This is a genomic window from Thiomicrospira microaerophila (assembly GCF_000934765.1).
In the GTDB taxonomy this organism is placed as follows: Bacteria; Pseudomonadota; Gammaproteobacteria; order Thiomicrospirales; family Thiomicrospiraceae; genus Thiomicrospira; species Thiomicrospira microaerophila.
Genome location: NZ_JYNN01000017.1, coordinates 1 through 57,671, shown reverse-complemented (window position 1 = coordinate 57,671; position 57,671 = coordinate 1). Strand labels below are relative to the sequence as shown.

Genomic DNA, 57,671 nt, shown 5'->3' with positions numbered 1-57,671 from the left:
AAAACTGATCATTAATGTGACCATCGATGTGCCGCCATAGCTCACAAGTGGTAAGGGTAAACCGACCACCGGTAATAAACCGCTTACCATGCCGATATTGACGGAAACATAAACAAATAATGTCATTGTGAAGCTGGCGACGACTAGGCGAGAAAAAACGTCTTGTGCACGGTAGGCCATATAGAGTCCACGCAAAAGCACAAAGCTATAGAGTGCTAACAGCACAACAACACCGATCAGGCCGAACTCTTCGGCAAATACTGAAAAAATAAAGTCCGTTGTGCTTTCAGGTAGAAAATCAAGATGCGCCTGGGTGCTACCCATAAAGCCTTTGCCTTCAATGCCACCAGAGCCGATGGCAATTTTTGATTGGATAATGTGATAGCCGGCACCTAATGGATCTGTTTCAGGGTCTAAAAAGGTGAGCACGCGTTGTTTTTGATAGCCATGCATAAAGTTCCAAACAATCGGTAAGCTGATGGCTAGACTTGCTAATGCGCCAACAATGAATTTCCAGGGTAAGCCAGCAAAAAATAATACAAACAAGCCACTCATGGCAATTAAAATCGAGGTGCCTAAGTCCGGCTGTACCACAATCAAGCCTGCCGTTAGAACAACAATGAAGAACCCTAGCACAAATCGAGCTGGGTGTGCGGGGTAGGCGCTATAGGCGAATAACCAGGCTACCATCATCGGGAGTGCTAATTTCATCAGTTCCGAGGGTTGGAATCGAATGATGCCCAAATCTAACCAGCGTTGTGCGCCCTTGCCCGTGTCGCCAAATATAATGACCGCCACCAACATGACCAGGCCTGCAATAAACACCCAGGGTGTAAAGAAAAGCAGTGTTTTAGGTGGGATTTGGGCAAAAACAGCGAGCAGGCCAAGCGCAAGTAAAATACGAATAGCATGGTTTTTTGTGACATTGATATCCCCCCCCGAGGCGCTGTAAATGGCGATTAAACCGGTGCCAAGCAGTAAAAGAAGCCCTAACAGTAACCAGCCATCTAGGTGTAGCCTTGCTAGCCAGCTAGTGGGTTTGACATAGGTTTGGTCTGCTGGGCTGAGCCATTTATCCATCATGGTTTATCAAGCTCTTTTAAGTAGTAGTTAATGGCATCAATGGCAATCGGTGCCGCTACCCGGCCACCGCCTCCTGCATTTTCTGCAATAACGGCGATGGCAATTTTAGGGTTGGAAGCCGGTGCAAAAGCAATAAACAACGAGTGTGAATGCAAGCGTTGGTCAAGGTCGTCGGCATTGTATTCACCATCATTTAAGCTAAACACTTGGGCGGTACCGGTTTTTCCAGCGATTTGGTAGCCTCGAATATGGCGGCCTGCAGACCAGGCCGTGCCTCTGGGTGTGTGGACGGTATCAACCATGCCTTGAATGACATACTCCCAGTTGTTGCGGTTATTAATCGGTATTTGCTGCGGTGTATCATCTGTATTATCTCTATGGGTCACAGCGCCTTTTAAGAGGTGCGGCTGAACAATACGTCCTCGGTTAGCCAGTATGGCGGTGGCCGTAGCCAGTTGTATCGGTGTTGCCAGGTTATAGCCTTGGCCAATTGAGGAGATAATCGTTTCCCCACGATACCAGGCTTCGTTATGGGTGCGCCGCTTCCATTCTTGCGAGGGAAGAATGCCGGTCAGTTCACCCGGTATATCAATTCCTGTGCGTTCACCAAAGCCAAAAGGGGATAGCATGCTATGTAGGCCGTCAATGCCTATATCTAAACTCATTTTATAATAATAAGTGTCCACAGACTCCACAATTGAGCGTTTTAGGTCGGTCCAACCGTGACCTTCACGTCGCCAGTTACGATAACGATGGCCTTGAAATTCAAAGTAACCTGGATCAAATAGGCGCTCTGTTGTGCTGGTGAAGCCTTGTTCGAGCGCGCCCAGCGCGATAAAGGGTTTAGTCGTCGAGCCAGGTGGATATTGGCCGCGTATAGCGCGATTAATCAAAGGTTTGTTAGGGTTATGGAGTAGGGCATTGTAGTCAGTATGGTTGATGCCATCAACGAAGAGGTTGGGGTCGTAGGTGGGTGTGCTAACAAGGGCTAAGACCTCACCGTTGAGCGGTGAAAGTGCAACAACAGCCGCACGTCGATTGCCAAGACTGTTTTCGATAAATTTTTGTAGTCGGGCGTCCAGTGTTAAATTAATATCCTGTCCTGCAACCGGCGCAATGGTGTTAAGGACGCGAATGACTCGTCCTTGTGCGTTAGTTTCAACCGTTTGCAGTCCAGGAAAGCCATGTAGCAGATCCTCATAGGCGCGCTCGATTCCGGCGCGTCCCGTTATATCTGTACCACGGTAACGGGCGGTATCGAGGCGTTGAAGGTCGGTTTGGCTGATGCGCCCGACATAACCTAACGCGTGAACTCCACTGTCTTGATGAGGGTAGACGCGTTTAAGTCTGGCTTCGAGTGTGACACCTGGAAAACGGTAGCGATTAGCGGCAAAGCGTGCGGCTTGTTGCTCGCTGAGCGAGAAGGGAAGCACCGTGTCACGGTGGCGTGGCGTGCGTGCTAAGCGATGGGCAAAGTCTTCTAATAGTGATGTAGGTATCTCAGGAAAAAGGTATTGAATTTGTTCAAAGGTATGTGTTGAGTCTAAAATGTTTTCGCGTCGAAAACTGAGGCTGTAGCTGGAAGTGTTTTTAGCAAGCAGGACTTGATTGCGATCAAAAATTTGCCCTCGTTGTGGCGGCAGGGTTTGTACCGTAACTCGATTGCCCTCTGCTTGATTTAAAAATTTTTCATGATTAAACCATTGCAGATAGGTCATGCGTACGATCAACAAGGCAAATACAATAAAAATAAATAGCACAACAAAGACTAAGCGATATTTAAAACTTTGTTGTTGCTTGGCACTCGCGCGTGTTTCGTCAAACTGCAAAAAGCTCATGATTCAAGACTAGGTTTGGATAATAACCCTAATACAAGTACGATAGCTGGCCAAATAAAAGCCGATGCCAGTGGCATCGACCAGTAAAGGTATAACGCGTTATCGATCAGTAGAGGGGTGTAGAATAAAAAATGCCCTGTTTGAAATAATAGCATGTAAATGCCGACCATCAGAGATTGTTGCCATAGCGGCACGCTGCGAAAACGTAAGCGCATCCTTAGCATAATAAAAGTTATCACAATAAACAGTAGGCTGTGGCTGCCAAGCAGTGTGTTGTGCAGCGCATCATGCAAAAGCCCTAGCGCAAGTGCCGTGTAAAGGTGAGTTTGATTTAAAATTTGCACAACCCAAAACATCAAGACTAACAAAGTAATGGGTGGCATTAACAATAACCAATCGATTCTTATCGCAAAAACATTGATGACAAGCGCAGCGAAATAACTAAAAATAACAATAAATTTAGCTGTTTGAAAGCTGGTGTCGTGATAGCTTTGAATCATGGTTGACCTCGGAAGCCGGAAAGAATCAATACTTCATGCGCATTAAATAAATCAGCAATCGGTTGGGCTTTAATCGAATAGTAGGTCTGGCCATCTATTTGAGTGATATCCGTAATCGTTGCGACAGGGTAGCCTGCTGGGAAGATTCCACCTAGTCCAGAGGTTACAATTAAGTCGCCTAGCTGCAGGTTTGCGCTAGTGGGGATGAAATCAATGCCAAGCTGGTTTTGACCCAGGCCTGTTAATATTCCACGTTGTCCTGTGCGCAGTACCCGGATAGGTACTTGATGGTTGGGGTCGGTGATTTTTAGTACACGGCTGGCGGTGGGGGTGAGACTGGTCACTTGGCCCACTAAACCTTTATCATCAATAATCGGTTGATTTAGGTTGACACCATCCAGCGCGCCCTTGTTGATGGTTAAGTATTGAGTTAGGGGGGTGTTGCTGTAGAACAACACGCTCGCAATTTGTAAACTTTGGTTATCCATTCGGCCAGTCGTGCCGAGTAAACGACGGTGGCGCTCGAGTTCTTGTTCCAGACTTTCCATCCGCTGTAAACGGGCTTTGAGCAGTAAATTTTCTGTATTTAACTTAAGGAGTTGATTTTGTAGGCTAGCATTGTCCTGCAAGCGATGTGTATACCACTTGTGTATTTGTGTGGGGATAGCCGCCAGCCGCTCAACCGGTTCTAATGTACTGGTAAGCAGGTTGCGGATATGGCCCATGTATTGACCGTAAAAATCTGAGCTCATTAAGATAGCACAAATTGCAAAGACAATAACAAAGTCAAGACCATCTTTCTGCGGTGCGGTGGCATTAAGGCTGATGGCGACAACTCCCCTGGCGAACTGTTTTTATGATGAACAAACTAGGTGACTAGTTCTTAATCGTGAGAAAACACATCCATGCCTTTTTCATCCATCATTTCGAGTGCACGGCCACCACCACGTGCCACACAAGTGAGTGGATCATCGGCCACTATGACAGGAATGCCTGTTTCCTCGCTTAAGCGGGTACTCAGGTTACGCAGCAATGCACCGCCACCTGTTAAAACAATGCCGTGCTCAGCGACATCGGCACCCAGCTCTGGCGGGGTACGTTCCAATGCAGTGCGTACAGCGCCGACAATCGCCGACAGTGGGTCTTGTAAAGCTTCTAAGATTTCATTGCTATTCAGTGTAAAGCTTCTTGGTACACCCTCAGCTAAATTACGTCCACGTACTTCAATAATTTTAGGGTCTGCTTCACTGTAGGCGGTGCCAATTTCATGTTTGATTTTTTCGGCACTGGCTTCACCAATCAGCATGCCGTAGTTACGGCGTACGAATTTGATAATCGCATCATCAAATCGGTCCCCCCCGACTTTAACCGAATCAGAGTACACAATCCCGTTAAGTGAAAGCGTGGCCACTTCGGTGGTCCCCCCGCCAATATCGACCACCATCGAACCATTTGCCTCACTGACCGGCATCCCGGCACCGATTGCAGCCGCCATCGGCTCTTCAATCAAAAATACTTGGCGCGCACCAGCGCCCGCGGCGGATTCACGAATGGCGCGGCGTTCCACTTGCGTCGAGCCGCAGGGTACGCAGACAAGCACGCGTGGACTTGGCTGAAAGAATTTGGCTTCGTGTACTTTACGAATAAAGGCTTGGAGCATTTTTTCGGTAACATGAAAGTCCGCAATGACGCCGTCTTTCAGTGGGCGAATAGCTTGAATATTGCCAGGTGTGCGCCCGAGCATTTTTTTGGCCTCATTGCCGACGGCGACAATGCTACGGCTGCCGCGACCATTGTCGCGAATCGCCACGACTGACGGTTCATTTAAAACGACGCCTTGACCACGAACATAAATAAGTGTGTTTGCTGTTCCCAAATCAATAGATATATCGTTTGAAAACAGGCCTATAATTTTACGAAACATATTGGACTTCCTAGCCTAGAGTGAGGAAAAACTAAATCGTGATAGTTTAAACCAAATTAGGGCAGGTTATTAGAAAAACTTATCATTAGATTGTAAACTTCATTAAAAAAGCGCCATATTTTTGAACAACGCCATACAATGTGGTAATTTAAGCGAATTTTTTAAATAGTGATTTAGGCGAAAGCGAGACTAATCTAGCGCGCGCCTTAACATAGGAGGTTTCAATGTCATTAGCATTGGCAGAAGTGAAAAAAATCGCACATCTAGCGGCGATTGCAGTAGAGCCCGAGGAGCTGGATGCGGTGGGCGCAAAATTGTCCAATATTCTGGATTTATTTGCTCAGTTATCTCAAGCGGATACCGAAGGGGTTGAGCCGATGGCGCATCCGCTGGATCAAACCCAGCGTTTGCGTGAAGATTTAGTCGCTGAGGTGGATCAGCGTGATAAATTTCAAGCGATTGCGCCCGCTACTGAAAACGGGTTGTATTTAGTGCCCAAGGTAATAGAGTGATAGAGTGAGAGAGCTAACCATGTATCAATATTCAATAAAACAGCTGAGTGACGCGCTGCAGACCAAGCAAGTGAGTTCGGTTGAGCTGACGCAGTATTTCTTAACCCGGATGAAAAGCCTAGATCCTCAGGTGAATAGCTTTATTACTCAAACGCCTGAATTGGCGTTACAGATGGCAGCGCAGGCGGATGAGGCATTGGCGGCAGGCAATGCGCATCCGTTAACGGGTATCCCGATGGCGCATAAAGATATTTTTTGTACCGATGGGGTGCGTACCAGTTGTGGCTCTAAAATGCTGGATAATTTTATCGCACCTTATGATGCGCATGTAGTTACGCAATTCAAAAACTGTCATATGCCTATTTTAGGCAAAACTAATATGGATGAATTTGCGATGGGTTCATCGAGTGAGTCGAGCTATTATGGCCCGACCAAAAATCCATGGGACTTGAATGCGGTACCCGGTGGTTCGTCGGGCGGTTCAGCGGCGGCGGTGGCGGCAGGCTTGGTGCCGTTTACCACCGGTACGGATACTGGGGGCTCGATTCGTCAGCCAGCGGCATTCTGTGGTATTTCAGGGATTAAGCCAACTTATGGAGCGGTATCGCGTTTTGGGATGATTTCTTATGCGTCCAGTTTTGATCAGGGCGGTCCGATGGCGATGTCAGCCCAAGATTGTGCTTGGTTATTGAATGCCATGGTGGGCTTTGATCAGCGTGATTCGACTAGTATGCAGATTGAACCGACTGATTACACGGCGCAACTCGATAAGTCTTTGAAAGGATTAAAGGTCGGTGTGCCATCGGATTATTTTGGTGAAGGCTTAGATCCGCACGTGGCCGCTAGTGTAAAACAGGCGATTGCAGAAATCGAAAAACTCGGTGCCGAAGTGGTTGAGGTGAGTTTGCCCAATCAAAAGCTGGCGGTGGCCGCCTATTATGTGCTGGCGCCAGCGGAAGCCTCATCGAATTTATCACGTTATGATGGCGTGCGTTTTGGTCATCGTTGTGATGCGCCAAACGATTTGAATGATTTGTACACCCGCTCCAGAGCAGAAGGTTTTGGTGCTGAAGTGAAACGTCGGATTATGGTGGGCGCTTATGCGTTATCAGCCGGTTATTACGATGCCTATTATCTCAAAGCGCAAAAAGTACGCCGTTTGGTGCGTGATGACTTTAGCCGTGCGTTTGAATCTTGTGATGTGATTTTAGGCCCCGTTGCGCCAACAGTCGCCTTCAATATCGGCGAAAAAACCGATGATCCGGTGAGTATGTATCTCGCTGATTTATACACCATACCTGTCAACCTCGCAGGTTTACCGGCGATGTCGATTCCGGCTGGATTTGTCAATCAGCGTCCGGTTGGCCTACATTTAGTTGGGCCTTATTTTAGTGAGGCTCGATTATTAAATGTGGCGCATCAGTATCAACAAGTCACGAATTGGCATCAACAGCGACCAGAATGGGTAGGAGATAAATAATGCAGTGGGAAACCGTTATTGGGTTAGAAATTCATGCCCAGCTTGCGACCAAGTCAAAGATTTTTTCAGCCGCCTCCACCGCCTATGGCGCGGAGCCAAACAGCCAGGCCTGCTTGGTCGATTTGGCGATGCCGGGGGTGTTGCCGGTATTAAATAAACGTGCATTAGAAATGGGCATTGCGTTTGGTTTAGCGATTAATGCCGAAGTACCGAAGAAATCGGTGTTTGCGCGTAAAAACTATTTTTATCCTGATTCGCCTAAGGGCTATCAGATTTCACAGTTTGATTTGCCGGTGGTGGGTAAAGGACAAATTGAGATTGAGGTCAATGGTGAGAAAAAAATCATTGGTGTCACCCGCGCGCATCTAGAAGAAGATGCGGGTAAATCCTTGCATGAAGATTTTCATGGTATGACCGGGATTGATCTCAATCGTTCTGGTACACCTCTGCTCGAAATCGTGTCTGAGCCGGATATGCGTTCGGCAGCGGAGGCGATTGCCTATGCCAAAGCGATTCATGAGCTCGTGCAGTTTATCGGCATTTGTGATGGTAACCTGCAAGAAGGCTCGTTCCGCATGGATGTGAACGTGTCGATTCGCCGTCCCGGTGAACCTTATGGCACGCGAACAGAATTGAAAAACATTAACTCGTTTAAGTTTGTGGAGAAAGCCATTGCCTATGAAGTGGATCGCCATATCGATGTGATTGAATCGGGTGGAACCATTGTACAAGAAACGCGTTTGTATGATGCGGATAAAGATGAAACCCGCAGTATGCGCGCCAAGGAAGAAGCCAACGATTATCGCTATTTCCCTGACCCGGATTTGTTGCCGGTGATGATTAGCGATGAGGATATCGAAGCGGTGCGTCAGCGCTTACCGGAGTTGCCAGCGGTATTGCGTGCCCGATTTGTCGCGGATTATGGCTTATCGGACTATGATGCTAATTTATTAACCTCCTCCAAAGCGATGGCGCAGTATTTTGAAACCATGTTGCAAACCGCAGGGGATGCGCAGGCCAAGTTGTGTGCCAACTGGATGTCGGGCGAACTGGCTAAGTCGCTGAATCGTGATGAATTAGCGATTGAGGCCTCGCCAATTTCAGCCACCGATTTAGCAGGCCTGGTTGTGCGTATTGTTGATAATACGATTTCTGGCAAAATCGCCAAGCAAGTGTTCGAGGCCATGTGGCAAGGTGAAGGCAGCGCGGATCAGGTGATTGAAGCCAAAGGCTTGAAACAGATTACCGATTCGGGTGCGATTGAGCAAATTGTTGATGAGGTATTGGCCGCCAATAGCCAACAGGTAGAAGCCTATAAAGGCGGACAAGAGAAAATGTTTGGCTTTTTTGTTGGTCAGGTGATGAAACTGTCTAAAGGTCAGGCAAATCCGGCGCAGGTGAATGCGCTGTTGAAACAGAAACTAGGTCAATAGTAGATTGAAGAGAGTAGATTGAGGATTTTTGGCTAATTAGTTAATTGGCTCTTGAATCCTCATAAAAAATCTTTATATTAGTCATTGTAAAATTTTAATCACGTTTTAATGAGGAGGAGTGGTTCCATGAAACGTATTGGTCTGTTTTTATTGACAAACATCGCGGTCATTGCGGTAGCGTCAATTGTGTTAAGTTTGTTGGGCGTGGGCTCCACGTTGCAAGCTAATGGTGTCGATTTGGCTTTAGGTAATCTGTTGATTTTTGCCGCTGTATTCGGCTTTGCGGGATCGTTCGTGTCTTTGGCCTTGTCGAAGTTCATGGCGAAAAAGATGACCGGCGCGCAGGTTATTGAAAATCCACGTAATGCGGATGAGCAGTGGTTGGTTGATACCGTTCGTCGTCAAGCGGAAAAAGCCGGCATTGGTATGCCAGAAGTGGCGATTTACGATGCGCCAGATCCGAATGCCTTTGCAACCGGTATGAGCAAAAACAACGCGTTGGTTGCGGTATCAACCGGTTTGTTGCGTCAAATGACGCGCAATGAAGTTGAAGCGGTATTGGGTCATGAAGTGGCCCACGTTGCCAATGGTGACATGATTACGATGGCATTGGTTCAGGGTGTAGTGAACACCTTCGTTATCTTCTTTGCCCGTATCGCCGGACACTTTGTTGATCGTATTATTCTCAAAAACGAATCAGGGCATGGCATTGGTTATTATGTGGCTTCGTTTATTTTTGAAATCATCTTCGGTATCTTGGCGAGTGTGATTACCATGTGGTTCTCACGTCGTCGCGAGTTCCACGCGGACAATGGCGGGGCTTACTTAGCGGGTAAAGAAAACATGATTGCGGCATTACGTCGCTTGCAGTCGATGCAGCCAGGTGAGTTGCCAGAGCAAATGGCGGCGTTTGGTATCTCAAACCGTCCAAGCAAGTTAGGTATGTTGTTTATGTCGCATCCGCCGCTTGAAGATCGTATTGCCGCATTAGAAGCAACACGTCAAGAAGAGTTGAAAATCGCTTAAAAACGCTTAGGTTTACAACCAGGCCTGGTTGTAAAACAAGATAAAAAAGCCCGAAATATCGGGCTTTTTTATGCCTGTATCTCAACTACTTGACAGTGCAAGCAGAGCAGGCTTTAATAATAACTAGTAGCATTTTAACAAGGGACACGAGACGATGTTTGCGCAACCGAAATACTTCCCGCATTACACTTGGGATGATTACCAACACTGGGAAGGCGCTTGGGAGATGATTGAAGGCATTCCCTATGCGATGAGTCCAGCACCGACGATTAGTCATCAGTCAATTAGCGGTCGAATACACGCTGCACTTGTTCAAACTTTAAGAAGTTGCAAAACCTGCCAAGCTTTGCTGCCAATTGATTGGCGTATTAGCGACGACACGGTGGTGCAGCCGGATAACCTAGTGGTGTGCGGTGATATTGGCGAGCCCTATCTATCATTTGCACCGAGTTTGATTTTTGAGGTGCTCTCGCCAAGCACCGCGCAGAAAGATCAGACCGTTAAGTTTGAACTTTATCAGCGCGAAGGGGTTAAATACTATGTGATGGTAGACCCAGTCAGCCAAGTGGCAAAGGTGTTTGCATTGGCTGAGGATGGTCGCTACATTAAAAAAAGTGATGCACGTCAAAACAAGTTTTCATTTGCCTTAACCGACGACTGTCAATTTGAGTTTGATTTTTCTGAAATCTGGCCAACAGGCTCCTAGTAGCCTGTTTTAAGCTCATTGAAGTTGTTTAACCGTTCTTTTTTAATGCTCGCGGTTGCTCGATAACTGAAAAACGCATGTTGAAGTTGAAGGTTATGCGCAAAAAATTCGAGCTATATGGGGATGGTGCGCTCTCCGGAGACTAAGTGAGCAAAAATCTATGCTTGGTAGCACCATGATCTGAATAGAATTATTGAAAAAAGTGTTCCATCATCGCGCTTTTGGCGCTTCAACTGCCACACACCTTGTCACCCTTTTGTCACCACGAAGTGCAAAAATTTAAAATTTTTTACAAAAAACATCGCAAACCCTTATAATATCGGCACTTTAATAAAGTACGCGCTTATAGTGAAATGGATATCACGAGGCCCTCCGGAGGCCTAGTTGGAGGTTCGATTCCTCCTAAGCGCACCATCTAACCATCGCCCCGCTTTTCTGAGCATAGCCTCAACATGTATTTTTTATGCGGTTGACGCGCCACTTCGTCGTTTACGGCCTGACATATGGACACTTCGTTTGTTGTTCCCATGCTGTGCGTCACGGCCATTAAGTTTAGAAATCGTCCGGTTTAGTCCGACAGGCTCCTTTTGATCTAAACTTTGCGCAATTAAAAATCAGCGCGATATTGGGTTGTAATAGGTTGATCATTATTTGTTTAAGATGCATTTGTCCTGCCGGTAATCGCTTCGGGTGTCTAAAAATTAACTGTTTTGTATAGATGGCTTTGGGTAAAATGTAATCCTGTCCATTAAATACACTAAAGTAGTTTAAGTTATGTCTCGTCTTCAGATTCAAACAGCTGAGAACTCAAAACCTAGCCAGTTGCCTAGTTCGCAAATTTATTTAGTTGGGTTGTTTTTGGTGTTTATTGTGGGTTTTGGCTTACAGGCGCTGTTGAATTACAGTATTGGAAAGACCATTGAGCGGCTGGATCAGCAAACTCAAAATACGCGTTATCAAGGTTATTTAAGCGAAAATATTCTGCACGCTATTCAATTAATTGAAACCCAGTTTTACCGTTTGACGATTTCTGAGCATCCTTTGACACGTCAACAAGGTTTGGCGCATATTTATCAGGCTAAAGCCGCTATAGAGGCGGATTTATTGGTGTTGCAGCAAGGTGGTCAGTTTTTACAAAGGCGCTTGGGGCAAGGGCTCGTCGAGGCGGAACCTATTTTTTATCACTATAATGCCGAACAGGCTTCACGCTGTCCTAAAACGGAAGCCGCGTTGTTGAAAACTTTGACAGATTTGCTCGTTGAAATTGAAGGGCTGGATGGGTTATTGAATCAGCGTGATCTGTTTATGGCTTCGCAAGCATCCGGTTTGACACAGGTGATGATCGATATTCGTCAGCATGTGCGCCATCTTGAGCCTTTGTTTGAGGAGTTGTTGGTGAGTGCTGATGGGTTTCGCCAGTTATATGCGCAAAGTTTGCAAGAGGTTGAGCAGGCGGTGGTGGCGGAGAAACGTCAGTATCGCCAATGGCAGATTGGTTTGACATTGCTGGTGATGTTGCTTGGCCTAATGAGTATTGATGTGGTAGCGCGTCAATTGCGTCGCGCGCATCAGCATTTAGAAGCGAGCGAGGCTTATGTATCGGATGTGTTGGAGTCACAATCAAATATTGTGGTGGTGACGGATGGGGTGACCATTATTGATGCGAGCGGCGGGTTTTTTGCGTTTTATGATCATTACCCCGATCTTGCGGCCTTTTTGCAACAGTATAAATGCATTTGCGACACCTTTATTAAAGAAGAGGGCTTGGTTTATAAGTTTGAGGATAAAAACTGGGTGGAGTATATTCTTGAACATCCTGATCAAACCCATCGAGCTAAAATTTTGCGTAAAGGCAAGGTGCATACCTTCCATTTGAGCGCCACCAAGTCAGCGCGGTTTAATCGTTTTATTGTATCGCTAACGGATATCACCGAAATTCAGGCGTTGAATCAGCGATTAGAACAGGAAAAGGATCGTGCGTTGGATTCGGCGAAGTCAAAAAGCGAGTTTTTGGCGAATATGTCGCATGAGATTCGCACGCCATTGAATGCCATTTTAGGGTTTATTGAGGTGCTCAAGGAAAAAGAAATGGATCCAGAGCGGCTGCGTTATTTGCGCACGGTGCATTATTCAGGTCAAACGCTGTTGGGGATTATTAATGATATTCTTGATTTTAGTAAGATTGAAAATAATAAACTTGAGGTCGATATTCATCGTTTTGATCCGCGCCAAGAACTTAGCTCGGTAGCGCATTTGTTTGAAGCGCGTTGTGAAGAGAAAAAGTTATGTTTTAATTTAGAAATCGCGTCTGATTTGCCAGGCAAAATTGAATCGGATCCCTTGCGTATTAAGCAGGTATTAAGTAATTTCTTGTCGAATGCGGTGAAGTTTACGCCGAGTGGCAAAGCGGTCAGTTTGAAGATTTATTATGATTTTGATCAGCAACGTTTACATTGTGAGGTTAAGGATCAGGGCATAGGTATTGCCAAAGAGAACCAAGCAAAGATATTTGAAGCCTTTTCGCAAGCGGAAAGCTCGACTACGCGCCAGTTTGGCGGCACAGGGCTGGGCTTGAGTATCTCAACGCGTCTGGTCGAGATGTTGGGTGGGGAGTTGAAATTAGAGAGTGAGTTGGGCCAAGGCAGTTGTTTTGCTTTTAGTGTGCCTGCAAAATTAATTCAGGCCGCACCCTCGGTTGCGCAAAAGAGCGAAAAGAAAATAACACTGGCCAAATTGAGCGGTAAGGTGTTGTTAGTGGAAGATAATCCAACCAATCAAATGTTGATGAAAGTGGTGTTGAAAAAAATTGGTATCGAGTTTGATGTCGCGAATGACGGTGTGGAAGGTGTGAGAATGTTTGAAGCTCAGCCTTATGATGCGATTTTGATGGACGAAAATATGCCGAATATGAGTGGCGTTGAAGCTACCCAAAAAATTCGTCAACTTGAGGCACAGAGCGGTCAGACGCCTGTGCCGATTATTGCACTGACAGCGAATGCGATTAAAGGTGATCGTGAACGCTTCTTGGCGGCAGGGATGGATAATTATTTGACTAAGCCGGTGGATTTTGTATTGTTAGGCCAGATTTTGTCAAATTATTTGCCGACGCAATCAACTGATGGTTAGAAGATCGGTTTTTTGTAAAGTTTTTGTATAAATGTGTGTATAATTTCTTCTTGTTAAATACTGGTTTAATGGGGAGAGATGATGCCAAAACCTGCTGTGCAGTTGGTCTGGTTTAAGCGTGATTTGCGCACCGCCGATCATGCGGCGCTTTGGCATGCCGCGCAGAAGGGCGCGGTGTTGCCGGTGTATATTTTTGAACCGGCGCTTTGGCAACAACCTGATGCCAGTTTGCGCCAATGGCAATTTATTGCCGACTGTTTGATTGAATTGGATCGTGATTTACGCGCGATAGGCCAGGGGCTGTGGTTTGCAATCGGTGAGGTGTCTCGTGTGTTCACTGAGTTGCGTCAAATTTTTGACATTCAGGCGGTCTGGTCACACCAGGAAACCGGAAACCAGTGGACTTACCAGCGTGATAACGCGTTGGCCGCTTGGCTGACGTCGCATCATATCCCTTGGTTTCAGTTTCAACAACAGCCGATTCAGCGTGGCGCTATCAATCGTGATCATTGGCAGGCAATGGCCGAATCTTTTTTAACCCAACCGCTTTATCCTATCCCTGTTTTACAACCAGGCCTGGTTGAAACACCGCACTTGAATCCTGTATTTTTAGAACAATATTTAGCGGGTTTGCTGCCTGCACCGCTGGTGCAAAATGAGCAGATTCAGCCTGGAGGGCGTTCGCTCGGCTTAGCGCGTTTGCAGGCATTTTTGCACCGTCAGTTACCGCGCTATTTGTATGAGATTGCCAAACCGCTGGCCGCACGCCAAAGCAGTTCGCGCCTGAGTCCGCATTTGGCATGGGGCAGTTTATCTATTCGTGAAGTAATTCAAACCGCTTATCAGGCGCGCGGGCGTGTCACCGACAAAAACCAACGTGCACTGAGTGCGTTTATTTCGCGGTTGCACTGGCAAAGCCATTTTATGCAAAAGCTTGAAACCCAGCCTTCAATAGAATGGCTTTGCTTGCAATCGGACACTGAAAACCTACGCGCTGACGCTAACCCCGAATATCTGAAGGCATGGTTTGACGGGCAAACAGGTGTGCCGATTGTGGATGCCTGTATGCGCTGTTTACGCCATACCGGTTGGCTACCGTTTCGGATGCGAGCGATGGTGATGAGCTTTGCTAGCTATCAGTTGTGGCTGGATTGGCGCCAAACCGCCCCTTTGTTAGCCAGCTTGTTTACTGACTATGAGCCGGGCATTCATTATTCGCAGGTGCAAATGCAATCGGGTACCACGGGCATTAATGCGATGCGGGTTTACAATCCCGTGAAACAGTCTCAAGACCATGATTCAGAAGGGGTGTTTATTCGCCAATGGTGTCCCGAGTTGGCGGGATTGGATGCGGATTGGATTCATGCACCTTGGGATTGTGCCCCTGAGTGGTTGGCGCAAGCCGGTTTGGTTTTAGGCCGAGATTACCCCAGACCGATTGTTGATATTGAGGCTGCGGCGCGCCAAGCAAAACAACAACTGGCGGCGTTACGCAAACAACCCAGCGCAAAAGCCCAAGCCAAGCAGGTGTATGTTAAACACGGCAGTCGTTTGCGATCTGGTCGAGGTCGAACAAGCCGGCCGGTTGAAGCCGATAATCCTCAAATGAGTTTGTTTTAAATGAAAATGCGAAAAAAATCCGATTTGCCGACGAAGATCTGCCCCGTTTGTCAGCGGCCGTTTGTTTGGCGCAAAAAATGGGCGAAAGATTGGGTAACGGTGATCTATTGTTCAGAACGCTGTCGGCGTACAGGAAAAAAGCATGATTAGAAAATTAGCGATTATTCTAGGTGATCAGCTCAATGAGGACGCGTCAATTTGGCAAGGGCTGGACCCCGCTCAAGATGTGATTTGGATGGCGGAATTAATCGAGGAATCAACGCATGTGCCCTCGCATAAGCAGCGGATTGTGTTGTTTCTCAGCGCGATGCGACATTTTGCACAGGCCAAACGTGACCAGGCCTGGTCCGTAGATTACCAAACTTTAGGCGAACATCCATTTAGCCATTTTGAGCAGGCATTGTCGGCGTTTCTGGCAGCACATCCTGTGCAAACGGTTGAGTTGGTGGTGCCGGGTGATTTTCGGGTACTTCAACAAATAAAAACGGCCTGTCGTGCGGCAAATGTTCCGCTGAATCTTCTGCCAGACACGCATTTTATCGCTGAACCCGGCGAGTTCAAGGCTTGGCTGGCGGAGCGCAAAAAACCGACAATGGAGTATTGGTATCGGGCATTGCGCCAGCGCACGGGCATCTTAATGGATGGAAAAAAACCGCTGGGCGGAAAATGGAATTATGATGCGGATAATCGCCAAGCGTTTGGCAAAGACGGGCCGCAATCTGTGCCGGTTCCCGTGCGATTTGAGCCCGACGAGATTACCCAAACAGTAATAAAACAGGTGGCTGAAACCTTTGCTAAGCATCCTGGGGAATTAGAAAATTTCGATTGGCCCGTGACGCGTCAACAAGCTTTGCAAGCCTTGGACGATTTTATTGCGCATCGGCTAGAAAAATTTGGCGATTACCAAGATGCCATGTGGCCCAACCAGGCCTGGTTATATCATTCGTTGGTTTCAGCGGCGATGAACTTAAAATTATTGAACCCGCGTGAAGTGATTGCGGCGGCTGAACAGGCCTATCACCAAGGACGGGCACCGCTGAATGCGGTTGAGGGTTTTATTCGGCAGATACTAGGGTGGCGCGAATATGTGCGTGGGCTCTATTGGTCGTATATGCCCGATTGGTTAGATTGGAATGCGCTGGATGCGCAGCAGAATTTACCGGCGTTTTACTGGACAGGTGACACGGATATGGCTTGTTTAAAGGATGCGATTGGACAGGTGATTCAGCACGGCTATGGTCATCATATTCAACGGCTGATGGTCACCGGGCTATTTGCGCTGTTATGGCAGGCTAAACCTGAGCAAGTGCATCAATGGTATTTGGCGATGTATGTTGATGCGGTAGAGTGGGTTGAGCTGCCAAATGTATTGGGGATGAGCCAATTTGCCGACGGCGGTTTAATGGCAAGCAAACCCTATATTGCCAGCGGGCAATACATTAATAAAATGTCGGGTTATTGTCAGAACTGTCGTTATAAACCAAAAGAAGCCACAGGTCACCAGGCCTGCCCGTTTACCACGCTATATTGGGGATTTATTGAACGTCATCAAGATGTATTTCGCGGTCATCCGCGTTTAGGTATGCAGGTCAAACACCTTGAGCGCATGCCAGATGAAAAGCGAAACCAGATTCAAAAGCAAATGGCGCACTTGCGCCAAAAGCTTGGTTAGTGCTTGGCCAATGATTCGCTAAAAGCGGGCGGCTTTAGCTAATCCAATAACAATATGCCGTTAATTGTTACTTGAATCATCTTTTCGCCCAGCTCAATTACTGGCGCGCTGTCCATCGCGGCGCTGGCGAGGGTCATGCGCGGCTGGGCGAAGTGGCGGGGTGGTTGTTGGATTTGAATATGGGTTTCAACTAACTGGTAGTCTTGCTGGTTAAAGCTTTTGGCAATGGTTTGCGCTTGGCGTTGATAACTAGCAAGCGCTTGTTCCATTAATGCCTGTTCGGCTTGGGTGCGCTTGGGTTGGCTGATATCGGCTTGCATCGATTGGTAGCTAAGATAGGCTTGTAGCCGAGAAAGCAGTTCACTGATATCGATGCTAATCGGTAGAGTCAGGGTGAGTTGTTGGTGTCCTCGCCAGTGTGTTATTTCACCTGCGCGGTTTTGTTGCGGTTGTACCGTGTAATTGCCGGTCTGCACCCATTTGCGCTCTTGCGCACTAAGCTGATTTAGGGCTTGACGCATTGTCTGATTAATATGTGTACTCACCGCTTGTGGGTTATCGGCTTGAAACTGCGCTTGAAACTGAACGATCACCCTGTCGTTTTCTACCATCGCTTGTTCGGATATCGAAAAGTGAATTTTATGCTGCGCCACAACCAGGCCTGGTTGTAAAGTAAGGCTAAAAGCTAAGATTGCGATTGTTTTGATTTTCATTTGTGTTGGCCTTTAGATGGTATAATCGGCAAATATTTATTTTACTCCCTGTTCGCAGGATGTTAAACAAAAAGGGTTATTATGTCTGAAGTTTTATCGCGCCGGATGAATCCGTTGGAGCGACGCGCGACGTTTTCTATTGCGGGCATTTTCTCAACGCGTATGCTCGGCTTATTTATGATTTTTCCGGTGTTCGCCTTGTTTGCCGAGCAAGAATTTTCTAATATCACTGGTTTGCAAATCGGTTTGGCGATCGGGGCCTATGGTTTAACCCAGGCCTTGTTGCAAATACCCTATGGCATGATGTCGGATCGTTTTGGGCGTAAGCCGCTTATTTTGCTGGGCTTGTTTGTTTTTCTGATTGGATCGATTATTTGTGCGATGGCCGAATCGATTGAAATGATGATTTTCGGGCGTGCGGTGCAAGGCGCCGGTGCAGTTGCCGCGGTATTGACCGCCAGTGTGTCCGATTTGGTGCGCGAACCTTATCGATTGCGCGCGATGTCGATAGTGGGTATTACGATTGGCTTGTCCTTTACGCTGTCTTTAGTCGCAGGCCCGTTGTTGGCGGAGTTTATCGGCGTGCGCGGCATTTTTTGGGTGATTGCAGGCTTGTCGATTTTAGGCATGTTGCTAGTGGTGTTTGCCGTGCCTGAGATTAGCAATCAGCAATTTCAGCGCGAAGCACAAGCGGTGCCGAGCCAGTTGGCGGAGGTGTTGAAAAACACGCAATTGTTGCGTCTTGATGTAGGTGTGTTTATTTTGCATGCGATTCTCACCGCGATGTTTATTGCCGTGCCGTTTATGTTGCGTGATGAGGCGGGGATGGACTCCTTAAGTCATTGGGAAATCTATCTGCCGGTAATGTTGTTGTCCTTTGTATTAATGGTGCCCTTGATTATTCAGGCCGAATCAAAAGGGCGGATGAAACAGATTTTTGCGGGTGCGATTTTAATGATTGCGCTTGCCCAGCTCGGTATGAGCCAGTTCCACTCCAGTTATGTCTGGTTGTTTTTTTGGTTGCTGTTGTTCTTCACGGCGTTTAATGTATTAGAAGCCTCTTTGCCATCCTTGGTGGTCAAGCTATCACCTGCTGACAAAAAGGGCACCGCATCGGGCGTCTATTCCAGTAGCCAGTTTATGGGCGCGGCGGTCGGCGGCGCGGTCGGCGGCCTGTGCTACCAGTATTATGGTTATGATGGCGTGTTTGCCTTTACGGTGATTATTGGGTTTATTTGGTTTGCATTAGCCTCAACCATGCAAAAACCTAATCCTTGGAGTATTGCTTCGGTTACAGTGGGCGAAGTAAATCCAAGTGAGATAGAGCAGTTGCAACATCGTATGTGTCAATATGAGGGTGTGTTTGAAGCGGTCGTGATTGCGGAAGAACAAAAGGCCTATTTTAAAATTGACCGAAAACGGGTTAGTGAAGAAGCCCTTATCGATTATTTTCAAAAAGCTAAAACGAGAGAGTAAATTATGCGCGGAGTAAACAAAGTAATTTTAGTAGGCACCCTTGGGCGCGATCCGGAAGTGCGTTATGCGGCAAATGGTAACGCGATTGCTAATTTAAGTGTCGCCACTAGCGAACAGTGGAATGACCGTGCGACGGGTGAGCGCCAAGAACGTACTGAGTGGCATCGTGTGGTGATTTTTGGCAAGCTAGCTGAAATTGCACAGCAATATTTAACCAAGGGTTCACAGGTTTATTTAGAAGGTAAATTGCAAACCCGCAAATGGCAAGACCAAGCAACGGGGCAAGATAAGTATTCCACTGAAGTGGTAATCGACGTGAGTGGTACCATGCAAATGCTAGGCGGACGCAGTGGCAACCAAGGCGGCGGACAAGCTGGGCAAGGCTACGGTCAAGGCGGCGATGTCGGTTTTGATCAAAGTTATGATGGCGGTTACGGCCAGCCTGCACCCGCCGCGCAACGTCCAGCAAAAGCCGCGATGGGTGGCTATGCCCAGCCTCCGATGGCTGGTGGTGCTCAACAAACCCCGCAGCGCCCGCCACAACAACCGCAACAAGCCGCACCACAACAACGCCCAGCTTACCAGCCAAACGATTTTGACGATGATGATGTGCCGTTTTAAAACATACTTGATACTTAAATGTAAAATTATTACTTGTAATCTGTTGTTTAATATCGTTTAAATTTAAGATACCTAACTTTAATTGTGTTAGGTATTTTTTTAGGTTATTATATGAAGTATTACGTTAAAAACTGTTAATGGTAGTCGTGTGAAAATTTCAATTCAAAGCTTTGTGATGGAAAGTGGTGAGCGCTATTGCCTTTTGCTTGAGGTTGGCTCAGGCTTGCCGTTGTTTTATCCAAATTTATTTATAACAACTCAAGTAAGAAACGCTTCACTGTCTTTCGCTTCTATGGAAAGTGCTTTGTCGTCAATATCTGTTTTACTGAAGTTCTGTGATGAACGGCAGATTGACTTGGTGGAAAGGTTGAGGGCAGGTACTTTTTTTCAATTGAATGAAGTTGATGCGTTAGCCGATTATTGTCAGTTCAACCTTTCAAGCAAAGTTGCTGCAAATAAGGTGACAAGTTTAGTTAAAGTAAGAAGGCCAAGGGTTGCAAGCGAAACTGTTTATAGAAGACTTTCAGTGATTGCAAAGTATATAGAGTGGTTAGCCGCTGTGTTAAATGTTGGTGGTTCTACCGATCAAAAAAAGCTTGTTGGTTTGGTCAAAAAAATTCGTTCTCGTCGTCCAGTAAAAAAGGGGCGCAATCAGTCATTGGTTGAAAAGGGATTGACTGATGAACAAGTTGAATTGTTGTTTGAGGTGTTTCGCCCGGAATCAGATTTGAATCCTTTTGAGGGTGAATCAACCAAGGTTCGGAATCGACTAATGTTTTTGATGCTGCATTATCTTGGAATCAGGATGGGTGAACTGCTCTCGATAAAGGTGAAAGACGTTGACTTTTCTAATAATCAAATAGTGATTGCGAGACGTGCGGATGAGAAGTCAGATCCAAGGGTAGATCAGCCTTTGGTTAAAACAATGGATAGAAGGATTCCGCTTAAAGAAAGTCTTGCCGCCGAGATTCATAACTACGTAATGAACTATCGCAGAAATGAGGTGTCAGCAAGAAAGCATGAATATTTGTTTGTGGTGCACAAGCCAGGTCCAACGTCAGGGCAGCCTGTTTCAAAAGCAACTTATAACAAAGTGATGACCACTGTTAAGGCTTTGTCTCCTAAACTCATTGACTTTACTGGCCATGCTTTGCGTCATAAATGGAATGAGCGGTTTTCTCAGTTAATGGATTCTATGGATGAGTCGCCTGATGAAGCTCAGCAAGAGCAGCTTCGCTCATGGTTAATGGGCTGGAAGCAAGGGTCTGGAACCGCGGCACATTACAATCAGCGTTACATCAAAAATAAAGCTAACGAGGCATTTCTTAAATTACAAACAGGAATTGAAAAGTAGATGCAAAAAAAGTTAATGAAGCTTTCAGCGAGTGATGTTGGAGATGAATTTATTTCTAAATCAGGTTATTCGTTCAACTTAACCGATGATAAATGGATTGTTTCAAAAGCTCTAACGATTAATTTTGGCTTAATTGAAAACCTTATTGATGCTAGTTTGTTCAATTCTCTGAAAAAGGTTATGGCTTTTTATGTAAGAAACTTTTCTTCAAGTCATGCAAGCAATATTTATGACCGTTTTAGAGATTATTTGAAGTTTAGTAAAAGCCAGTACATCACAGTTGAGAGTTTGATAAATTTCAGGTCTTCTTTAGATCGGGAGCATGAATGGTACTTAGGAACAATAAAAGGCTTCCTCAAAAAATGGCATGAACTTGGTTATGAAGGGGTTTCTGATGAAGTTGTAGATTTGTTGGATTCATGGCGTTTAAAATGTAATGTTAAAGGTGATGTGGTTAAACGGTTAGATCCTGAGCAAGGACCGCTAACAGATATAGAATTGCAAAACATCAATGAAGCCGCTGCAATTTTGTATGAAGGAAATAAGATAACAATCCATCAGTTTTCAATGATTCGATTGCTTAGTGCAACCGGTCGACGTCCTATTCAGCTTTCACACATGAAGCTGAAAGATGTCATTTATGGAAGTAACAAAAATCAAGGTCTGGCTTACGTCTTAAATATCCCGAGAGCAAAACAGCGTGGCGTTGGCTTTAGAGAGTCATTTAAGCAGATACAGGTGACTGAAGATTTATGGCGCATTCTTGATTTGCAGCGTTCAAATGTGATTTCAAAATTTGAAGATAAGTTTGGAACGGTTGAGGACAATGTTGTTTTGGAGCTCCCTCTTTTTCCAGATTACAAATTATTAGATAAATACAGTGCGATTAATCAACTGGTGAATGATTTAGCCTTGGATGTTTTGCATTGTGAGCGTGCCGAGTTTTCTAAGGCTGCTGAAGCAGTTGTTCAAAAAGCTGAGGTTATGTCTGAAAGAACCGGCGAGCTTATCAATGTTAATGCACAGCGTTTTAGATATTCTGTCGGAACTCGTGCGGCTAGAGAAGGTTATGGAAAGCTTATTATTGCAGAGTTGCTTGACCATACTGACACGCAGAGCGCCCAAGTTTACGTGGAAAATGTCCCTGAATACGCGCGAAAAATAAACGATAAAGTCGGTCACCTGCTTGTACTCTATGCCAATGCATTTAGGGGGATTATCGTTAATGACGAGAGTGAAGCTCGAAGAGGCAATGACGCATCTAGTCGTATAAAGTTAAATCCGCATGAAAATGTGGGAACATGCGGCAGTTATGACTTTTGTGGCTCCAGAGTTCCGATACCCTGCTACACATGTAACCACTTCCAGCCTTGGCTAGATGCGCCTCATGAAAAGGTTGTGCAGGACTTAATTAATGAGCGGGAAAGCGTTTATCAACAAACAAACGACCTCGCTATTGCTTCAATTAACGATAGAACAATTATTGCAGTCACCGAAGTAGTTAACCTATGTAAAGAAAAGCGGGAGGCCATACAGCATGGCTGAAATATTTCACTTTACCCCCAAGAAAGAGCTTGATGCAGCGCGGAATCTAAATGAGTTTATAAGCTTGTGTAGGAATCAGTTTACCGTTTTCGGTGCAGATTTAAAGTGGGGTGATTGGGCGTGGCCTAAAGCGGCAAATTTCACTAAAGTTGGTGTTAAATCGAGAGGTGTTAATCCCGATTTTGATCTGTTGGCACCTGAGTTTATGGATTTTGCTAAAGCTTATTTTCGCTATCTGCAAGGACACAACCCAACTGTAGCTAGAAATGAAATGCGAGCATTGCGATGTATTGAGCAAGCACTTTTAAAACACAACAGAACGGCAGATATTTCTAGGATTTCGATTTCAGTGTTAGATGAAGCTTCAGTGGTTGCACGGGAGTTTTATAAAAAAGCGGCCGCCTATCACGCTGGTAGGGAGATTGAGCGATTAGCTAAGTTTGTCAGTGATAAAAACTTAGTTCCCGAAAAGTTGGACTCATGGAAAAATCCAATAAAACGTGCGAATGATCGAGTCAATACTGGTCAAAAAGCCAAAGCTGATAGAGAAAAGAAACTCCCTTCTTCCGATGTGCTTGAAGCGATGGCTGAGATATTTGCACTCAACCCTGAAAATCCTAAAGATATTTTTACATCATCAGTATTTGCGATGCTGATGTGTGCGCCATCGCGTATAACTGAAATCTTGCTTTTACCCGTTGATTGCGAAGTGGAGGAAAATGACAGTCAGGGTGATATTCAATATGGCTGGCGCTTTTATTCTGGAAAAGGCTTTGGAGGTGATATCAAGTGGATTCCAAAAGTAATGGAGCCAATAGCCAAAGAGGCGATTGCAAGAATAAAATCATTGACCGCGCCTGCTCGTGATTTAGCGAAATGGATTGAAAACAATCCACAAGAATTTTACAGACATCCTGATTGTCCAGATGTTGATTCAATGAAAAAATTAACAGCTATTGAAGCAGCTTTGGCTTTAGGTTTTGCCGCAAGAAATTCAGGTTCCGCGATGTCATCATTATCTAGAATGCAGTTAAAGTCGCAGAATTACAGCTATAGCCTAGATGAACTTTGGAATGATTATGTAATGCCTCGACAGCCTGAAGCTTTTCCGTGGTTATCAAAAGAACAAGGCATTAAATATAGCAATGCCCTTTTTTGCATGACGAGAAATCTTCTTCATGAACAGAGAGGAGTTTCACCGGTTATTCTATGGGCTCCAGAAAATAATGTTTTCAATGACGATTTATCAACTAAAAAAACAAAAGATAAAGTGACGAAGCAAAGTATTTTTGATCGTCATGGTTACATAGGTGATGAAAACAATAGGTTAAAAGCGACTTCACATCAAATGCGTCACCTACTCTCAACCATTGCTGAACGCGGAGGTATGGCGCAGGACGAGTTAGCTAAATGGGCTGGACGTGCTGACGCAAAGCAAAACCGTGTTTATAACCAAATGAGTGAGTTTGAGATGGTTGTGCGTGCGGAGCAGTTCGACCCATCAAAATCATTATTTGGCCCAGTAGGTGAAGCGAAAAAGCATATCCCGATCACAATTCAAGAGTTCAATACCCTGGAAAAGGGCACTGCGCACGTCACTGAATATGGTTTCTGTGTTCATGACTACACCATATCGCCTTGCGATAAGTATCGTGACTGTTTGAACTGTGCCGAGCAAGTCTGCGTTAAGGGTGAGGAAGAGAAATTACGGCGAATAAAAGCCCAACTGGCCGAAGTTGAAGAGCAGTTTAAGGCTTCTGAAACGGCTATTAATGAAGGCTTAGCTGGGGCTGATCGTTGGTATGAATATCATCAACATACCCTGACCCACTTGAGGCAGCTTGTTGAAATTCTTGAAGACCCAACCGTGCCAGATGGCTCGTTGATTAAACTCTCAAATGACAAGTCCTTTTCACAAACAAACCGCGTACTTCGTAACAAGCACGGTGAGAATAGATTAAAACAAGATCAACAGAAATTAGCTGAGCAAGCTAAAGCACTTTTAGGAGGCGGCCTTGGCTAAGCATTTATCAAAGAGTGATATAGAAGCGGTTGTGAGTCATATTCTTGGATGGGGAGATGAGAAACTTACTTGGGATGCGGTTCTTGATTCTATTGAACCGCTAATCAGCTTCAGGCCGACCAGACAAACACTCTATGCAAACCAAGATATTCGTGATGCTTTCAAGTCTAGGAAATCAGGAATCAGGCAGCGTGGCCAAGATAAACCAAAGCCCAGTAATTTGAATGTGGCGGCAGATCGTATTGCGCACCTTCGGGCAGAAAACGACATGCTCAAGCAGAAAAATGCTGCTTTGTTAGAACAGTTTGTAAGATGGCAGTACAATGCCTATAAATATGGATTAACCGAGGCAAAGTTGAATGAGCCTTTGCCGATGATTGATCGAGAAAGAACAGAATAAGAAAACACGGTATAAAAAATTAAGCAGAAAACAGGAATTAACAAATGACAAGTTTACAACAACGAGCCGAACTTCAACGCCAAATATGGGCGATTGCCAACGATGTGCGCGGCTCAGTGGATGGCTGGGATTTTAAACAATATGTACTGGGTACGCTGTTCTATCGTTTTATCAGTGAAAACTTTGTCAACTACATCACTGGCGGTGATGAGAGCGTTAATTATGCGGCCATGTCTGACGATGACGAAAACATCAAGTTTGCTAAAGAAGATGCCATTAAAACCAAAGGCTATTTTCTTTACCCTAGCCAGTTGTTTAGCAATGTGGCGGCCAATGCGCACAAGAATGAAAATTTAAATACGGATTTGGCCGCTATTTTTGCTGCAATCGAAAACTCAGCCAATGGCTATGATTCAGAAAAAGACATCAAAGGCTTGTTTGCAGATTTTGATACGACCAGTAATCGTCTGGGTAACACGGTAGAGACAAAAAACAAACGCCTAGCTGCTGTTTTAAAAGGCGTAGCAGGTTTAACCTTCGGTAATTTTGAAGACAACCAAATTGATTTATTCGGTGATGCTTATGAGTTCCTGATTTCAAACTATGCCGCTAATGCGGGTAAATCCGGTGGCGAATTTTTTACGCCTCAGCATGTTTCAAAATTGATCGCACAGCTGGCCATGCACGGCCAGACCAGTGTGAATAAAATCTATGACCCTGCGGCGGGTTCGGGCTCGTTGCTCTTACAAGCTAAAAAGCACTTTGATGCGCATATCATTGAGGATGGTTTTTTTGGACAAGAGCTCAATCACACCACCTACAACTTGGCGCGTATGAATATGTTTTTGCACAACATAAACTACGACAAGTTTAATATTCAGTTGGGCGATACCTTAACTGAACCCCACTTTTTAGATGACAAACCGTTTGATGCCATTGTCTCTAACCCGCCTTATTCAGTGAAATGGATTGGTAATGACGACCCAACCTTAATCAACGACGACCGCTTTGCGCCCGCTGGTGTGCTTGCGCCTAAATCAAAAGCCGACTTTGCCTTTGTGCTACATGCGCTCAGTTACCTATCAAGCAAAGGTCGTGCGGCGATTGTTTGCTTCCCCGGTATTTTTTACCGTGGTGGTGCTGAGCAAAAAATTCGCCAGTACTTGGTTGATAATAACTATGTTGAAACCGTGATTTCATTGGCACCAAATTTGTTCTTTGGCACTACCATTGCGGTGAATATTTTAGTGTTGTCTAAACACAAAACCGACACCACCACCCAGTTTATTGATGCCAGCGGTTTGTTTAAAAAAGAAACCAATAACAACACGCTAACTAACGAGCATATTGAGCAAATCATCAAGGTGTTTGCCAGTAAAGAAAACGTAGAGCATTTTGCCAAATCCGTTGAGTTGGAAGATATAGCAAGTGATAAATACAACTACAACCTATCGGTTAGCAGTTATGTAGAAGCGAAAGACAACCGCGAGTTAGTGGACATTACAGAGCTTAATGCCGAACTTAAAATCACCGTTGCTAAAATTGATGCGCTTCGCAGTGATATTAACGCCATTGTGGCGGAAATTGAAGGTGAGGAGCTTGAAGCATGAGTCATTTGAGCTACATGAAAAAACTGCTGGATGGGGCTGAGGTTGAGTGGAAAGCTCTGGGCGATGTAGCAGAGTATTCCCAAACGCGAGTGGATGCGTCTTGTCTATGTGCATCGTCCTTTGTTGGGGTAGATAACCTTGTTGCTAACAAAGGCGGTCGTGTCGACGCGACTTATATGCCTAACACGGAGCGTTTGACCGCATATGAATTGGGAGACATCCTACTAGGCAATATCCGCCCATACCTCAAGAAAGTTTGGAAGGCGACCTATTCAGGTGGCTGTAGTGGTGATGTGCTCGCTGTACGCATATTAGAAAACTTCAAGAAAATAGTAAGCTCTGATTATCTCTACTACCTTTTGTCGTCAGACGATTTTTTCTCTTACAACATGCAGCATGCTAAAGGCGCAAAAATGCCACGTGGGAATAAAGCTGCGATTTTAAATTACCAAATCCCTATCCCATGCCCAGATAACCCAGAAAAATCGCTGGCAATACAAGCTGAAATAGTGCGCATTCTGGACGCATTTACTGCCATGACCGCCGAGCTGACCGCCGAGCTGACCGCCGAGCTTAACATGCGGAAAAAACAATACAACTACTACCGCGACCAGTTGTTGAGCTTTGAAGAGGGTGAAGTTGCGTGGATGACGTTAGGCGAAATTGCTGAAATTGGAACGGGCAAGCATGATACCAGAGATGCAATTGAAAATGGAGAGTATATATTTTATGCCCGTGGTCGTGAGCCTTTAAAACTAAATACTTTTGACTTTGACGAAACAGCAATTATTACCGCTGGTGATGGCGCAGGTGTGGGTAAAGTTTATCATTATGCTCAAGGAAAATATGCTTTACATCAAAGAGCTTATCGCATTGTACCTGATGACTCGATGCACCCAAGATTCGTATACCATTATATCTCGGCTTATTTTAACGACTATATTCAAAAAGCTTCCGTGAGCTCATCAGTAACATCGCTTCGCAGACCTATGTTTCTTAAATTTCCTATACCAGTTCCACCTCATTCAGAGCAAAGTCGAATTGTAGAGATTTTAGAAAAATTCGAAACCTTAACAACGTCAATCCAAGAAGGTCTCCCCCGCGAAATCGAGTTACGCCAAAAGCAATACGAGTATTATCGTGACCTGTTGTTGAGCTTCCCGAAATCTCATTCAGATGAGGCAGCTTAATGGCCTATCAACCGCCGTTTACCATTACCACCGATATTTTGAATTTAGTGGCGCAAATCAGCCAACAGGTCGGTGAATTAAACGCCAGTCAGTTGAATGCGTCGCCGCAACTGCGCAAGCAAAACCGCATTAAAACCATTACTGGCACTTTGGCGATTGAAGGCAACACCTTAACCGAAGAGCAGATTACTGCGGTGGTTGAGGGTAAGCCGGTTTTGGGGAGTGTGCGCGAACTGGCTGAGGTAAAAGGCGCGATTGCGACTTATGATGCGCTGCCAAGTTTTAAACCTGGCAATCTGAACGATTTACTCAATGCACATGGTTTGATGATGCGCGATATATTAGTAAATGCAGGTGAGTTTCGCAATAAAGGTGTGGGTATTCATAAAGGCGGTGTAGTGCATCATGTCGCGCCACCAGCGCACCAAGTATCCGGTTTAATGGCTGATTTAATCCAGTGGTTAAAAAATACTAAAGACCACCCACTGATCGCCAGTTGTGTATTTCATTATGAGTTTGAGTTTATTCACCCCTTTGCCGATGGCAATGGTCGTATGGGGCGACTTTGGCAAACGCTGATTTTATCTAAATGGCATCCGTTGTTTTTATCATTGCCACTCGAAAGTGTGATTAAAGAACATCAGCAAGACTATTATCACGCCCTTGAACAAGCCGATCAGCTTGCCGACAGCACACCTTTTATTTATTTTATGCTGTCCGTTATCCAGCAAACGTTAGAACAAAACGCCCCTGTAAACGCCCCTGTAAACGCCCCTGTAAACGCCCCTGTAAACGCCTCTGTAAATGCCCCTGTAAACGCCCCTGTAAAATTACCTGTTGATCCAGTCGCACAGATTGCAAGTCGTAAAACCCCAGAGGTTATTTTACATTTGCTATTGCAAACGCCTGAACTGACGAGGTCGCAATTGGCTGAAATAGTCGGCAAAGATATTCGCACCGTTGGCAGGGCGATTACCAAGTTGCAACAAGCAGGTAAATTAAAGCGAGTAGGCTCAGATAAAACCGGCCATTGGCAAGTGCAAGAATAATGTCATGCCGTGGCGATCCCCATTTTGGAAAACACCACGGTGAGCGAAAATAAACAGGATGTAGATTAATGATTACATATAAAAGCATTGCAGAATCTAATAATTATATTGTCTTGGATAGATACGTTAAAGATTGGAAAGTGGCTGAGAGCTTTCAAAGTGAGGGTGAGTTAGAGCGTGAGCTGATTCAAGATTTAAGCAACCAGGGCTATGAGTATTTACCCGCGCTAACGACGCCCGATGCCATGATGGTGAATGTGCGCAAACAGCTACAAGCCCTTAATAAGGTCGAGTTTACTGATGCCGAGTGGACTCGCTTTTGCGAGCAGTACCTGAACACACCCAGCGACAATATTCTCGACAAAACCCGCAAGGTACACAGTGACTATATCTTTGATTTTGTCTTTGATGATGGCCATATCGAAAACATCTACCTGTTCGATAAGAAGACCATTGCTCGTAACAAGGTGCAGGTCATTAAACAGTTTGAACAAATCGGAAGCCATGCAAACCGTTACGATGTGACGATTTTGGTCAATGGTTTGCCTTTGGTGCAAATCGAACTGAAAAAGCGTGGTGTGGCGATCCGTGAGGCGTTTAACCAAATACATCGTTATAGCAAAGAAAGCTTTAATGCAGAGAACTCGTTGTACAAGTTCTTACAACTGTTTGTGATATCTAATGGCACCGACACGCGCTATTTTGCCAATACAACTAAGCGAGACAAAAACAGCTTCGACTTCACGATGAACTGGGCGAAGTCAGACAATACGCTGATCAAGGATTTAAAAGACTTCACCGCCACTTTTTTCCAGAAAGAGACGTTGCTTGAAGTGATCTTGCGTTATTCGGTATTTGATGTCAGTAACACTTTGCTCGTGATGAGACCCTACCAGATTGCGGCTACCGAGCGCATTTTATGGAGGATAAAGAGCGCTTTTAACGCTAAGAATTGGAGCAACACCGAAAGCGGCGGATACATTTGGCACACCACGGGTTCAGGCAAAACACTCACTAGCTTTAAAGCGGCACGTTTGGCCACCGATTTAGACTGTATTGATAAAGTCTTTTTTGTGGTGGACAGAAAAGACCTTGATTATCAGACCATGAAAGAGTATCAGCGTTTCTCGCCTGATAGTGTGAACGGTTCAGACAGTACCGCAGGGCTTAAAAGCAACCTGGATAAAGACGATAACAAGATTGTCGTCACCACAATCCAAAAGCTCAACAACTTAATCAAAAGCGAAAGCGATTTAGCTATCTACAACAAGCAAGTTGTCTTTATTTTCGATGAGTGCCATCGAAGCCAGTTCGGTGAGGCGCAGAAAAACCTGAAGAAGAAATTTAAAAAGTACTACCAGTTTGGCTTTACGGGGACGCCCATTTTCCCTGAAAACGCCTTGGGTGCTGAAACCACTGGCAGTGTGTTTGGCCAGCAGTTGCACACTTATGTGATTACCGATGCCATTCGTGATGAAAAAGTACTCAAGTTCAAAGTGGACTATAACGATGTTCGCCCGCAATTTAAGAGCATTGAGACCGAACAAGATGATAAAAAGTTAAGTGCCGCTGAGAATAAGCAAGCGTTTTTACATCCCATACGGATTCGTGAAATCTCGCAGTACATTCTGAGCCATTTTAACCAGAAAACCCATCGCGCTTATTCTGGAGCGAAAGGGTTTAACGCCATGTTTGCGGTCAGCAGTGTTGATGCGGCGAAAGCGTATTATGATACCTTTAAATCATTGCAGGCTGAGGCTAAACATGGACCCACAAGTAAACCTCTGCGCATTGCAACTATCTTCTCTTTTGCGGCCAACGAAGAGCAGAATGCTATTGGTGATATTTTAGATGAGAGTTTTGAAGTTAGTGCTATGAATAGCAGCGCGAAAGAGTTTTTGAGCGCCGCGATTACGGATTACAACATCATGTTTAAATCTAACTATGGCGTGGACAGTAATGGCTTTCAGAACTATTATCGTGACCTTGCCCAGCGAGTTAAGAATCAAGAAATAGATCTGCTCATAGTAGTGGGGATGTTTTTAACAGGCTTTGATGCGCCCACGCTTAACACCTTGTTTGTTGATAAGAATTTGCGCTATCACGGTTTGATGCAGGCGTTTTCTCGCACTAACCGCATTTATGATGCGACGAAGACCTTTGGCAATATTGTTACATTTCGGGACTTGGAGCAGGCAACCATTGATGCCATCACCTTGTTTGGTGACAAAAACACCAAAAACGTGGTGTTGGAGAAGAGCTACAAAGAATACATGGAAGGCTTTTACGATATTGCTACTGGCCAAGCGCGTCGAGGTTTTGTTGATATCGTTAAAGAGCTGCAAGAACGCTTTCCGAACCCAGAGGATATTGAAAAAGAACAAGATAAAAAAGAATTTGCAAAGCTTTTTGGTGAATACCTAAAAGCCGAAAATATTTTGCAAAACTACGATGAGTTTGCTGGTTTAAAAGCACTGCAAAGCTTAGATACCAATGATCAACAAGCCGTTGAAGAGTTCAAAGCAAAGTACTATCTGGACGATGCTGACATCGAGGCAATGCAAACCATCGATATGCCGAGCGAGCGCGCTATCCAAGATTATCGTTCTACTTACAATGATACCCGCGACTGGTTACGACGCCAAAAACAAGGTGAAGAAAACGGTAAGTCAACGGTAGATTGGGACGATGTGGTCTTTGAAGTGGATTTGCTTAAATCTCAAGAAATCAACCTCGATTACATTCTTGAACTGATTTTTGATCATAATAAGAAGAACAAGAGCAAGGAGGGCTTGATTGAAGAAGTCCGCCGTATGATTCGCGGTAGTCTTGGCAATAGAGCGAAAGAGAGTTTGGTGGTTGATTTTATTAACCAAACAAATCTTGATGAGATCAATGACAAGGCGAGTGTTATCGATGCTTTCTTCAAATTCGCCCAGTCGGAACAGAAGCGCGAAGCCGATGCCATTATTGCCGCTGAAAAGCTAAATGAAGAAGCGGCCAAACGCTATATTGCCTCATCACTCAAGCGAGAGTATGCCTCTGAAAATGGCACTGCGCTGAATGAGGCATTACCAAAACTCAGCCCCTTGAATCCACAGTACCGAACACAGAAGCAAACGGTTTTTCAGAAGATTGCCGCTTTTGTTGAAAAATTCAAAGGTGTGGGTGGGTTCTACTAATCTTATAGTTTTCTCATAATGTATACATTTTGAGAATAACGCTTTTATATTATTATTTTATATCTTATAATTTAATTATCGGAAAGTTTAAGAGGTTTTGATAATGGCGATTGTGGGATATGCTCGTGTTTCAAGTGTTGGTCAAAAATTAGACGTGCAACTAGAAAAGCTGAAGAAGTATGGCTGTGAAAAAATTTTTGAAGAAAAAGTGAGTGGCACCACCGCCAATCGTGTTCAGTTGCAAAGGTGTTTAGAATATCTTCGTGATGGTGATAGCCTTGTTATTACCAAGTTAGACCGTTTGGCCCGTTCTACCTTTCATCTGACTCAAATTGCCAACCAACTTGAACAGAAGTCGGTTGATTTTGTTGTTCTGGATCAGCAAATTGATACATCAACGCCAACCGGTAAGCTACTCTTCAATATGCTGGCCAGCATTGCTGAGTTTGAAACAGAAATTCGGAAAGAGCGACAACTTGAGGGCATCGAAAAAGCTAAATCTAAAGGCGTGAAGTTTGGGGCGAAGAAAAAACTCACTGAGCAAGAAATTGAACAAATGGCTCAAGAGCGAGAGTCCGGTGTTTTAGTTAAAGATCTAGCCAAGAAATATGGAATCAGTATTCCAAGCGTTTACCGCTTGATTGGAGGGGAGATGGATTTGCAACGCGCCTTAAATTCAGTTGGAAAAACCTGTTTCGTAAAGTATTACCAAGAGTTTGCTTCAGACAAACCTGTAGAGGATATTGTTGAGCTTTTGCTAAACGAAGAGGGTTATGCAGAAGCTGCTAGTAGAACTAGAGTCAACAATGCTAGAAAAATTATTAGCCAAGGGTTAAGTAGTGTTGCTTTAAATATGATTGTTGATTCAAGTCACTCTGCTGTTACAGATGCAATCAAATCTCGTGCGAAAGATCTTATAGGAAAGGTCCATTGACTTTAATCAAAATGTAATTAGTGATTGACAGATTTGAGAAAAGCCTCATAATATTATTTACACAACAAAATAGTTGGGAAAAATGTTGCCTGAATTTGAAGATACTGGAAACCTACCGCCAGGAATACATCTAGCATCACTTGATGAGGTTATTGAAAAATATGGGTACAACCCAAAGCGAGCTTGGTTAATAGATGGTCTCAAATTGCTAATTCCGAAGCTGCAAGTAGCAGGCTGTAAGCTAATTTATTTGGATGGTAGTTTTGTAACTTCGAAAGAATTACCGGGTGATTACGATCTTTGTTGGAGTTTGGAGGGTGTTGATGAATCAAAGTTGGACTTGTCGTTAGTTGATTTCTCAGAACAAGGGCGTGCAAATATGGAAACTCTATATCGAGGCGATATTTTTCCAGCGGAAATCCCAGAGGGTGCATCTGGTAAGTTGTTTGTCGAGTTTTTTATGACAGATAAAAATACAGGTGATCCAAAAGGGATAGTTGCAATTCATATTGGGAAATTGTCATGATCAAAAATAATAAACAGTTAACTTTAACTAAACAAAGAATAACTGAGTTTGCAGAAGTTATTGAACAATTGCGTTTAAATGGTTCTGATTTATCACCTTTACTTGCAAAAGCTCAACTGGATGCTCTGATTGCTCAAAAAAATACTCTAGAAAAAGAGGTTTATGAGTATGAGAAGTTAATATCTGGTGAGTTTGATATTTTAGATGTCGAGACTATTTCTGATTTACCTAAAGCTTTAATTAGAGCACGAATTTCACTAGGATTAACTCAAAAAGATCTTGCTGATAGACTAGGAAAAAAAGAACAGCAGATTCAAAGATATGAGAATACTGATTATCAATCAGCGAGTTTTAGTACGCTCGTTTCGATAGTAGCTGCTTTAGACCTTAAAGTTACGGAAGATATTTTCCTGCCCAAAGAGTCTAGGGTGAAGAATCTACTTTTGAAGAAGTTGAGTGATGCCGGATTGGATAAAACCTTTGTTGAGAGAAGAATTTCCCCTCGAAGTGTGGATGTCCATGATTATTCAACCTGGGTTGAAAAAACAGTTGAGAGATTGACCTCTATATTTGGTTGGTCAAAGGAGTTTTTGTTAGGGGATTCTCCTTTGGTTATTGGTAGAGATGCTTCAATGGTAGCAAGGTTTAAAATGCCCGCTTCTGCAAATGAAGAATATGCTACCGCATATACTCAGTATGCGTATTCTATTGCAAATATTGTTGCCGCTAATATTCAGTCCGAGATTAAGCCTTTGAGTGATGATGCTCAAAATGTTCGTAATGAGATTATTCAAGAGTATGGTGAAGTAAATTTTACAAATGCTATTCAATATGTAATGGGTTTGGGTATACCTGTTATTTCATTAAATGATTCAGGTGCTTTTCATGGAGCAACATGGAGAATAGATGGTAGAAATGTTATTGTTTTGAAGCAGAAGTCAAGGCAAACATCAAAATGGCTTTTTGATCTGATGCATGAATATTATCACGCCACACAATCTCCAGATTTAAAAGAATTTTCTGTTATTGAGCTAAGTGAAACTTCTGAAGAAAGACGTTTAGATGATGAAGAATTAAGAGCAAATGCTTTTGCTGCTAAAATTTTATTAGGGGATGAGGCTGAGTCATATGTTGCCCAATGTTTTAAAAGTGCGCGAGGAAATATTGCATGGTTAAAAAATGCTGTTTTTCAGGTTGCGAAAAAACACGACATAAATTGTGGTGTTTTGGCTTATCAGGTTGCGAGGCGACTGGATGAAATGTCTAAAGAGAAAGGTAAAGAGCAAAATTGGTGGGGTGCTGCAAACAATTTGCAAGAGAATGAGTGCGATCCATTGGCATTAAGTCAAGAGTTGCTTCTCAAGTCAACGTCAATGGCAAATATGTCTGAAGCTAATAGAGAATTGCTTGAACAAGCATTTGCTTGAATAAAAATTGACAATTGTTAGAATTTAGGTAATTTCTTTACATTTTAATTTACGAAATTACTTAAGTTATTGAAATTTTTTGTTTATTTAATTATCAGGTATGGTTAACCGTTCTAGGGTTTACCTGTTGAGAAATTGTAAAGTTTATCTTATTAAGTTATTGTTAAATAAAATTTAAATTAAAAATACCTAGCAAATCTTGTGTTAGGTATTTTTTAATTTATCGTTTTAATGGCTTTAGTTTGGTAGGCGCCTAGAGCGCTATCAAGCGTTCTGTTCCCATTAGGTCTTCGTAGGTTTCGCGGGGTCTTACCAACCAGGCCTGGTTGGCTTGTACCATGATTTCAGCGGCGCGGGGGCGGGTGTTGTAGTTGGAGCTCATGGTGAAACCATAAGCACCCGCCGACATCACCGCGAGCAGGTCGCCTGCTTTTAGGTTGAGTGTGCGGTCTTTGCCTAAAAAGTCGCCAGTTTCGCAAACGGGACCTACTAAATCCCAGTGGGCATCGACGCCATCTTGACGCGGGCTGACGGCAATAATTTGTTGGTAGGCTTGGTAGAGTGCAGGGCGAATCAAGTCGTTCATCGCCGCATCAATAATGGCAAAGTGTTTGTGCTCTGTGGGTTTGAGGTATTCTACTTCGGTGACTAAAATACCGGCGTTACCAGCGATAGCGCGCCCCGGTTCGATGATGACTTCGATGTTTGAGTCGTTGAGTTCTTGCAATAATGCCTGTACATAGTCACGAATAGCCGGTGGGGTTTGGTCGGTGTAGCGAATGCCTAAACCGCCGCCCAGATCAAGGTGGTGTATCTCGATACCGAGGTCTTGTAGTTGGTTTTTGAGTTGTAGCACTTTTTTGAGTGCATCGACAAACGGGGTGATTTCGGTAAGCTGTGAGCCGATATGGCAGTCGATGCCGATAATCTTGATGTGTGAGCAGTGTGCGGCTTGTTGGTATAGCGCGGGTGCGGTTTGGATATCGACACCAAATTTGTTTTCTTTCAAGCCGGTTGAGATATAAGGGTGGGTTTTGGCATCGACATCTGGGTTGACGCGGATTGAAATCGGTGCGATTTTGTTGAGGCGTTGCGCAACCTGTTGGATGCGTTCTAGTTCGGCATCGGATTCAATGTTAAAGCACCGGATACCGACATTCAGCGCGCGTTCAATTTCGACTTCTTTTTTAGCCACACCGGAAAACACCACTTTGTTTGGGTTGCCACCGGCACGTAATACGCGTTCAAGCTCGCCTTGCGATACGATATCAAAGCCGGAGCCGAGTTGGGCTAGGGTTTGTAGCACCGCGAGGTTCGAGTTGGTTTTGACCGCATAGCAGACTAGGTGCGGCTGGCTACCAAAGGCTTGATCAAAGTCGTTCCAGCGGTTTTCGAGTTCGGTACGGGAATAAACATACAGCGGCGTGCCGTATTGTTTAGCAAGTTCGCTAATTGAAACCTGTTCGGCAAAAAGCTGGTTGTCTTGGTAGTGAAACATAGCGGATTTTCCTTTTAATGATAACTTGCCGAGGCGTTGGTGGCGGGTTGTGTCAGTTGTGCATCAGGCAGACTCAGCGGTGCTTTTTTTCCACATCCGCTTAGGCTGATCGCCAGCCCCAAGGCGCACAGGCTGACCAGGCCTGGTTGAAAAAAACGGTGCAACCAATTTAAACACATGTGCAGGCTCCGAGCTGAGGCGTTAAAATGGCGTTATTTTAACAGACTTTATTATCAGACTATAGGAACGAATTATGGCAGAAGATATGCCGATTATTGTAGAGCCGTCGAGTCCAGCTAAAGCAGCGGTGATTTGGCTGCATGGGTTGGGGGCGGATGGTTCGGATTTTGTGGATATTGTTCCGAGTTTGGGATTACCGGCGGATCATGCGATTCGGTTTGTATTTCCGCATGCGCCCGTGCAACCGGTGACGATAAATGGCGGGATGGCGATGCGTTCGTGGTTTGATATTCGTTCAATGGACATATTGGAGGATGTCGATTCGGCGGGGATTCGCGTGTCGTGTCATCAGGTGTATAAGCTGATTGAGCAGCAGCGTGTGGCCGGTGTGGCGAGTGACAGAATTGTGTTGGCGGGGTTTTCGCAAGGCGGTTTAATTGCGTTGCATGCGGGTTTGAGTTATGACCATCCTTTAGCAGGCGTGATGGCTTTATCCACATGGTGTCCGTTGGTGGAGCAGTTTTATTTACACCGCGAGATGCCGATTTTTATCGCCCATGGTGAACAAGACCCCGTGGTGCCGTTTGCGCTGGGGGCGAAGGCGCGGGATGATTTGTCGGCGAAGGGGTATGCGGTGGAATGGCATGCTTATCCAATGCAACATCAAGTGTGTTTAGATGAAATCGAGGCGATCGGTGCTTGGTTGCGTCAAGTGTTAGTGGAGGCGCCCTAGATGTTTATCCTAACCATGCGGGTACGTGATTATGAATGTGATATTCAGGGTGTGGTCAACAATAGCGTGTATCAAAATTATCTTGAGCATGCGCGCCATGAGTTTTTATTAGCGAACAATGTCAATTTTGCGCAGATTACCGCGCAGGGCATTAATTTAGTGGTGACGCGAGCGGAGCTGGATTATAAGGCCTCGTTGAAGCCGCAGGATGATTTTTATATTACGGTAGAGTGCGTTCGTGAATCACGCTTAAAATTTGCGTTTATTCAGCATATTTATCGCAGCGTCGATGACAAGCTGGTGATGCAAGCCAAGGTAATCGGTACCGGCGTTAATGCCAAAGGTCGCCCAGAAATTCCCGCGGCATTGAGTGAGTTGTTTTCTGTTCAAGCTTAGCGTTATGTGTGGCGAAATGCAGTTCTTATGATATACCCGGGTTAGAAAAAGGTTTTGAGTATTAGAACGATTATGCCACTTAAAATTAAACCTACCATCCATTTGGTAATCAATAGCTCCTTTTCAAGCTTAACAATATCACTTCTAACCAGTGAAATATCGGCTTTAGTGGCCGTTTGGACATTGGATAAGGCTTCGGCAGCACGCACGGCATCTTCTTCAGGAACGCCTGCTTTTTTGAACGCGGTATAAACCTCGGTGATCATAATGCTCATGTGTGGTTATTTCTATTAAAGTTAATAAGTTAAAATATAACACAGTTTAAGCCTGTTGCGCTTTATTTTTGCGGGTTGCATAATGACTTCAGGATGGTTGAGAACACAGGATGGGGTGTGATGAAAATTTTATTGGGCGTGAGTGGCGGTATTGCGGCTTACAAGGCGTTGGAGCTGGTTAGGCTTTGGATGAAGGCGGGGCATCAGGTGCAGGTGGTGATGACCGAAGGCGCGAAACAGTTTATTGCCCCTTTATCGTTTCAAGCCTTAAGTGGACAGCGGGTGCGTGATAGTTTGTTTGATTTGGCGCAAGAGGATGCGATGGGGCATATTGCGTTGGCACGTTGGCCGGATGTGATTGTGCTGGCACCGGCATCGGCGGACTTGTTGGCGCGCTTGCGAGCGGGAATGGCGGATGATTTGCTGACTACATTGTGTTTGGCGACGGATAAACCCTTGGTGTTTGCGCCTGCGATGAATCGCTTAATGTGGGCGAATGCCGCTACACAAGAAAATGTTCAGCTGTTGCAATCCCGTGGTTGGACAATGCTCGCCCCCGAATCCGGCGAGCAGGCCTGCGGTGAAGTCGGCGCAGGGCGCTTGGCGGAGCCTGCTAGTATTGTGAGCCGTGTTGCACAGATTATGAGCCATGCCGCCGAAAAACCTAACCAGGCCTGGTTGGGTAAACGGCTTTTAGTGACGGCGGGTCCAACGTTTGAGGACTTGGATCCAGTACGCTTTATCGGTAATCGCAGTTCAGGAAAAATGGGGTTTGCGATTGCGCAAGCGGCGGCGGATCAGGGTGCGCAAGTGGTGTTGATTGCCGGGCCAGTCAATTTGCCGACGCCTAAGGGTGTTGAGCGCATCAATGTACGCTCTGCTTTAGCGATGATGACGGCGGTACAGGCGAATTATGCACAAGCAGATGTGATGATTGGCGCGGCCGCGGTGGCGGATTATCGAGTTGAACAGGTCGCGCAACAGAAGATTAAAAAAACCGATGACCAAGACAGACTAACCCTTGAGCTGGTAAAAAATCCAGATATTATCGCTTGGGTCGCGCAACAGTCGGATAAACCCTATGTAGTCGGGTTTGCAGCGGAAACCCAAGATGTGGTGAACTATGCAAAAGAGAAGCTAAAGCGCAAAGGCTTAGATATGATCTGCGCCAATCAAGTAGGCGAGGGCATCGGCTTTGAAACCGACACCAATCAACTTACGCTGATCACCGAGAATGAGACCGTTGTATTAGAATTATCTAGCAAACGCCAACAAGCAGAAGCTTTGTTGACGTTTATCATTGAGGGCGTAAAAAACTAAGCGGCCTGTTCAATCATTTTTATGATGCTGGCTTCTACTTCGGCGGCTATCTCGGCTAATTCGGCTTGGTCGGATAGGGTGGCGAGCATGGGTTGTGGCTTGATCATGCCGATTTTAATTTGCCCGCTTTCGCTAAACACCGAAATACGGCAAGGAAGCGCCATATTGAGCTGCATATCGATATTAAGCACTTTAAACGCCTGTCCAGGGTTGCAAACTTCAAATACGCGGCATTGTTCGCTAAACTCAAAGCCTTTGGTGCGCAGGGTTTGACCTAGATCGTGAATATGCAACACGCCAAATTTATGGTCAGCGACCGCTTGGGCAAGGTCTTCGCAGGCCTGGTCAAATGATTTATCGGTTTGGGCAATATAGTACATGAGTAATTCCTGTTGTTGATCGTGTTCAAATCTGGATAAGAATCCATCTTAACCTCAGATGGGGCTGGCGGCAAGCGGGTCTATCGCCATTGCGTTATTTATCAATTTTGTCGGTGGCTTGTTGCGCTTGTTGTGTTTGGCGTTCTTTATGGCGACGGGCGATTTCATCCCAGTCGATGTTATTACAGGTGTCGCATTGCTCTTTGAGAATACCAACCTTAACTAATAACCAGTGGATTTTACAGCCCACACAAAAACCCAGCACGGCCTCCATCCACATAAAAGCTAAGCACAGCCAAACGAGCGTGGTCGGAATCCAGAAAGGCATGTAGTTGACATGGGTTGGCAGGGTCATTTCGCCTGTGATGGCATTCACCCAGCGCGCAAAGACTTCAGGGTTAAAAAAGATCAGGCAGACGATAATGAGTAACGAACCGATGGTCCAAGCAAAGCGTTTGGGAACTAAGGGTTTCCAAACGGCGGGTTTATCGGCGGCCAGCAGGCTGGCAATTAGAATAGTGGGCGACAAGCGCGATAGGTATTTGGACATCCCTGCAATCATTTCAAACAACGCATAAAACAACACATAGGTCTGTAGTGTCCAGTCAAAGGTGCGGCGTATCGCCTCCACTTGATAGATAATATTGCCATCCCAGTCGAGTTCATAGGTATCCACCGAGGTATTGCCATCAACAATCCAGTTGGATACATAAATCGCATCCCACAGGCTTAAACCCATATAAAGGGGAATGACCAGCAGCATGCCGGCACGAATGCGCACCGCCGTGTCATTGATATAGAGCGCTGATTCCTGCGGATCACGAAACCAAAGGTTTTTAAATACATTCAAATAGGCGTTAAGGTGATTTTGTAACATGGTTGACTCCTTGGTATGTTGAAGTAGTCAGGAAAGGATTAATTAAGAGTTTAATATTAGCAAATGCTTAAATCCAATAGAAAAGCTTGATATGGCTATTTGATGAATCTTGGTTTGCCGTTTGCGGTAGAATCACAATCCATTAATCTGCACTAACCTAAAAGGAATGAAAACATGACCATCCAAGTCGAATACAAAATTTTAGACCCGCGTTTAGGCAAGGAAATCGAGATGCCGCATTATGCGACGAGCGGTTCAGCCGGATTGGATTTGCGCGCCTGCATAGAGGCGCCCTTAACGGTCAAGCCGGGCGAAACCCTACTGATACCAACCGGCTTAGCGATTCATCTGGATGATGCCAGCTTGGCGGCGATGATTTTACCGCGCTCTGGCCTTGGGCATAAACATGGCATCGTGCTAGGTAATTTGGTTGGCTTGATTGACTCGGATTACCAAGGCGAGCTAAAAGTATCCTGCTGGAATCGTGGCGATACCCCTTATGAAATCCAAGTAGGGGAGCGCATTGCGCAAATGGTGATAGTCCCCGTGCTGCAACCCGTTTTTACGCAGGTTGAAAATTTTGGTGAAAATACGGCGCGTGGTGCGGGCGGTTTTGGTCATACAGGAGCGCATTAAGCATGATCGACTTTAATCCACTAATCTTTCGCGAATATGATATTCGTGGTCGGGTAGATACGGACTTAACCCCCTCACTGGTTGGGTTGGTGGGGCTGGCTTTGGGGGCGCAATTGCGTGAACAGGGGCAGCGCCAAGTGGTGATAGGGCGTGATGGTCGCTTGTCGAGTCAAGGGTTGTCCAATGCGCTAGCCAACGGCTTGCTTGATAGCGGTATCGATGTGATTGACTTGGAAATGGTCACCACGCCGATGGTGTATTTTGCCGCTAAAACCCTCAAAGGCGTCAATTCCTGTGTCGTGATAACCGGTTCGCATAATCCGCCCGAGTATAACGGTATAAAAATGGTGATTGATGATGTGACGCTATCGGGCGACGCCATTCAACAGCTTGCGCAACGGATTCGCAAGCAGCAGTTTGTATCGGGTAATGGCTGTTATGCGCTGCATGATATTGGGTTTGATTATCAACAGGCGATAACAAACCGTATCCAGCTGGCACGAGGCTTAAAAGTGGTTGTTGATGCCGGTAATGGCGTCGCTGGCGCCACCAGCCCAGCGCTACTGCGTGAGTTGGGTTGCGAAGTGATTGAGCTGTTTTGTGACGTAGATGGTTTATTTCCAAATCATCATCCCGATCCTGCTCAGCCCAAGAATCTTCAAGACTTAGTGGCGGCGGTAAAAACCCATCAAGCCGACATCGGCCTCGCGTTTGATGGCGATGGCGATCGTTGTGGCGTGGTGGATGAACAGGGGCAGATTTTATTCGCTGATCGCCAAATGATGTTGTTCGCGCAGGATGTGCTCAGCCGACAACCCGGTGCAACGATTCTGTTTGATATTAAATGCAGTTCATTACTCGCTAAACAAATAGAAAAACACGGCGGTAAACCGCTAATGTGGAAAACCGGACACTCATTAATGAAAGCCAAAATGCGCGAAACGCAGGCCGCATTGGGTGGAGAGTTATCTGGGCATTTGTTTTTTGCTGATAACTGGTTTGGTTTTGATGATGGCACCTACGCCGCCGCGAGAATGTTACAAATCATCGCCGCGCAAACGCGTCCAGCGAGCGAGGTCTTTGCCAGCTTGCCGGATGGCGTATCTACGCCTGAGCTTGAGATGAGATTCGCAGAAGGTGAAGCGCACGCATTCATGCAAGCCTTTATCGAAAAAGCGGCGTTTGACAGCGGACAGATTTGCACGCTTGATGGCTTGCGAGTCGATTTTGACGACGGCTGGGGCTTGGTGCGCGCATCCAATACCTCCTCCAACCTCGTCATGCGTTTTGAAGGCGAAACCCCCGCCGCCCTCGAGCAGGTTAAAACCCGCTTCCGCCAACAACTCCTCAATACTCAAGAAGGTTTGGTGTTGCCGTTTTGAGTTTTCGAATCGTTCGATTTAGTCCGGCCGGCTCCTTGATTCGGCTGTCTCGGCATCTGCTTGACTAATTCGATTTTTTTCATTTAAGTTACCAAGGGTGCTTGTTGGTTGGCGGCTTTGAAGGTACAATTGACTGTAATATTCTTTTTAGGTCTTTAAGGGTTTTTAGGTGAGCAAGTAAAACCTTGGCTCGGATATCTCGGTTAAGGATGATTGTTGTGATTATGGTTTAGGTCAAGACCTTTCAAGAAGTATATCTGCTGGGACGCTTAAAACCTCACATATTATTTTTAGCTCCCAGTCTGTGACCCGACGTTTTTTCACCTCAATTTTTGCGAGTGTACCGCGGCTAATGTCATAACCTTTTAAGTTAAACTTTGCAGCAAGTTGCTCTTGTGTGAAGCCTTTTTCTATTCTAATTAGTTTAACAGCTGGGCCAATAATGTTCATTGAATGCTCCGTTTTTGGAACTTGATTCTTACAGAACTTATTGTTATTTCTGCTCTGATATCGGAGCAGAAATGGTGTAAGATAGAATTTTTATTCTGCTTTGGATCTTTTTTGAAATGCAGGATTCATAAATAAGGATTGTTTAGGTGGCTATCAAGTATTTAGCATTAAAGCTTAAATCACGTATTTTGCTATTAACGTCACTGGTTTTTTTGTTAGTGGGCTTGGTTGGTACGCTTCTGTCCATGCGTGTATTCTTTTACCAATCGCAAGATACTTTTTTGAAACAGCAGGAATTTATTATGCAGCTTACTGTTGATTATATCGATAGCGGACTGCAACAACGGGTAGATATTCTTGAGCATTTGGCTAAGCATTTGCATAATGGCGATAATTTGTTGAATGAGCAAGCTTTGCAAAATTTTCTTGACAGCAGGGCGATGTTATACCGTTATTTTAATGGTGGGGCTGTTGTTCTTAACGCTGATGCCTCAGTAGTCGTTGACTCGCCCATAATTGAAGGTCGCGTTGGAATTAATTTGGCCGACAGGGAATATATAATTCAAGCGGGGTCAACTCGCCAATCTACTATTTCTTCGCCTTTAATCAGTAGGGCTTTGAGTGAACCCGTTTTTCTTGTAACGGTGCCTATCGTTGTGAGTGACGACAATATTGTTGGCTATTTGCTAGGGGTGACCCGATTGGCAAGTGATAATTTAATTACCGGATTACTCGAATTCGTGCATAGTGGGGTTGGCGATCTTTATGTAGTTGATTTTGAAAATGGGTTTTTTGTAACTTCTACACGTCATAAACTTGCTCTGGAGGCCCTGCCTTCAGCGATAGAAGACGAAATGCTTGGATTGGTCAAAAAGGGAGTGGCTTCAGGGGTTGCCTATGACCGTTATGATCAGCAGGTTGCATTTAGTTCTCATAAGTCGAATCTAATGGGCTGGCACGTTATTCACACGGTTCCTACCTCTTTAGCCCTTCAGCCCACTTGGAGATTATTTCAATCCATTGCTTGGCTAGGTGGTATCTCTGTATTGGTTTTTGGGTTTTTAATTTATTTGGTTATGAGTCGACAATTGCGGCCGATTGAGCAAGCGGCTAAACAAATTAATGACATGAACAATGGAGAGAAAAATCCTAGCCCATTGCCTGTTAAGTACGATGATGAGGTGGGCGTGCTCATAAAAGCGTTTAACTGGCAAATGCAACAGCAACAGTATGCGACAAATAGTCTTAAAAAATTGAATACACATTTACAAACGGCAAAAGAACAGGCAGAAGCAGCAAATCAAGCAAAGTCCGATTTTTTGGCCAATATGAGTCATGAGATTCGCACCCCAATGAATGGAATTATCGGTATGTCGGAATTGGGTTTGAAGGAGTCAGACCCGCACAAAATGCATCACCAGCTTAAAAGGGTGAATCAATCCGGGCGTTTATTGTTGGGCATAATCAATGACATTCTTGATTTTTCGAAAATTGAGGCGGGTAAGCTAGAATTGGACCCGCACCCGTTTAGTCTCGCGGATTTGCAAAATGAATTGGTTACAATTTTTCAGGGATTGGCACAAGATAAAGGGTTAGTATTTCGGGATCAAATAGTGGATGGACAAGCCGGTGAGCAGTGTCTGTATGGCGATAATTTACGTTTGCGACAGGTATTGATCAATTTATTGGGTAATGCGATTAAGTTTACCGAGCAAGGTGAGGTGAGCGTGGTTATCCAGTTAGATTTGGATGCTGACAACCAGGCCTGGTTGAGGTTTGAAGTCAAAGACAGTGGCATCGGTATGACAAAAGAGCAACAAGAAAACCTATTTCAAGCCTTTAGTCAAGCCGACAACAGTATTACTCGAAAGCACGGTGGAACGGGTTTGGGGTTGGTGATTAGTGAGCGGTTAGTGCGCTTAATGGGCGGAGCTCATATTGATATTGAAAGTGAGTTAGGAAAGGGTTCGGTATTTAGCTTTAGTGTGCCGATAGGTCTTTGTGATCAGGAGCAGCAGGCTATTTTTGAAAAGCGCCCATTGGTAAGAGAAAGTGTGAAGCTAAATGGACGCGTGCTGCTGGTTGAAGACAATGAGATTAACCAAGAAGTTGCTGCTGGGTCACTTAGAATGTTAGGCTTGAGTGTTGAATTTGCAGAAAATGGTCAAGTTGCCTTAGAAAAAGTGCAGCAGCAAACGTTTGATGTGGTTTTGATGGATATTCAAATGCCTGTTATGGATGGTTACCAAGCCACTGAAGCCATTCGTAGATTTAATGCTGATATCCCGATTGTCGCCTTTACAGCGGCGGCAACGGTGGAGGATAGAAACAAAGCGACCTCTGCAGGAATGAATGATTATATAACCAAGCCATTAGACATCGATGTCCTCTATCGCGTATTAAGCCACTTGATGAGGGAGAGGTGTATAGAAGTATTGGATATAGCGAAGTCGAAGCCTGAGTTGTTAATTTACAGTACGGACAAAAAACAACTTAAGAGTCTAGCAAAAAATGCGCAAAACGATTATCAGGTTAGGGTGGCTTTGCAACTTGAAGCTGCTTTAAGGCTGGTTAATAGTGGCCATATTGATCAGGTATGGTTGCAGGCTGGTCAACCAGAAGATTTTGCACCGCTGGTTTCCCAGCTTCAAGAACGTGGTATTCCTTTTGAGTTTAAGAGCTCTTAGCTCGGTGACTCATATCGCCAAAAAATGCAACGGACATTAGCCAAGTAATCCAGCATGTGGTGCATGATCACGACTCAAAGACCACGGCGATCTCTTGCAAGCTGTGCGCTCACTTGAAAGATTTCCGCATCGCTGTGCTCCTCGCAACGCATTCTTCCTTAATATAATCGCAGTGAGGTGCAACCTGAGAACGAGGTTAAACCTTCTCCCACATTCCAGTGAAGGCCATAATCTTTTTAGGTTGCTGGCACTTTCGTTTACTCATCTGTTTTTAGTCACCAGGCCTGGTGGGTTTGGTGTGTTAAAATGATTGCTTTTTTATTTAAGCTTAAAGGAAAAGCCATGCCTTCATTTGATATCGTATCCGAAGTAGATAAACATGAACTGACTAACGCGGTAGATCAGGCGAATAAGGAAGTGACGACACGATTTGATTTTAAGGGAACTGATTCCAATTTTGAGTTAAAAGAGTTGGAAATTAAAATGAACACCGAGTCGGAGTTTCAGTTAGATCAAATGTATAACGTGCTGACGGCCAAGCTCAGTAAACGCGGGATTGATCTGCGGGCGATTGAGTTGAAGGATCCCGATGTTCAGCTTAAGACCGCGAAGCAGAGCGTGATTGTTCATCAGGGATTAGATGCGCCAGTGGCGAAAAAGATTATTAAGATTCTTAAAGATGCGAAGATGAAGGTGCAGGCGCAAATCCAAGGTGATTCGGTACGCGTGACAGGCAAAAAACGTGACGATCTGCAAGAGGCGATTGCGCTGCTCAAATCCCAAGAAGACTTTGAGCGCCCATTGCAGTTTAATAATTTCCGCGATTAATTTTCCCGGTTAATCGGGGTTAAAACTCAAACATCTGCAAAGTGTCAGCCGGCAGCAACGAGCTGGCATTTTGCACGCGTCCTAACATCCACGCCATAAACAAGCTTACTTCACGCATATTCACCTGTTCATCAATAAAGGTGATAGACGACTGCACTTCAGCGGCGCGGTTACCCGGTTGCATAATATACTTGGCGCAGGTTAAATGGGTGTTGAGGTGGGAGAGGGCAACAAAAATTTCCGGGTTGTCTATGTGTTGGGGCTTGATTGGGTAAACCTGGCTAACGATAATCCGACTTAACTGTCCAGGACGAATGCGCGGTTCCATAATAAAGGCATGCTGACCGTAATAGACTTCAAGTTGGTGAGCATTGAGTGGTTTGGTAATATAGCCCTCGTTTTCAAGTGCTTGGCTTAATTGCGCCACTGATTTGTCAGGTTCACTAAATTGGAGTAGGGTTTGAGGTTGGGTTGGCTGGCTGGCACAGCCAGTGAGTAAAACCAATATGAATAGACTGGCAAACACGCGCATTTTTTGAGTTCCTATGTTATTTAAATGAATTCTAGGTAAAATACCATTTTCATTAACGAATTAACAGGCGAACTGGCCATGAGAGTGCAAAAAACCATGAATCTTAATAAAGACCAAGCCCAAAACGTCGCTTCGGTGCTAGCCGAGGCTCTACCTTATATCCAACGCTTTGCGGGTAAAACCATTGTGGTGAAGTACGGCGGTAACGCGATGACCGAAGATCATCTGATGGCCGGCTTTGCGCGCGATATTGTGTTGATGAAGTTGGTGGGGATGAACCCTGTCGTAGTGCATGGCGGTGGTCCTCAAATTGGTGATCTGCTTAAACGCGTTGGCAAGGAATCCGAGTTTGTGCAAGGCATGCGGGTGACCGATACCGAAACCATGGATATAGTTGAAATGGTGCTCGGCGGTTTGGTTAACAAAGAAATCGTGAATCTGATTCACCAGCATGGCGGTAACTCGGTGGGTCTGACGGGTAAGGATGGTAACTTGATTATGGCTAAAAAGCTAAAAGTGACCAAGCATACACCTGATATGGACGCGCCTGAAATTATCGATATTGGCCATGTGGGCGAGGTGTCAAGAATTAATACCGGCGTAATTGATATGTTGATTCAAGGCGATTTTATTCCAGTGATTGCACCCGTAGGGGTTGATGAGCAGGGCTGTTCTTATAACATTAATGCGGATTTGGTTGCGGGCAAGATCGCTGAAGCGTTACAAGCAGAGAAGCTAATGTTGTTGACGAATACCGCTGGCCTGCTGAATAAACAAGGTGAGCTGTTAACGGGACTTAACGCCAAAATGGTCGATGAGTTGATTGCTGATGGCACGATTTATGGCGGTATGTTGCCAAAAATCCAATGCGCACTGGATGCGGTTCAAGGCGGTGTTAAAGCGGCACATATTGTTGATGGTCGCGTTGAACATGCGGTGATGCTCGAAGTCTTCACTGACGATGGCGTCGGTACACTGATTACCGCGCGTTAGGTTTAGTTTTTAGTCCGATGACGCAAAAACATAAAGCAAAACAACAGCACGATACGGGGTATAAAGCACTTTTTTTACACCCCGAAATGGTGCAACAGCTTCTTGAGGGCTTTGTTCCTCAAGAGTGGGTGGCGCTGATGGATTTTGCCACGCTCAAAAACCATAATGGTCATTACATTACACCCTTATTTGAAGAAAAAATTGAAGACGTGGTCTGGTCCGTTGAAATCGAGCATGATGGACAACGCCACCCTTTATATTTGTATATTTTGTTAGAGTTTCAGTCAAGTGTAGATAGCAGCATGCCTTTGCGGTTTATGCATTATGTGGCTGGTTTTTACTCAACCTTAATCAAAACAAAACAGGTTGCAAAAGGGGGACCCTATCCTCCTGTTTTGCCGATGGTGCTATACAATGGCAACGAACGATGGCGCGTAGTAACGAACATTTTTGAACAACTTGAGTCTATTCCTAGTTTCTTAAAGCCTTATCAGCCTAATTTGAGGTATGTTTTATTTGATGAGGGTGCGTATAGTGAAAGTGAGTTAAATCAAATTCAAAATCCGCTGAGTGGTTTGTTTAGTATTGAAAATGCAACCAGTCCTGATAAATTAAAACAAGCCATTGCAAGAACAGTGGATTTAATAAATCAATCGCCAGATAAAGTAAGATTAGATAGGCTTTTTACTCTGTGGATAAAACGTTATTTACATCAAAAAGATATCAAGAGTAACATGAATAAACTAAACAGTATAGTGGAGGAGCAAACGATGTTAGCACAAAATTTAGATAGTTGGGCGCGTGAAGCAAGGGCTCAGGGTAAGTTAGAAGGCAAGTTAGAAGGCAAGTTAGAAGGCAAGTTGGAAGGCAAGTTGGAAGGCAAGTTGGAAGGCGTGGCTTTAACACTAGCTAAGCTGCTTAAGCTCAAATTTCCGCATATTGATCAACAGTGTTATTTTAACCAAATTCTTTCAGCTAGCCCTGCCATATTAGATCTTATGGTTGAGCGTGTTTTAACAGCAGAAACCTTAGAGTGTGTGCTTAATGTTGATAAAGAGCTGTTGGGGGGTTAATGCTATCTTTGTGGTGCGTAAAATACCATTCTCCAGATTAAACGTTTGTCTTGATAATCTCTCTTTAACGCCCTTGATTTAGGGCGTTTTTTATTTTTAGAACGGAATTTTTGTGTTTGACCAAATCTTGTTGTTTTTTATTTCGCTGGTTGCCAATCTGCTGTCGGCTTTAGCTGGCGGGGGTGCGGGGTTGTTGCAGTTGCCTGCCTTGTTGTTTTTGGGGTTGCCGTTTGGCGTGGCGCTGGCGACGCATAAGGTGGCGAGTGTGTTTTTGGGTTTGGGCGCGACGGCGCGGCATTGGCGCAGTTCGACATTAGATTGGCGGTTTGCGCTATTTATTCTGGCCTGCGGTTTACCTGGAGTAATTCTAGGTGCGAGTTGGATTTTGCAAGTTGATGAGCGCCTAGCGACATTTGCACTGGGGTTACTCACGCTTGGCTTAGGGATTTATTCATGGCTTAAACCCGAATTGGGTCAGGTGTTAAATTCACAGAATCGTCATCTATCCGGCTTTGTTATTGGTGGGTTGGTGATTCTCTTTATCGGGGTGTTAAATGGCTCGCTCACATCCGGTACAGGGTTGTTTGTTACCCTTTGGTTAGTGCGTTGGTTTGGTCTAGATTATAAAGCCGCCGTGGCTTACACCTTGGTGTTGGTTGGCATATTTTGGAATGGTGCGGGCGCGATTACCTTGGGTCTTTTGGGTGATATCCAATGGAGTTGGCTGCCCGCACTGATTTTGGGTTCGCTGATCGGTGGTTATTTGGGGGCGCATTTGTCGATTGTCAAAGGCAATAAATTGGTTAAACGTGCATTTGAAGTGATTACGGTATTGGTTGGCCTGGCACTTATTAACCAGGCCTGGTTGATGTGAGGTTAGTTAGTCGGCTGTTTGCGCTGTTTGATTAAGCGTTCGTGGAAAAATGATTTGCTCTAGCTGAACGTTTGCTTCTGGCTGCTTGCACCAGCTACCTTGCCAGCTAAACTGGGCGAGCGCGCCAGTGGGCATGATTTTGTCTGTTAGCCGCGCTGAATGCGAGGTCGCATCGGTTAGTTGCATCACCAGTTCCTCAAAGCCAGGATTATGCCCAATCACCATTAGGTTGTGTACGCGCTTATTCACTTTGCCAATTAGCTCCAAAATGCGTTCAGGCTCCGCATGATAGAGTTCGGGCAGAATCTCAACCTTTAGCGCCATACGTTTGCTGAGGCGTTTGAGGGTTTGCTGGGTGCGTTTGGCGCTTGAACAAAGCACTAAATCCGGGCGAACGGAATGGTCTAACATCCAGTTAGCCATGTCTTTTGCCGCCTTTTTGCCACGTGGGGCAAGCGGGCGGTCATGGTCGGCAAGAAATAGATTGTTCCAATCCGATTTGGCGTGACGCCAGAGGCAAAGCTGGCGTAGGGTGGTTGAGTTTGTCAATTATTTGACACCGTAGTTGGCACGATAAGCCATCATCGCTTCAAGCGCTTGGCTATCTTTGTTTTGTTCGCTTAAATACGCAATCAAGTCGTTGAGATTTAGAATGCTCATTACGGGTAAGCCATATTGTTGCTCGACTTCTTGGATCGCCGACAAATCGCCTTGTCCGCGTTCCATTCTATCTAGTGCGACCACGACACCCGCCGGTGTCGCGCCATGTTGGTGAATCAGGTCAATCGATTCACGAATGGCGGTACCCGCGGTAATCACATCGTCAATAATCAAAATGCGACCTTGTAGCGCGTGGCCGACAATTTGACCGCCTTCGCCGTGGTCTTTGATTTCCTTGCGGTTGAACGCATAGGGTTTGTTGATGCCGTGATCGCGCGCCAACGCCACACTGGTGGTGGCGGCCAATGGAATGCCTTTATAGGCCGGGCCAAACAATACATCAAACTCCACGCCAGACGCCGCAATCGCATGGGCGTAGGCTTTAGACAGTTGATCAAGGTGTTCGCCGGTGTTAAACAAGCCTGCGTTGAAAAAATAAGGGCTGATGCGGCCAGATTTTAGGGTGAACTCCCCCCATTTTAAAACACCGACTTCGCGGATGAAGTTGATAAATGCATTGCGTTCCATAATGATTAGCGCCTGAGTAAATTAAAAGCTTAATCATAAGGTGCGCCATCCTTTGGTGCAAGTGTTTTGAGTTGCTATGGGTGTGTCAAATAATTGACGCACTATATGTTGTAGTTGTTTGTGCGCTAGTTATCCATGTGTCAAATTTTTGGCAAAATAGCGCTTATTGTGTGTTTTAAGGGTTAAAAATTCTGCTAAAATAGATTTTTATTTTTTGGTTGGTGATAACTTTACAAGTTGGTATAGGCTTTGCTAAATCACTTAAACATTGATAATTCGGTGGTTTCAAACTTATAACGTGTCTAGAAAGTTGTTCTAAGTGGAAACGCTACTGTTTTGTTTTACTTTTAACCCTTTTATTGAATTTTAGGAAAGTGGCATGGCGATTGATTTAAGATCTGTTGAACCACTCGGCTCAAAAAGCGTGCTGTTAGAGCAGGCAATGCGTCGTAACAAAGGGCAAATGAAGTCGAATGGTGAAAACTATCTACAAGACATGGATTTGTCAGATATGTTGTCGCCTGACTTTGATTGGTTAAAACAAGACAAGGTAGCTATTGAAAATCTCGTGCGTCAAATGGATGCATCGATTGGTCAGCTTGCCGACCAGTTGCGCGATATGGGGCGTCAAACACGAACCATTGAGCAGTTTACACGCAAGTCTAAATCCCAGTTTGAAGATGAGCAGCGATTACTATTTAAGCAAATTCAAACGCTTAATCTGCTCCTCAAACGTCAACTCGAAATACTCAATGGTGTTGAGCGTCAAATTGAACAGGTTGAAATCAAGCAGAATAACTTTTACCCACACCTTGGTATTGGGGTGATTGCCGGTTTGATGTCGGCAGTCACGATTCTGGTGACCGCACCGTTGGCTATGCTAGCGGTTGAATATATTCGCGGCTAGCCGGCTGATTTGATGAAACTAAGCCTAGCGCAACAAACACTACTCACCCCGAATGATTCGGATGCACCTAGCTACTTGATTAAACTCGCATCTAATCAACCGCTGGACTATCAAGCCGGTGATTGGATCACGGTGCAGGGACAGAATCCATCTTATTTAGTCAACCAAGTCCTTGAGCGCTTAGCGCTCAAACCAGACCAATTCATTAGCTTGCGCCGTCAAGGTGAGCTTACTGTAGCGCAAGCCCTTACTCACCATTTGGAATTAACCCTGCTTGATCCGGCGATTTTAAATAAACTGGTTCGTCAGCATGGCTTTGATCACTGGTCAGATCGTGCGCAGATGCAAGCTTATGCACAAGGGCGCGATGTTTTAGACTTGTTATTGGCGTTTCCAGACTTACAGCAATGGGGTGTCGAATTTTTGACACTGCTCAGTCCGCTAGCGCCGCGATACTATTCGATTGCCAGTTCCCCTCTCTGTTATCCAAATCAAATTCATCTGCTATATAAGGCGATTCGCTATCAGCATGATCATCGTGAACGGGTTGGCGTAACCTCTGCTTGGATGGCGCAGGCACAAGTCGGTGATCTATTGGATATTGAGATTAAGCCGAATAAGCACTTTAAATTGCCCGATGATCCCAGCACGCCGATTGTGATGCTGGCAGCGGGTACCGGTCTTGCGCCATTTATCGGTTTTTTGCAGCAGCGTGAAGCGCAGGGCGCGAGGGGGCAAAACCTATTGTATTTTGGCGAGACGCATCGCCAAAGCCGTTTTTTGTGCCAAGCTGAATTAGAAGGCTGGCAAGCTCAAGGTTTATTAGCGCTGGATACCGCGTTTTCTCGGGATCAGCCCGATAAAGTTTATGTGCAAAATCGTTTGCTAGTCAACCAGGCCTGGTTGGCGGCTTGGGAGTCGAGTGCTCATCTATATATTTGTGGGGATAAAGCCGGTCTAGCTAAGGCTGTCGAACAGCAAATTAAAGCGATTTGGATGCAAAACTATCGCTGGCAGGCGGAGCAAGCCGACCAGGCCTGGTTGGACGCTAAGCAACAAAAGCGCATCCAGATGGATGTGTATTAGTCTTTAATGCTAACCTAATCCTATTCAGCCCAACCCTATTCAAAGGTTAGTTTGAAACCTGCGCCTTCTAAGCGTTTGGCTTCGATTTCTAAATCCATTTGCGACAGTGGGTGGGCTTTAAGCCAATTATCTTCAAAGCGCAGGTGCATATTCGTATTGTCTTCAATCACTAGCATTACCTCGGGTGATTCGGCATCCCGGCCTCGGTGAATCCTGACAGCTAAGCGCAACAGAACCGTTAAGAACACGAGTTTGGTATTGTGGGGTTCGAGTAGATTATCGAAAGACTCTTGAACAAACTTGCCGCGATGGTTCAGCATCATCGCCGCTAGCATTTGTTTTTCTTGGTTAGTGAAGCCGGCCATGTCGGCTTGCTCGATAAGATAAGCAGAATGGTGACGATAGCGTTTGTAGCTGAGTGCAATACCACATTCATGCAGCTCGCTAGCCCAGTTTAGCAGCTTGGGGTAGTCGTATTCACTGTCACGTAATTGCCAAATATTGTGTGCCTGGTTAAATAATGAGCGCGCGGTTTTGGCAACCATTGAGGCTTGTTGTAAGTCAACTCGCATCCAGGTTTGCATTGCACGTACACTGGATTCACGCGAATCTTCAGCAAATAAACGACCCAAGGTATCAAATACCAAGCCTTCACGCAGCGCGTTACTGCTGACTTGCATGCAGTCAATCTTAAGTTCTTCAAATGTGGCGATTAACACCGCTAAGCCACCGGCCAGCACCGGACGACGATCATCCTTTAAACCCGTTATTTGGCAATTCTGTGCACTGCCTGCTTTGATCAGTTCACCGCGAAGGTGTTGAAGCCCGTCTTGCGTGATACAGTTTTCAGACCAGCCATTTTCTTGTAGTAGTTGGCTAATCGATTTGATCGTGCCTGAGGCGCCATAAGCTGTATCCCATCCAAGTTGTGTAAGGGTTTTGCGATGTGGGCGCAAGACTTGCCGGCAACTGGCTATTGCACGGTTCATACGTTCTGCGGTGATAATGTCATCGGCAAAGTGCAGTTGAGTGATGCTGACGCAACCCATTTCGGTACTGGTAAGGTGTTCATTGGTAAAGCCACGACCAATAATATACTCGGTGCTCCCACCGCCAATATCCATCACTAAGCGTTGTTCTTCGCTTTTAGCTAGACCATGCGCTACGCCAAGATAGATCAGCCGCGCCTCTTCTTGGCCGGAGATGATTTCAATGTGATGCCCAAGCGCTTTACGCGCCGAAATTAAAAATTGGCGGCTATTTTGCGCATTTCGCAGGGTGTTTGTGCCGACTACACGCACATTTGGGGTAGGGATGTTTTTGATTAGCTGACCAAAGCGGGTTAAACAGTCCAAGCCTGCTTGAAAGGCCGTGTCTGTTAAGCGCCCTTGGTCATCTAAGCCTAGGCGTAACCTCACCATTTCCTTGTGCTTATCGACAACCTGTAGTTGACCATGCACTTCGCGTGCCACAATCATATGAAAGCTATTTGAACCTAAATCAATCGCGGCATAAAGGTCGTTTTCGTTGGATTCTATCTGCATGTCTGTCATGAGTTTTCAACATATTGTTTTCAAATTTCGGCTAGTCTAATCGTTTTTAAGCGATAAACCAAGCCGAAACTTATTGGTGTTAAGCTTCTATGATTGGGCTATATTTTTCAATTAGCGCTAACTGGGCATTAAATGCTAACTCATCTTCACTTAATTCGTGTAGTTTATAATGCCCATCCGATTGTAGTTCCCACGCGGCCGTGGTGTCATCTAAATAGATGGCTAGTCCCTCGGTAAATACTTGTTGAAAGCAGTCTGGGTCAAGAATTGGGAAGCCTGTTTCAACCCGTGCCAGTAGGTTGCGACGCATCCAGTCAGCACTAGAGCAGTAAAGCTCAGGGGCTTGGCCATGGTTTTCAAAATAATAGACGCGATGATGTTCTAAAAAGCGCCCAATAATTGAACGAACACGAATATTTTCAGACAGTCCAGGTACCCCGGGCACCAAACTACAGATACCGCGCACAATTAAATCAATCTGTACGCCCGCTTGTGATGCTTGGTAAAGCGCGTCGATAATCCCCTTTTCTTGTAATCCATTCATCTTGGCAATAATCCGTGCAGGCAGGCCTTGGCGTGCATTGTCTGCTTCACGCGCAATTTTCTCTAGCATGCCAGAATGCAGGGTAAAGGGCGATTGCAATACGACCTCTAAATCATTGGTATTGCCCAAGCTAGTGAGTTGCTGGAAAATTTTGGTGACATCGCGCCCTATTGCTGGGCGACAGGTAAATAGCCCAAAATCGGTGTAAAAACGGGTGGTGATGTGATGGTAGTTACCTGTCCCAAGATGCACATAATGGCGCAGTTTGCTATCCTCACGACGCACCACCAAAATCATTTTGGCGTGGGTTTTGTAGCCTACTACGCCATATACTACATGTACGCCCGCGTCCTGTAAGCGTGTGGCTTGTTGGATATTGTTGTCCTCATCAAAGCGGGCGCGTAACTCGACCACAGCGGTGACTTCCTTGCCATTGTTGGCGGCGCGAACCAATGCATCAATAATCGCTGACTTTTCGCCTGTTCGATAAAGGGTCATGCGAATCGCTAACACATCGGGGTCTTTAGATGCCTGGTTTAGAAAATCAATCACGGGTGCAAACGAGTCATAAGGATGGTGTAACAAAATATCCTTGCGGCTAATTTGCTCAAACAAGTTAGCCTGTTGTTTTTTGCGGGTAAACAAGCGGAATGGATTCTTGGCAGATTTAGCCGGCACCAGCGCGCGAGGCATATACGGCGGGAACAATAAGTCAGGACGATTCACCATGCTCGGTACTGCATCCAAACGATGTAAGTTTACTGGGCCATTGACTTGATACAAGGCGTTTTCATGCAGTTTAAAGCGGTCTTGTAGATATTCGACCATTGCGGGAGGGCAGTTATCCGCTACTTCTAAGCGAATTGCATTGCCATAGTGGCGACCATACAGTTCACCTTGTAACGCGCTCATAATGTCATCGACTTCTTCTTCATCAATAAATAAGTTGGTATTGCGAGTAACGCGGAACTGGTAGCAGCCTGTCACTGTCATGCCTGGGAATAGATTAGCGACATTGGAATGTAAAATCGATGATAAAAATACAAAGTCATTTTCACCATCGGTTGCTTCGGCTGGCAGTTTAACAATGCGCGGTAGTGAGCGGGGTACCTGAACAATCGCCAAGCCATTAGAACGACCAAACGCATCCTTGCCTTCAAGCGACACAATAAAGTTTAAGCTTTTGTTCAAAATCTTCGGGAAGGGATGTGAAGGGTCTAATCCCATCGGGCTTAAAACCGGTTTTAGGGAATCCAAGAAGAAATTACGGATCCACTCTTTCTGCTTATCGTTCCAATGGTTGCGGCGGATAAAACGAATATTCTCTTTTTCCAAAGCAGGAATCAAAATGTGATTAAGCGTGTGATACTGGTCTTTGACCACCTCATGCGCCACCTCAGTGAGCATCACGACCGCCTCTTCAGGGCGCATATTGTCAGGCTGAGTGCGCGCGGCGGAATCTTTGGTAAGCTCCATTACGCTGGCCAGTCGAACCTCAAAAAACTCATCCATGTTGCTACAAGAAATGCATAAAAACTTTAAACGCTCCAATAAAGGCACATCAGGGTTTTTCGCCTGCGCCAATACGCGACGATTGAACTCTAGCAAGCTACGCTCACGGTTAAAGTAGATAGGTTCAACAGGGTTTTGAATCGGCTCAACAGATGTGTTCATGGCATTCCCTAGATTTGTAGATTGTTCAAATTATTATTACTATTCTAGCGCAAATAAGGCGGATATTCATGACGGTTTAATGAAAAATAATCTGTAACAAGGGCACAATAAGACGTTACACGTTAAGCGCTTAACCTGGATATTAGTTATTATTTGCAGATGGACTGTATTTAATTGAGTTGGGTATGTGGCTACGCTATTCAGATAGTGAAGCCTTGTTGAACGTTAGGTTTATCTACAGTTTGTGATGTTGGGTGCATCGTAGTCTTCAGGTTCGTCGCTGTAAATACAGACATTCCATTTTTCTGCTAACCCATCCTCTGCTAGGCAATAGGTTTGAAAAAAATGTTGGATTTCAGTGCGCTGGCAGTGGGCTTCAAAACTTGATAGGTCTCGCCAAACTTCCTGAAATACAATTGGATAGCTTGTGCCATTGGCAAACGGGCTTGGGATTTGTCGGGTAACGCGATATTCGATACAGCCGTCTTCCCGCAAGGTATTGGGTTCAAGTGATTGAAGTGTTTTAAATAGTTCAGTTTCTTTACCCGGCTTAGGAAGAAATTGGGCATTGCAGTAGATCTTACTAGACATCAGGTGTCACCTTTTGTTGAGAAATTATTATTCTAGGAGCCTGT

52 protein-coding genes and 1 tRNA gene (1 of these 53 running past the window's edge) are annotated in these 57,671 nt (G+C 45.2%); 35 read left to right on the top strand and 18 right to left on the bottom strand.

Annotation, left to right across the window (positions count from 1 at the left end; all coding sequences use genetic code 11):
- The 5 genes from rodA to NA59_RS07235 all read right to left on the bottom strand — a co-directional run.
- A protein-coding gene (gene rodA, locus NA59_RS07255) for a rod shape-determining protein RodA (RefSeq protein WP_407701051.1) crosses the window boundary here: on the bottom strand, positions 1-1,080 show its 5' portion. The gene continues 48 nt to the left of window position 1, outside the view; only the first 1,080 of its 1,128 coding nucleotides appear in the window; its start codon is at positions 1,078-1,080; the stop codon falls past the left edge of the window.
- Entirely contained in the window at positions 1,080-2,921 is a 1,842-nt protein-coding gene (gene mrdA / locus NA59_RS07250; protein ID WP_052501522.1) for a penicillin-binding protein 2, read from the bottom strand. Before mrdA ends, rodA begins: the two co-directional genes overlap by 1 nt.
- The gene (gene mreD, locus NA59_RS07245) at positions 2,918-3,421 is read right to left on the bottom strand and encodes a rod shape-determining protein MreD (protein WP_044410263.1); all 504 of its coding nucleotides are present in this window, start codon (positions 3,419-3,421) and stop codon (positions 2,918-2,920) included. Before mreD ends, mrdA begins: the two co-directional genes overlap by 4 nt.
- On the bottom strand, positions 3,418-4,173 hold the full coding sequence (gene mreC / locus NA59_RS07240; RefSeq protein WP_044410260.1) for a rod shape-determining protein MreC: 756 nt from the start codon (positions 4,171-4,173) through the stop codon (positions 3,418-3,420). The genes mreD and mreC overlap by 4 nt, the downstream gene beginning before the upstream one ends.
- A 131-nt stretch (positions 4,174-4,304) precedes the next feature.
- On the bottom strand, positions 4,305-5,345 hold the full coding sequence (locus tag NA59_RS07235) for a rod shape-determining protein (RefSeq protein ID WP_044410258.1): 1,041 nt from the start codon (positions 5,343-5,345) through the stop codon (positions 4,305-4,307).
- A 224-nt stretch (positions 5,346-5,569) separates the two neighbouring features.
- Here NA59_RS07235 and gatC point away from each other — a divergent pair, with 224 nt between their 5' ends.
- The 10 genes from gatC to NA59_RS07190 all read left to right on the top strand — a co-directional run bounded on the left by gatC (position 5,570) and on the right by NA59_RS07190 (position 16,920).
- Entirely contained in the window at positions 5,570-5,857 is a 288-nt protein-coding gene (gene gatC / locus NA59_RS07230; RefSeq protein ID WP_044410255.1) for an Asp-tRNA(Asn)/Glu-tRNA(Gln) amidotransferase subunit GatC, read from the top strand.
- 19 nt (positions 5,858-5,876) lie between these two features.
- Positions 5,877-7,337: an Asp-tRNA(Asn)/Glu-tRNA(Gln) amidotransferase subunit GatA gene (gene gatA / locus NA59_RS07225; RefSeq protein WP_044410252.1), complete on the top strand. Its 1,461-nt coding sequence runs from the start codon at positions 5,877-5,879 to the stop codon at positions 7,335-7,337.
- Positions 7,337-8,770: an Asp-tRNA(Asn)/Glu-tRNA(Gln) amidotransferase subunit GatB gene (gatB, locus tag NA59_RS07220; RefSeq protein WP_044410249.1), complete on the top strand. Its 1,434-nt coding sequence runs from the start codon at positions 7,337-7,339 to the stop codon at positions 8,768-8,770. Before gatA ends, gatB begins: the two co-directional genes overlap by 1 nt.
- Positions 8,771-8,896: 126 nt before the next feature.
- Positions 8,897-9,796: a protease HtpX gene (gene htpX, locus NA59_RS07215; protein ID WP_044410246.1), complete on the top strand. Its 900-nt coding sequence runs from the start codon at positions 8,897-8,899 to the stop codon at positions 9,794-9,796.
- Positions 9,797-9,950: 154 nt separating this feature from the next.
- Complete coding sequence (locus NA59_RS07210) at positions 9,951-10,502, top strand: Uma2 family endonuclease (protein WP_044410243.1); 552 nt, start codon at positions 9,951-9,953, stop codon at positions 10,500-10,502.
- A gap of 339 nt (positions 10,503-10,841) precedes the next feature.
- Positions 10,842-10,916, top strand: a tRNA-Arg gene (locus NA59_RS07205).
- A 360-nt stretch (positions 10,917-11,276) separates the two neighbouring features.
- Positions 11,277-13,628 carry an ATP-binding protein gene (locus tag NA59_RS14320; RefSeq protein ID WP_052501521.1) on the top strand — a complete coding sequence of 784 codons (2,352 nt, stop codon included), beginning with the start codon at positions 11,277-11,279 and terminating at the stop codon, positions 13,626-13,628.
- A gap of 81 nt (positions 13,629-13,709) precedes the next feature.
- A complete protein-coding gene (locus NA59_RS07195; RefSeq protein WP_044410240.1) occupies positions 13,710-15,248 on the top strand; it encodes an FAD-binding domain-containing protein in 1,539 nt (512 codons plus the stop codon).
- Between the two features lie 6 nt (positions 15,249-15,254).
- Positions 15,255-15,398 carry a DUF2256 domain-containing protein gene (locus tag NA59_RS14790; protein WP_096777600.1) on the top strand — a complete coding sequence of 48 codons (144 nt, stop codon included), beginning with the start codon at positions 15,255-15,257 and terminating at the stop codon, positions 15,396-15,398.
- Positions 15,391-16,920, top strand: coding sequence for a cryptochrome/photolyase family protein (locus NA59_RS07190; protein ID WP_044410237.1), 1,530 nt, complete (start codon positions 15,391-15,393; stop codon positions 16,918-16,920). The genes NA59_RS14790 and NA59_RS07190 overlap by 8 nt, the downstream gene beginning before the upstream one ends.
- 38 nt (positions 16,921-16,958) lie before the next feature.
- Here the strand turns inward: NA59_RS07190 and NA59_RS07185 are convergent, their stop codons facing one another.
- Positions 16,959-17,633, bottom strand: coding sequence for an SIMPL domain-containing protein (locus NA59_RS07185; protein ID WP_044410234.1), 675 nt, complete (start codon positions 17,631-17,633; stop codon positions 16,959-16,961).
- An 81-nt stretch (positions 17,634-17,714) separates the two neighbouring features.
- On the opposite strand from NA59_RS07185, the gene NA59_RS07180 reads away from it, so the two are divergent.
- The 13 genes from NA59_RS07180 (at position 17,715) to NA59_RS07120 (ending at position 34,970) form a co-directional block, all read left to right on the top strand.
- Positions 17,715-19,109 (top strand): MFS transporter, encoded by a 1,395-nt coding sequence (locus NA59_RS07180; RefSeq protein WP_044410231.1) that lies wholly within the window; start codon positions 17,715-17,717, stop codon positions 19,107-19,109.
- A 3-nt stretch (positions 19,110-19,112) separates the two neighbouring features.
- Complete coding sequence (gene ssb, locus NA59_RS07175; RefSeq protein WP_044410228.1) at positions 19,113-19,730, top strand: single-stranded DNA-binding protein; 618 nt, start codon at positions 19,113-19,115, stop codon at positions 19,728-19,730.
- 148 nt (positions 19,731-19,878) lie between these two features.
- Positions 19,879-21,084, top strand: coding sequence for a tyrosine-type recombinase/integrase (locus NA59_RS07170; protein WP_198401068.1), 1,206 nt, complete (start codon positions 19,879-19,881; stop codon positions 21,082-21,084).
- Positions 21,085-22,629 carry a site-specific integrase gene (locus tag NA59_RS07165; RefSeq protein WP_044410225.1) on the top strand — a complete coding sequence of 515 codons (1,545 nt, stop codon included), beginning with the start codon at positions 21,085-21,087 and terminating at the stop codon, positions 22,627-22,629.
- Positions 22,622-24,652 carry an integrase gene (locus NA59_RS07160; RefSeq protein WP_044410221.1) on the top strand — a complete coding sequence of 677 codons (2,031 nt, stop codon included), beginning with the start codon at positions 22,622-22,624 and terminating at the stop codon, positions 24,650-24,652. Before NA59_RS07165 ends, NA59_RS07160 begins: the two co-directional genes overlap by 8 nt.
- Positions 24,645-25,052, top strand: a complete 408-nt coding sequence (locus NA59_RS07155; protein WP_044410218.1) for a hypothetical protein — start codon at positions 24,645-24,647, stop codon at positions 25,050-25,052. Before NA59_RS07160 ends, NA59_RS07155 begins: the two co-directional genes overlap by 8 nt.
- Positions 25,053-25,096: 44 nt before the next feature.
- On the top strand, positions 25,097-26,662 hold the full coding sequence (locus NA59_RS07150) for a type I restriction-modification system subunit M (protein WP_044410215.1): 1,566 nt from the start codon (positions 25,097-25,099) through the stop codon (positions 26,660-26,662).
- Positions 26,659-27,852 (top strand): restriction endonuclease subunit S, encoded by a 1,194-nt coding sequence (locus NA59_RS07145; RefSeq protein ID WP_044410212.1) that lies wholly within the window; start codon positions 26,659-26,661, stop codon positions 27,850-27,852. Before NA59_RS07150 ends, NA59_RS07145 begins: the two co-directional genes overlap by 4 nt.
- Positions 27,852-28,901, top strand: coding sequence for a Fic family protein (locus NA59_RS07140; RefSeq protein ID WP_044410209.1), 1,050 nt, complete (start codon positions 27,852-27,854; stop codon positions 28,899-28,901). Before NA59_RS07145 ends, NA59_RS07140 begins: the two co-directional genes overlap by 1 nt.
- Positions 28,902-28,969: 68 nt before the next feature.
- Positions 28,970-32,083, top strand: a complete 3,114-nt coding sequence (locus tag NA59_RS07135) for an HsdR family type I site-specific deoxyribonuclease (protein ID WP_044410206.1) — start codon at positions 28,970-28,972, stop codon at positions 32,081-32,083.
- Positions 32,084-32,186: 103 nt separating this feature from the next.
- Positions 32,187-33,017, top strand: coding sequence for a recombinase family protein (locus NA59_RS07130; protein WP_083945005.1), 831 nt, complete (start codon positions 32,187-32,189; stop codon positions 33,015-33,017).
- Positions 33,018-33,102: 85 nt separating this feature from the next.
- Positions 33,103-33,543 (top strand): DUF6932 family protein, encoded by a 441-nt coding sequence (locus NA59_RS07125; protein ID WP_232504053.1) that lies wholly within the window; start codon positions 33,103-33,105, stop codon positions 33,541-33,543.
- Positions 33,540-34,970: an XRE family transcriptional regulator gene (locus tag NA59_RS07120; RefSeq protein ID WP_044410200.1), complete on the top strand. Its 1,431-nt coding sequence runs from the start codon at positions 33,540-33,542 to the stop codon at positions 34,968-34,970. The genes NA59_RS07125 and NA59_RS07120 overlap by 4 nt, the downstream gene beginning before the upstream one ends.
- Before the next feature lie 253 nt (positions 34,971-35,223).
- On the opposite strand, the gene lysA is transcribed toward NA59_RS07120, so the two are convergent.
- Together lysA and NA59_RS15085 are read right to left on the bottom strand one after the other, a co-directional pair.
- On the bottom strand, positions 35,224-36,468 hold the full coding sequence (gene lysA / locus NA59_RS07115) for a diaminopimelate decarboxylase (protein ID WP_044410197.1): 1,245 nt from the start codon (positions 36,466-36,468) through the stop codon (positions 35,224-35,226).
- Positions 36,469-36,482: 14 nt separating this feature from the next.
- Positions 36,483-36,647: an LptM family lipoprotein gene (locus NA59_RS15085; protein ID WP_157792565.1), complete on the bottom strand. Its 165-nt coding sequence runs from the start codon at positions 36,645-36,647 to the stop codon at positions 36,483-36,485.
- Between the two features lie 74 nt (positions 36,648-36,721).
- Between NA59_RS15085 and NA59_RS07110 the strand changes: the two genes are divergently transcribed.
- Both NA59_RS07110 and NA59_RS07105 read left to right on the top strand, forming a co-directional pair.
- Positions 36,722-37,381 (top strand): alpha/beta hydrolase, encoded by a 660-nt coding sequence (locus tag NA59_RS07110; protein WP_044410194.1) that lies wholly within the window; start codon positions 36,722-36,724, stop codon positions 37,379-37,381.
- The gene (locus NA59_RS07105; RefSeq protein WP_044410190.1) at positions 37,382-37,777 is read left to right on the top strand and encodes an acyl-CoA thioesterase; all 396 of its coding nucleotides are present in this window, start codon (positions 37,382-37,384) and stop codon (positions 37,775-37,777) included.
- A gap of 41 nt (positions 37,778-37,818) precedes the next feature.
- On the opposite strand, the gene NA59_RS07100 is transcribed toward NA59_RS07105, so the two are convergent.
- Positions 37,819-38,052 carry a hypothetical protein gene (locus NA59_RS07100; protein WP_044410187.1) on the bottom strand — a complete coding sequence of 78 codons (234 nt, stop codon included), beginning with the start codon at positions 38,050-38,052 and terminating at the stop codon, positions 37,819-37,821.
- A 120-nt stretch (positions 38,053-38,172) separates the two neighbouring features.
- On the opposite strand from NA59_RS07100, the gene coaBC reads away from it, so the two are divergent.
- The gene (gene coaBC / locus NA59_RS07095; protein WP_044410184.1) at positions 38,173-39,372 is read left to right on the top strand and encodes a bifunctional phosphopantothenoylcysteine decarboxylase/phosphopantothenate--cysteine ligase CoaBC; all 1,200 of its coding nucleotides are present in this window, start codon (positions 38,173-38,175) and stop codon (positions 39,370-39,372) included.
- Here the strand turns inward: coaBC and NA59_RS07090 are convergent.
- Complete coding sequence (locus tag NA59_RS07090) at positions 39,369-39,752, bottom strand: DUF302 domain-containing protein (RefSeq protein ID WP_044410182.1); 384 nt, start codon at positions 39,750-39,752, stop codon at positions 39,369-39,371. The genes coaBC and NA59_RS07090 overlap by 4 nt on opposite strands.
- 94 nt (positions 39,753-39,846) lie before the next feature.
- Positions 39,847-40,629 carry a DUF4395 domain-containing protein gene (locus tag NA59_RS07085; protein WP_044410179.1) on the bottom strand — a complete coding sequence of 261 codons (783 nt, stop codon included), beginning with the start codon at positions 40,627-40,629 and terminating at the stop codon, positions 39,847-39,849.
- 174 nt (positions 40,630-40,803) lie between these two features.
- On the opposite strand from NA59_RS07085, the gene dut reads away from it, so the two are divergent.
- Positions 40,804-41,265: a dUTP diphosphatase gene (gene dut / locus NA59_RS07080; RefSeq protein ID WP_044410176.1), complete on the top strand. Its 462-nt coding sequence runs from the start codon at positions 40,804-40,806 to the stop codon at positions 41,263-41,265.
- 2 nt (positions 41,266-41,267) lie between these two features.
- Positions 41,268-42,647, top strand: a complete 1,380-nt coding sequence (locus tag NA59_RS07075; protein WP_083945004.1) for a phosphomannomutase/phosphoglucomutase — start codon at positions 41,268-41,270, stop codon at positions 42,645-42,647.
- A 234-nt stretch (positions 42,648-42,881) separates the two neighbouring features.
- Here the strand turns inward: NA59_RS07075 and NA59_RS07070 are convergent, their stop codons facing one another.
- Positions 42,882-43,097 carry a helix-turn-helix domain-containing protein gene (locus NA59_RS07070; protein WP_044410173.1) on the bottom strand — a complete coding sequence of 72 codons (216 nt, stop codon included), beginning with the start codon at positions 43,095-43,097 and terminating at the stop codon, positions 42,882-42,884.
- Positions 43,098-43,243: 146 nt separating this feature from the next.
- On the opposite strand from NA59_RS07070, the gene NA59_RS14315 reads away from it, so the two are divergent.
- Both NA59_RS14315 and NA59_RS07060 read left to right on the top strand, forming a co-directional pair.
- Entirely contained in the window at positions 43,244-45,784 is a 2,541-nt protein-coding gene (locus NA59_RS14315) for a HAMP domain-containing sensor histidine kinase (RefSeq protein ID WP_052501519.1), read from the top strand.
- A gap of 342 nt (positions 45,785-46,126) precedes the next feature.
- Positions 46,127-46,612, top strand: coding sequence for a YajQ family cyclic di-GMP-binding protein (locus tag NA59_RS07060; RefSeq protein WP_044410288.1), 486 nt, complete (start codon positions 46,127-46,129; stop codon positions 46,610-46,612).
- A 19-nt stretch (positions 46,613-46,631) separates the two neighbouring features.
- Here NA59_RS07060 and NA59_RS07055 read toward each other — a convergent pair whose 3' ends face one another.
- Entirely contained in the window at positions 46,632-47,144 is a 513-nt protein-coding gene (locus NA59_RS07055; RefSeq protein ID WP_044410170.1) for a hypothetical protein, read from the bottom strand.
- Between the two features lie 78 nt (positions 47,145-47,222).
- Between NA59_RS07055 and argB the strand changes: the two genes are divergently transcribed.
- From argB to NA59_RS07040, 3 genes are all read left to right on the top strand, one after another.
- A complete protein-coding gene (gene argB / locus NA59_RS07050; protein ID WP_044410167.1) occupies positions 47,223-48,137 on the top strand; it encodes an acetylglutamate kinase in 915 nt (304 codons plus the stop codon).
- 17 nt (positions 48,138-48,154) lie between these two features.
- Positions 48,155-49,210 (top strand): Rpn family recombination-promoting nuclease/putative transposase, encoded by a 1,056-nt coding sequence (locus NA59_RS07045; RefSeq protein WP_044410164.1) that lies wholly within the window; start codon positions 48,155-48,157, stop codon positions 49,208-49,210.
- A 112-nt stretch (positions 49,211-49,322) separates the two neighbouring features.
- Positions 49,323-50,084 carry a sulfite exporter TauE/SafE family protein gene (locus NA59_RS07040; RefSeq protein ID WP_198401066.1) on the top strand — a complete coding sequence of 254 codons (762 nt, stop codon included), beginning with the start codon at positions 49,323-49,325 and terminating at the stop codon, positions 50,082-50,084.
- Between the two features lie 6 nt (positions 50,085-50,090).
- Here NA59_RS07040 and NA59_RS07035 read toward each other — a convergent pair whose 3' ends face one another.
- Both NA59_RS07035 and pyrE read right to left on the bottom strand, forming a co-directional pair.
- Entirely contained in the window at positions 50,091-50,633 is a 543-nt protein-coding gene (locus NA59_RS07035) for a SixA phosphatase family protein (protein ID WP_052501518.1), read from the bottom strand.
- On the bottom strand, positions 50,634-51,272 hold the full coding sequence (pyrE, locus tag NA59_RS07030) for an orotate phosphoribosyltransferase (RefSeq protein WP_044410159.1): 639 nt from the start codon (positions 51,270-51,272) through the stop codon (positions 50,634-50,636).
- A 379-nt stretch (positions 51,273-51,651) separates the two neighbouring features.
- Between pyrE and NA59_RS07025 the strand changes: the two genes are divergently transcribed.
- Together NA59_RS07025 and NA59_RS07020 are read left to right on the top strand one after the other, a co-directional pair.
- On the top strand, positions 51,652-52,179 hold the full coding sequence (locus NA59_RS07025) for a hypothetical protein (protein ID WP_044410156.1): 528 nt from the start codon (positions 51,652-51,654) through the stop codon (positions 52,177-52,179).
- A 12-nt stretch (positions 52,180-52,191) separates the two neighbouring features.
- Positions 52,192-53,265, top strand: a complete 1,074-nt coding sequence (locus NA59_RS07020; protein WP_044410153.1) for a flavodoxin domain-containing protein — start codon at positions 52,192-52,194, stop codon at positions 53,263-53,265.
- Between the two features lie 35 nt (positions 53,266-53,300).
- Here the strand turns inward: NA59_RS07020 and ppx are convergent, their stop codons facing one another.
- The 3 genes from ppx to NA59_RS07005 form a co-directional block, all read right to left on the bottom strand.
- Positions 53,301-54,818: an exopolyphosphatase gene (gene ppx / locus NA59_RS07015; protein ID WP_052501517.1), complete on the bottom strand. Its 1,518-nt coding sequence runs from the start codon at positions 54,816-54,818 to the stop codon at positions 53,301-53,303.
- A 79-nt stretch (positions 54,819-54,897) separates the two neighbouring features.
- Positions 54,898-57,036 carry a polyphosphate kinase 1 gene (ppk1, locus tag NA59_RS07010; protein ID WP_044410150.1) on the bottom strand — a complete coding sequence of 713 codons (2,139 nt, stop codon included), beginning with the start codon at positions 57,034-57,036 and terminating at the stop codon, positions 54,898-54,900.
- Between the two features lie 231 nt (positions 57,037-57,267).
- Positions 57,268-57,627 carry a putative quinol monooxygenase gene (locus NA59_RS07005; RefSeq protein WP_044410147.1) on the bottom strand — a complete coding sequence of 120 codons (360 nt, stop codon included), beginning with the start codon at positions 57,625-57,627 and terminating at the stop codon, positions 57,268-57,270.
- Positions 57,628-57,671: the final 44 nt, after the last annotated feature.

What these genes read in the sequence shown, in the direction of transcription:
- mrdA (WP_052501522.1), bottom strand. Translation starts at nt 2,921, where the DNA reads ATGAGCTTTTTGCAGTTTGACGAAACACGCGCGAGTGCCAAGCAACAA.
- mreD (WP_044410263.1), bottom strand. Translation starts at nt 3,421, where the DNA reads ATGATTCAAAGCTATCACGACACCAGCTTTCAAACAGCTAAATTTATT.
- mreC (WP_044410260.1), bottom strand. Translation starts at nt 4,173, where the DNA reads ATGAGCTCAGATTTTTACGGTCAATACATGGGCCATATCCGCAACCTG.
- NA59_RS07235 (WP_044410258.1), bottom strand. Translation starts at nt 5,345, where the DNA reads ATGTTTCGTAAAATTATAGGCCTGTTTTCAAACGATATATCTATTGAT.
- gatC (WP_044410255.1), top strand. Translation starts at nt 5,570, where the DNA reads ATGTCATTAGCATTGGCAGAAGTGAAAAAAATCGCACATCTAGCGGCG.
- gatA (WP_044410252.1), top strand. Translation starts at nt 5,877, where the DNA reads ATGTATCAATATTCAATAAAACAGCTGAGTGACGCGCTGCAGACCAAG.
- gatB (WP_044410249.1), top strand. Translation starts at nt 7,337, where the DNA reads ATGCAGTGGGAAACCGTTATTGGGTTAGAAATTCATGCCCAGCTTGCG.
- htpX (WP_044410246.1), top strand. Translation starts at nt 8,897, where the DNA reads ATGAAACGTATTGGTCTGTTTTTATTGACAAACATCGCGGTCATTGCG.
- NA59_RS07210 (WP_044410243.1), top strand. Translation starts at nt 9,951, where the DNA reads ATGTTTGCGCAACCGAAATACTTCCCGCATTACACTTGGGATGATTAC.
- NA59_RS14320 (WP_052501521.1), top strand. Translation starts at nt 11,277, where the DNA reads ATGTCTCGTCTTCAGATTCAAACAGCTGAGAACTCAAAACCTAGCCAG.
- NA59_RS07195 (WP_044410240.1), top strand. Translation starts at nt 13,710, where the DNA reads ATGCCAAAACCTGCTGTGCAGTTGGTCTGGTTTAAGCGTGATTTGCGC.
- NA59_RS14790 (WP_096777600.1), top strand. Translation starts at nt 15,255, where the DNA reads ATGCGAAAAAAATCCGATTTGCCGACGAAGATCTGCCCCGTTTGTCAG.
- NA59_RS07190 (WP_044410237.1), top strand. Translation starts at nt 15,391, where the DNA reads ATGATTAGAAAATTAGCGATTATTCTAGGTGATCAGCTCAATGAGGAC.
- NA59_RS07185 (WP_044410234.1), bottom strand. Translation starts at nt 17,633, where the DNA reads ATGAAAATCAAAACAATCGCAATCTTAGCTTTTAGCCTTACTTTACAA.
- NA59_RS07180 (WP_044410231.1), top strand. Translation starts at nt 17,715, where the DNA reads ATGTCTGAAGTTTTATCGCGCCGGATGAATCCGTTGGAGCGACGCGCG.
- ssb (WP_044410228.1), top strand. Translation starts at nt 19,113, where the DNA reads ATGCGCGGAGTAAACAAAGTAATTTTAGTAGGCACCCTTGGGCGCGAT.
- NA59_RS07165 (WP_044410225.1), top strand. Translation starts at nt 21,085, where the DNA reads ATGCAAAAAAAGTTAATGAAGCTTTCAGCGAGTGATGTTGGAGATGAA.
- NA59_RS07160 (WP_044410221.1), top strand. Translation starts at nt 22,622, where the DNA reads ATGGCTGAAATATTTCACTTTACCCCCAAGAAAGAGCTTGATGCAGCG.
- NA59_RS07150 (WP_044410215.1), top strand. Translation starts at nt 25,097, where the DNA reads ATGACAAGTTTACAACAACGAGCCGAACTTCAACGCCAAATATGGGCG.
- NA59_RS07145 (WP_044410212.1), top strand. Translation starts at nt 26,659, where the DNA reads ATGAGTCATTTGAGCTACATGAAAAAACTGCTGGATGGGGCTGAGGTT.
- NA59_RS07140 (WP_044410209.1), top strand. Translation starts at nt 27,852, where the DNA reads ATGGCCTATCAACCGCCGTTTACCATTACCACCGATATTTTGAATTTA.
- NA59_RS07135 (WP_044410206.1), top strand. Translation starts at nt 28,970, where the DNA reads ATGATTACATATAAAAGCATTGCAGAATCTAATAATTATATTGTCTTG.
- NA59_RS07130 (WP_083945005.1), top strand. Translation starts at nt 32,187, where the DNA reads ATGGCGATTGTGGGATATGCTCGTGTTTCAAGTGTTGGTCAAAAATTA.
- NA59_RS07120 (WP_044410200.1), top strand. Translation starts at nt 33,540, where the DNA reads ATGATCAAAAATAATAAACAGTTAACTTTAACTAAACAAAGAATAACT.
- lysA (WP_044410197.1), bottom strand. Translation starts at nt 36,468, where the DNA reads ATGTTTCACTACCAAGACAACCAGCTTTTTGCCGAACAGGTTTCAATT.
- NA59_RS15085 (WP_157792565.1), bottom strand. Translation starts at nt 36,647, where the DNA reads ATGTGTTTAAATTGGTTGCACCGTTTTTTTCAACCAGGCCTGGTCAGC.
- NA59_RS07110 (WP_044410194.1), top strand. Translation starts at nt 36,722, where the DNA reads ATGGCAGAAGATATGCCGATTATTGTAGAGCCGTCGAGTCCAGCTAAA.
- NA59_RS07105 (WP_044410190.1), top strand. Translation starts at nt 37,382, where the DNA reads ATGTTTATCCTAACCATGCGGGTACGTGATTATGAATGTGATATTCAG.
- NA59_RS07100 (WP_044410187.1), bottom strand. Translation starts at nt 38,052, where the DNA reads ATGAGCATTATGATCACCGAGGTTTATACCGCGTTCAAAAAAGCAGGC.
- coaBC (WP_044410184.1), top strand. Translation starts at nt 38,173, where the DNA reads ATGAAAATTTTATTGGGCGTGAGTGGCGGTATTGCGGCTTACAAGGCG.
- NA59_RS07090 (WP_044410182.1), bottom strand. Translation starts at nt 39,752, where the DNA reads ATGTACTATATTGCCCAAACCGATAAATCATTTGACCAGGCCTGCGAA.
- NA59_RS07085 (WP_044410179.1), bottom strand. Translation starts at nt 40,629, where the DNA reads ATGTTACAAAATCACCTTAACGCCTATTTGAATGTATTTAAAAACCTT.
- dut (WP_044410176.1), top strand. Translation starts at nt 40,804, where the DNA reads ATGACCATCCAAGTCGAATACAAAATTTTAGACCCGCGTTTAGGCAAG.
- NA59_RS07075 (WP_083945004.1), top strand. Translation starts at nt 41,268, where the DNA reads ATGATCGACTTTAATCCACTAATCTTTCGCGAATATGATATTCGTGGT.
- NA59_RS07070 (WP_044410173.1), bottom strand. Translation starts at nt 43,097, where the DNA reads ATGAACATTATTGGCCCAGCTGTTAAACTAATTAGAATAGAAAAAGGC.
- NA59_RS07060 (WP_044410288.1), top strand. Translation starts at nt 46,127, where the DNA reads ATGCCTTCATTTGATATCGTATCCGAAGTAGATAAACATGAACTGACT.
- NA59_RS07055 (WP_044410170.1), bottom strand. Translation starts at nt 47,144, where the DNA reads ATGCGCGTGTTTGCCAGTCTATTCATATTGGTTTTACTCACTGGCTGT.
- argB (WP_044410167.1), top strand. Translation starts at nt 47,223, where the DNA reads ATGAGAGTGCAAAAAACCATGAATCTTAATAAAGACCAAGCCCAAAAC.
- NA59_RS07045 (WP_044410164.1), top strand. Translation starts at nt 48,155, where the DNA reads ATGACGCAAAAACATAAAGCAAAACAACAGCACGATACGGGGTATAAA.
- pyrE (WP_044410159.1), bottom strand. Translation starts at nt 51,272, where the DNA reads ATGGAACGCAATGCATTTATCAACTTCATCCGCGAAGTCGGTGTTTTA.
- NA59_RS07025 (WP_044410156.1), top strand. Translation starts at nt 51,652, where the DNA reads ATGGCGATTGATTTAAGATCTGTTGAACCACTCGGCTCAAAAAGCGTG.
- NA59_RS07020 (WP_044410153.1), top strand. Translation starts at nt 52,192, where the DNA reads ATGAAACTAAGCCTAGCGCAACAAACACTACTCACCCCGAATGATTCG.
- ppx (WP_052501517.1), bottom strand. Translation starts at nt 54,818, where the DNA reads ATGACAGACATGCAGATAGAATCCAACGAAAACGACCTTTATGCCGCG.
- ppk1 (WP_044410150.1), bottom strand. Translation starts at nt 57,036, where the DNA reads ATGAACACATCTGTTGAGCCGATTCAAAACCCTGTTGAACCTATCTAC.
- NA59_RS07005 (WP_044410147.1), bottom strand. Translation starts at nt 57,627, where the DNA reads ATGTCTAGTAAGATCTACTGCAATGCCCAATTTCTTCCTAAGCCGGGT.